We start from the raw sequence: 55,219 nt of genomic DNA on the forward strand, positions 1-55,219 counted from the left end.
TTGATAAAAAGAACTTCCCTCTATTTTTAAAAGAGTGTGAGTTTAGATTCAATTATGGCGCACCGTCTAATCAGCTTAAAACGTTGAGAAAATGGTGTGATATTTAATCCTTATCTACTACAGCCCCAAAATATTTCATTTGCTTGGCGTGCTGGTGATATAATCATTTGCGCATTAAATTTGCACATGATAGTGGTGCATTAAAACATACACTCAGTGTCATTATAAAATTTTAATTAAAACAGTTACTTAACACTCAACAAAAAAAGTTAGACGTTAGCGCTAGCATAAGGATTATTAGATGAATATGGCAACAAAGGAAGGCAAGCTTTGGATGAATGGCATGATGATTGAACAACCCGATGCCAAGGTTCATGTGCTTACGCACAGCATGCATTATGGTATCGCAGTCTTTGAAGGCGTCCGTGCCTATCAAACTGCTGATAACCGTACCGCGATTTTCCGCTTAAAAGAACATACTGAGCGTCTGCTAGGTTCGGCAAAGATTTTCCAAATGGATGTGCCTTTTGATGCAGCAACACTTGAGCAAGCACACAAAGATGTGGTCAAGCAGAACAATCTAGCAGAAGCTTATATCCGCCCACTAATTTGGTTCGGTGCCGAAAAACTGGGTCTATCATCACGTGATAATAGCGTCAATGCCATGGTAGCCGCTTGGCATTGGGGCGCGTACCTTGGTGAAGAAGGTATCAAAAACGGTATTCGTGTAAAAACGTCATCATATACCCATCATTTGCCAAACGTGACCATGTGTAAAGCAAAAGCTTCAAGCAACTATCCTGTATCTATCATGGCGAACCAAGAAGTGACCCGTAATGGCTATGACGAAGCCATCTTGATGGATCCACAAGGCTATGTCTGCCAAGGCGCTGGCGAGAACTTATTCTTAGTTAAAGATGGTGTGCTACATACTCCTGATTTAGCAGGCGGGGCACTTGACGGTATCACGCGTCGAACTATTGTCCAATTTGCTGAAGATTTGGGCATTAAAGTTGTTGAGCGTCGTATCACTCGTGATGAGTTCTACTTAGCGGATGAAATATTTATGACTGGTACCGCTGCTGAAGTAACGCCTATTCGTGAATACGATGATCGTACTATCGGTAATGGTGGTCGCGGTCCGTTGACTGAAAAGCTGCAAACCTTGTACTTTGATGTGGTACATGGTCGTAATGAGCAGTATATGGATTGGTTAAGCTTTATTGATTAATATATAGATATTAAAACGTATTTGAAAAAAAGCTAAAGCATTAAATGTTTTGGCTTTTTTTAAATAAATAGCATTAAGCGATATAGAGGCAAATACATATTAATTTGCACGTAGAAGGTTAGTATCGTATAGGTAATTCGGTTTATTCGATAGTGGCTGGTACATTACTTGCTAGCTGTTTAGGTGATTTTTGATAGATAAATGGAGAAGCTGTTGAGAGTTTTACATTTTGTCACAGGTGGTTTTTCAGGCGCAACCAAGGTCGCTATTGATTTGGTCGAGGCTCACAATCAAATTCAATCGACTGAAAACCTATTAGTACTGCGTCGAAAAAAAACGACCGTACCCGAAAAGCTCGCTGAACTTGAAGAAAAGAATGTTGATTATAGGGTTATTACTGGCGCTACCCATATTGCAACCGTACAAGAGCTAAAAAAATTATGTGAGAAATGGCAACCTGATATATTGGTTGCTCATGGCTTCCCCGAGCATTTATTAGGTCGAAGAGCAGGGCTGTTAGCTAAAGTACCTCACTTAGTACAAGTGGAACACAACTCTAAAGAGCGCTATACACCTTGGAAGCTATACCAAACGCGTAAACTAAGTAAATCAACTGCTAGAATTGTGGCTGTCTCTGAAGGTGTGGCGCAAGTTCTATCTCAGCAGGGGCTCAAAGCTCCCATTCAAGCCATCCCAAATGGTATTGATACTGCTCGATTTGGTGGTGCAGAGCTATTTCAGGTTACTGAAAGACCAAAAGACATTATTATGGTGGGAAGGTATGCTAAAAGTAAAGATCATGTTACCTTAATTAAAGCATTATATCAGTTAAAGAAAAGAGGCATAAATTCCACTCTTACCTTAGTTGGCAGTGGGGGCAAGCGTTACCAAAAAGAAATACATAATTTGGTTAAAGGTTATGATTTACAAAATCAAGTGACCTTTATCGAGTACAGTAATGAAGTTGAAAAGCTACTGCTGCAACATAAAATATTTGTTATGTCGAGCCGTTTTGAAGGGCTAAATCTAGCGGTGTTAGAAGCGATGGCAAGTGGATGTATCGTTGTGGGAAGTACTGCAATGGGAGTAAAGGAGTTGATTGATGACAAAAAAGATGGCTTCTTGTTCCCAGTCGGAGCAGCAGCAGAGCTGGCAGATATCATCGCGACTGTTCTATCTAACCCATCAAACTACCAAGCACTAGCAACGGCAGCTAGAGAGAAAGTTTTAGTTCATTATGATAAGAAACAGGTCACTCAAGCGTATTATCAATTATTTCAGGATCTGTTAACAAGCCATTAATTATTATAATGTTTCTAATGTGAGTGTTGTATGAATAAAGAAGATCTAACAATTGGTATTTTAATACCTGTTTATAATGTAGCGGATTATGTAGAAGAGTGTATAGAATCCTTACTCACTCAAATCGATACTAGAGCATCTATTTTAATAATGAACGATGCTTCGACAGACAAGAGTGCAGCTATTATCAAGCGTTTTGAAAACCATACTCAAGTGCAAATCTTCGATGCGCCTCATAATAGAGGTTTGTCAGCCACACGTAATGCGCTTTTTGATATGGCCCAAACAGAGTATATCTGGTTTATTGACTCTGATGATGTTATGTACGAAGGTGGTTATAAATCTGTCATGTCTCAAATAGAAAAATTGAACTCGGATGTGCTATGTGCTGATTATGTATCATTACGAGGGAAAAAAGAGGTAAAGAAAAAAGCTTTTATAGGCAAGGCTAATAAAAATTATATCAATAATAACAATAGCTTCTTAGATAATATTATTGAAAATAATAGTAATCATGTTTGGAATAAAGTTTTTAGAAGACAGGTAATACAAGACATAAGGTTTAAAGAAGGATTGAATTTTGAAGATATTTTGTATATGACTGATATCTCATTGAAAAGTTTCCAATATAGCTATTTAAAACAGCCTGTAATAAAGTATCGTGAGCGTGAAGGGTCTATTCTAAAAAATCTCGACAAAAAATACGTAGATGATTATTTGTATGCTTTCATTTATCGCGTTGAGAAATATCAGAGAATAGGGAAAAATGATGGTTATCATTATTTACTTTATAAGGTATATAAGCATTATATAGGGCTGTTAAATAAAATAGCTAAAAACCATCAGGAAGATTTGTTAAAAAACACTTATGATCAATACAACAAATACTTCTTAGAGCTCTATCTGGTTGCTAATAAAGAGCTGCCAATACATCAAAAAATAATCCTGAATATTAAACGTTCCAAATTAGACAAAATTTTGAAAGGTATATAGACTATGGAAGATATCTTTAACGTTATCAGTAATAAGCCTTTTAAAATATTTTACAATGGTCTTGTACCTAGAAGTATAAGGAAGCGCTGGAGTTATCAATATGATGATAAAATTAAGCAAGAAGAATTAGCCTCTTACTGGAGGATAGTTATTGATCAATACGCTGACAAAAAAATCCAAAAGTATGATATTCCACCAATCAAAAAAGAGCTAGTAGGCAAAAAAATTATTTGGCAATATTGGGGACAGGGATTAGAAAACTTACCGGAAATGGTGGAAATATGTTTTTCTTCAGTAGATAATCATGCCCATGATTATCAGGTTATCAGAATTACTGATGAAAACATAAATGAATATATAAAGCTTCCAGAGTTTGTTGATGACAAACGTAAAAATGGTATTTTTAGACCAGTATTCTTTTCTGATTTGCTTCGTGTTGCATTGTTATCAGTTTATGGGGGAGTTTGGCTAGATGCTTCAGTTTTACTAACAGATAGCATACTTAAGGAATATACTAAATATAATTTCTTTATGTACAGCCGTGATCCTAATTCTCCTAATAAAAGTTGGGGTGAAGATGATACGCATTTTTACTTTAATTGGCGTGATGAATTCAAAGTAAAGCATCTTAGTAGTATTATGTTTTCTAAGCCGAACTCATTGATTGCAAAAACCTTGACGGATTTACTGCTTTTTTATTGGGAAAATGAAAATAAAATCGAATATTACTTTTTCTTTCAGGTAATGATTAATGAGTTAAAGGAATCACAAACTATAGATTTCGACTTTCCTATTATTGATGATACTCATCCACATTTATTACAACTTAAGATGAAAAATTTTTTTAGTGAAGATGAATACAAAAGAATAATTTCACAAACTGGGATGCACAAACTGACTATTCATGAAGCCTTTCGCGAATATCGTTTTGCAAAGCAAACCTATTATGGTTATCTAAAGGATAAATACTTAAAAATATGAATTACACATGAAATTTTTGCATAGTTCCAAACCAGTTTTTCTTGCCGTTGTTATCTTTTCCAAGATAATTTAATTTAATCAAATCTGGTCTTAGGTAGTTACACATAAGATACACCCCCTGATCATCATCAACCATATTCTGTTGATATATTGCTCTTTGAGCATCTTTTACCACTGTCAAGAACTCATTCCATATTTGCTTATGGCCTACAATTACACCGCCAATAATAGTTGCTTTATTGTTTAAAATACAATTAATTATTTGGTGCTTTTTGTAAGGAAAATTTGGGTTATTAAAAACCGATAAAAGCTTAGATCTTTTCAAAGTAAATAGATGTATGTATTGGGCATCAAAATTATAATACCAATTATTTATATTGGCTAGAGTATCTGTATCTCTACAATAACCAAAATCTACCCATGCTACGAGATCATTTACAAGGTCAAATTCTTTTATAGCTGTATGGACGAAATAAGTTTTCAAATTATTGATGAGTACATATTTCTCAGACCAATATTCAGGGTTCTTTCGCTGAGCTTCCGGTATTTTTTCCATAAAATCTGCATTTTTCAACATATCCTTTATAGATGTCAATAAACCTTTAAATTTTGTATCCAAATCGACGATTACAACTTCTGTTTTCTTTCCTTTTCTTAGTTTTATGACGAAAGGAGCTATTTCCTCAGTTGTAAATACGACCATTTCATTATCAAGTTTAGCTAAGTTCTCAAAATATGATAGGTATGTTTGATTGTTTCTAAGCAAGTGAGAAGAGTGTCCTTTTTCAGTAGACCAATCGCCTCTGCCAATATCAAAAAAAGCAGTAACTATAGTGATTGAATTAACAGAATTATTAATACTCATACCCAATACTCCTTTAACCAAGGGCTCGGCTTCACATGACGATACCATTTACCGCCGCCGCCTCTAATGGCATCTGGTGGATTAATCTCGCCATGGAAAATAACAATTTTTGCGCCCTCAGGCAGTATTGGCGCACGTACCAAGTTAAATGGAATAGGGGCAATACACTGATACTTAAAACTGACACACCAGTCTTTATCCCAGTACTCTAAATGATGATGCTCACGTAAATAATTGGACAGATATGCTTGCTCATGACGAACTTGAGTGCGAATAGTTTCAAAATTACGTTCAAAATTTGCGAGCAAATCAGGATAAGTATCCATACCGATATTGAAGCGGTATACCGAGCTATTGCCAATCATACGCCACGGTTTTTTCCAGTCACGAATGATAACCACACTATCTTCATGCTCAGCTTCATAAGTGAAAAAGCCGTCGATATTATCAACGATAACGATATCGATATCTAAAAATAATGCAACGCCTTTTAAATCGTAAAGCTCGGGCTTAAAAGTCGTGAGCTTTTTCCAGCCACGCTCAGGTCCTGCAGGTAGATTGAGCTCAGGGATGGGGTGGCAGATAACAGCAGGATCGATACCAGTACTGTCATCGGTTAAGCAAACCATCTGAAAATCTAAAGTTAGGTTACGATGCACCATGTTATAAAGACGGTTAACATATTCAGCACCATATTTATCACCCCATTTCATACAAATGATATAACGCTGATCAGAGTTTTTACTGTCTGTTGGCGTTTGATTGGTTGGGAAATTTTGATTCATGTCAGTTGCCATAGTGCACTCATATTTATATAAATAAGGGGCTAACTTTTAAAGAATTGATAAAGATTAATAGAATTGAGAGTCTATCAGTAGCGTACGGATTTCACTGTATCGATTTTATTTATTATCTACACTAGGATGATGTGTGCGAATGAATGCTGCTAGATTGGCTTCATCAGTGTTATAAGGGTTGTCTATCATAGGGATATGCTTAAAGCGTCGATAACCCCACATATAATGACTGTAATTGTCTTCAATCATACGTTGCATTGCTAGATTGAGTGCATAAGCTGCCGTTTCAGTATTGCGATCATATAAGGCAGGGTCATCGAGTTTATAGCAATAAATATCAAAGCCATGCCCATCGTCGCGGCGAATACATGCCAATCCGACCAGTGCGCATTTGGTTTTACTAGCAAGTTTGGAGGCGAGGGTACTGGTCAACGTTTCAATGCCAAAAAAAGGCACGATGACACCGCCTGAGGGGTCAGGAACGTGGTCAGGTAAGACAATACTAAAACCACCTTGTTTGAGTGTTTTAAATACTGCTTTTACACCGCTACCATCCGTCGGTACTAATGTCGCATTGAGGCGGGCACGACCTTGCAATATAAAATTGTTGGTAACGTCACCTTTTACGGGCTTATACATGATGGTTGGCGAGCCAAATTGATTGAGCCAAGCATTCATCATCTCCCACGTACCCAAATGCGGTACGATCGCGAGCATGCCGTTAGGATTAGCAAGTCCATCAAGTAAAATGTCTTTATTATGAACGTCACGAATTTGAGCGATACTCCAATCAGGTGGCATCGCCCAGCTTTTGATTGACTCAATGCTGGTTAAACATTGATGGTAGATAATATCTTTGGTTAATGCTTGTTTTTGCAGGTGAGATAACGTAGGGGCAATCAGTGCCATATTGATTTTAACCGTGCGCATGATACTAGCGCTTGGCATCCTTAAGATTATCCACGCAACAAAACGTGCCAGCATCTGCAAGACAGACAGTGGCACGATTTTGAAAATATGATACGGATTCATGACCATTCACACAGTAATGAATCACGTAACAGGCACTGTAAAAAATAGCTTCGCATGATCAGATTATTTATTCAGCAGACTTACTGGTGTCAGCTTGTACTTTTTCACGGACACGGATACCAAGCTCACGTAGCTGCTTGGTATTTACCTCAGCCGGTGCTTGTGTCAATGGACATTCAGCAGTTTTGGTTTTTGGGAAGGCAATCACGTCACGGATAGAGCTTGCGCCTACCATAAGCATGATTAAGCGATCCAAACCAAATGCCAAGCCACCATGTGGCGGCGCACCAAATTTTAACGCATCAAGCAAGAAGCCAAATTTGTCTTCTGCTTCCTGATCATCAATACCCAATGCTTCAAATACGGCTGTTTGCATCTCAAGTGTATTGATACGTAAACTACCACCACCCACTTCAGTGCCGTTTAATACCATGTCATAAGCGATAGAAAGGGCAGATTCAGGATTGGTTTTTAATTCTTCAACCGAACCTTTTGGCTTAGTAAATGGATGATGCATTGAGGTCCAGCGACCATCTTCAGTTTCTTCAAACATCGGAAAGTCAGTTACCCAAAGTGGCGCCCACTCACAAGTGGTCATTTCTAAATCTAAACCAATCTTTTGACGTAGGGCGCCGATGGCATCATTGACTACACTGGCTTTATCCGCACCAAAGAAGATAATATCGTTGCTTTCTGCACCAGTACGCTCAATCAGGCTGACCAAAACATCATCAGTCATATTTTTAATGATAGGAGACTGTAGACCAGATTCTTTATCCACGCCGTTATTGATGTTGCTGGCATCGTTGACTTTAATGTAAGCCAAGCCACGTGCGCCATAGATACTAACGAATTTGGTATACGCATCGATTTGCTTACGGCTTAATGAAGCACCGCCTGGTATACGTAGGGCAGCAACACGACCTTTAGGATCGTTAGCAGGACCGGCAAACACTTTAAAATCAACGTCTCTCATTAAGTCTGCAACGTCAATCAATTTAAGTGGAATACGTAGGTCAGGCTTGTCTGAAGCATAATCACGCATGGCTTCAGCATAAGTCATACGTGGGAACTGTTCAAATTCAACGTCCATCATTGTCTTAAAGACATGCTTAATCAGACCTTCGTTAATATTCATGATTTCTTCTTCATTTAAGAAAGAAGTCTCAATATCGACTTGGGTAAATTCAGGCTGACGATCCGCACGTAAATCTTCATCACGGAAGCACTTAGCGATTTGATAATAGCGGTCAAAACCTGCGACCATCAATAACTGTTTAAACAGCTGTGGCGACTGCGGTAAGGCAAAGAAGTTACCCGGACGCGTACGTGAAGGCACAAGATAATCACGAGCACCTTCTGGCGTTGCACGAGTCAAGATAGGGGTTTCTACATCTAAAAAGCCATGGTCATCTAAATAACGACGAATCGCTGAGGTGGCTTTCGCACGGAATACCATACGATCTTGCATTTGTGGACGGCGCATATCAAGATAGCGATATTTGAGACGTAGATCTTCTGATACCGTACTTTTCTCATCATTCAATGGGAATGGCGGGGTTTCAGATTTTGCCAGCACTTCAATTTCTTTGGCCAACAGCTCGATATGACCACTGGTCATATTTGCGTTTTCAGTGCCCGCGTAGCGTTGACGGACACGACCTGTAATTTTTATTACATATTCAGGACGTACCGCATCAGCAATAGCGAACGCTTCTGGGGTATCAGGATCGACAACGACCTGCAAGATACCAGCGCGGTCACGCATGTCTAAGAAAATCACGCCACCGTGATCGCGACGACGATGTACCCAGCCTACGACACTAATGGTTTGCTCAATTAAGCTTTCGGTTACGGCTCCGCAATATTCGTCTCGGTATTCGCTATGCGTCATAATATAATTATCCAGTTGTCAGCCCAATTCGAAATACAATAATGCAGCCATCGTTACGCTTCTTTTAGATAATAACTAGTTTAGTTAAAAGAAGCGCAAACAACGCGATTAAGACAAATAGTCATCACGTTGGCTACAGAAAATTTGGTGTAAACGTATATTATGCCTAATCTGCCTTTGTTATACAACCGAATCAGCCCAATCAAAGCTCAGTAAAGATGGCTATAAGCCGTATTTGTGCCGTAACAATTGCATTAGGTTAAATATTGTTCCTCTGCTTGAAAAGATAAGCGCGCGTGCGCATATCAGCCTAACTTATAAAATTACACTAAGACCGTCTTAATCATTTAAGGAATCGTACTCATGCTTTTTAATCCCTCTAAAAACCCTGTTGAGCTAAGAGTTATCCATCTGAATAAAAACCAAGAGCAACGCCGTGAAGACCTGATGGAGGCGACTCAAGGTAAAGCTGCCCTCAAACAATTCAAAAAAACACTGGCTAAAAAAGCAAAACAAGCCCTAAAAACGAAAACCAAAAATAAGAAAAAAAATAGCGATAGTAAGCAACAAGTTTTTGTACTCGACTTTGATGGTGATATCAAAGCCACTGCTGTTAAACACCTGCGTGAAGAGATTAGCACGCTAATAAGCACGGCGAATAAAGGCGATGAAGTGGTGGTGCGTTTAGAGTCTGGTGGGGGCGTAGTACACGGTTATGGTTTAGCCGCCGCACAATTGGCTCGTCTAAAAGATGCTGGTTTGAAACTCACCGTCTGTGTTGATAAGGTTGCAGCTAGTGGTGGCTATATGATGGCCTGCGTAGCGGATAATATTGTGGCGGCACCATTTGCCATTATTGGCTCTATCGGTGTGGTATCACAACTGCCCAATTTCCATAAATGGCTCAAAAACCATGATGTCGATTATGAGATGTTTACGGCTGGTGATTACAAACGTACCGTGACTGTATTTGGTGAAAATGACGACGAAGATCGTGCCAAATATCAAGAAGAGCTAGAGCAAACCCATGAGTTGTTCAAGCACTTTGTCAATCGTTACCGCGGTATGCTTGATGTAGATAAAGTCGCAACAGGCGAACATTGGTATGGTGAAGATGCCCTGCATTTGAACTTGGTAGATAAATTACAGACATCAGACAGCTATCTGTTAGAGCGTATGGAAAACAACGAAGTGTACGCGCTGCATTCACGTCAAAAGCCAACGCTAGCAGAAAAATTAGGGCTATCACAAGCTGCAGAAGCGACCATCAGTATGGCGGTGGATAAGCTGCCAGATGCACTAGCACGATTTGACCTTAATAGTCGTCTAAATATCCTTAAATAAGATTCAGAGGTAAGTGCCAAATGCATGGCTAACCTGTAGAGTTCTAACCTAAATCCATATATTGTTTGTATTTTGTAAAAGGCGTGTCCTAACGGGTCGCGCCTTTTTGCTGTTTAAAAATAATCGCTGTGTTATAAATGGTAAATACGATACAGAGTTTACGTACGTACACTATGAAGTTTTTTACAAAAATGTGATTGAGATAATTAATAAGGATAGGGAAATCATTATGTCTAGCAATGCCTTGATGTTTACAGCAACCGAACATGGTCAAGCCATGCATGCCCAAGTACAAGCATTTATCGAAACCCATATTGAGCCCATTGAAGCGCAGTTTTGGGCAGATTGTCATCAGCAAAATCCTGATGGTAATTGGAAAAATTGGCAGTGGCCAGAAAAGTATGAGAGCTTACGTAAGCAAGCACGTGAAGCTGGCCTGTGGAATTTATTTTTGCCGGATGACATCCTAGGTGCTGGCCTTTCGGTTACCGATTATGCACCGATTGCCGAGCTAACAGGACGCAGTTTACTTGCACCTTATGTATTTAACTGTAATGCTCCTGATAGTGGCAATATGGAGCTGTTGTGGCGCTATGGCACACAAGAGCAGCAAGACAAATGGCTAACGCCAATCTTAGAAGGTAAAACCCGTTCGGTGTTTTGTATGACTGAGCCTGAGGTGGCTTCTAGTGATGCGACCAACATGCAGGCGACTGCGGTTGTCGATGGCGATGAGATTATTATCAATGGTAGTAAATGGTGGTCGTCCGGTCTTGGCGACCCAGCAGTTGATATTTTGATTGTGATGGCATACACCCCTGATGAAACTAAAGACCGTCATCATCAGCATTCGATGGTATTGGTTCCAGCAAAAACTGCAGGCGTTAATATCGAGCGCATGCTCAAAGTATTTGGCGATTATGATGCGCCGCACGGGCATGGTGAGGTCAGCTTTAATGATGTACGTGTACCCGTTAGCCACTTTATCGGTGGCCCAGGTATGGGCTTTGAGATTGCGCAAGGTCGCCTAGGGCCAGGTCGCATTCATCATTGCATGCGTTGTATTGGTGCCGCTGAAAAGTCGCTAGAACTGGCCGTAAAACGCGGTATGGAGCGTACGGCTTTTGGTAAGCCATTACTACAACTAGGTGGTAACTTTGAGCGTATTGCTGAAGCACGTATTAAGATTGATCAAGCCCGTTTGCTGACTCTATACGCAGCGCAGAAAATGGATGCGCAAGGCACCAAAGCAGCACTCACAGAAATCTCTGCCATTAAAGTCGTCGCACCGACAGTCTTGCAAGAAGTGGTTGATATGGCGATTCAAATCCATGGTGGTATGGGCGTTTGCCAAGATACGATGCTGCCGAGTTTCTTTGCTCAAGCACGAGCGCTGCGCTTAGCCGATGGTCCTGATGAAGTGCATAAAACCATGATTGCGAAACTTGAGCTAAAGCGTCAAGGTTTTAGCCGTCCGTCGAAGCCTGCTAAATCTTAAGGTAACTTAGATTTGTATCTATAACTAATACAAAACAAGCTCAATGGCGACCATAACTATAAATCCACTATCAATCATTTGATAGTGGATTCTTCACCCCTAAATAATCAATAAAAATAACTGACCACACGATAAGGACTGTCTTATGGCAACTGCTAATCAGAGCAATACTACGGATAAAGAAGTAGCTAATAAAATCTTAGATAAAGGTGGCGAGGTTCGTGAGGGCGAAGAGCTTGATGCTAAAGCGATCAGCTCATGGCTACGCGCCCAAGGAATCGATGTAGCAGGCGAGCCAACGGTTACCCAATTCTCAGGCGGAGCATCAAACTGGACTTATCGCCTACAATATGAAGGCGAAGGTAACGCTGAAAGTAAAAGCCAAGATTTAATCTTACGCCGTCCGCCAAAAGGCACTAAAGCCAGATCAGCACATGATATGGTGCGCGAATACACTGTCCAAAAATCCTTAAAGGATGCTTATCCTTATGTACCTAAAATGGTCGCGCTATGTACCGATGAGTCCGTCATCGGTGCCGATTTCTATGTCATGGAGCGTATGGAAGGTATCATTCCTCGTGCCAATTTGCCAAAAGGGATTGATTTAAACGGAGAGCAAACGCGTGCATTATGTACCAATGTTATCGATGCTTTAGTTGAGCTGCACCAAGTAGATTATAAAGCGCATCCTGATTTAGTAGATCTTGGGCGCGGTGAAGGTTATTGCGAGCGCCAAGTAACAGGTTGGGATAAGCGTTATGTCAAAGCTAAAACACCTAACGTCCCAAGTTTTGCCTTAGTACGTCAGTGGCTTGGTAAGCATACGCCTGCTGATAGTAAGACTTGCTTGATTCACAATGATTGGCGTTTTGACAACGTCATTTTAGATGCCGCAGATCCAACTAAGGTTATCGGCGTACTTGATTGGGAAATGGCGACCTTGGGTGATCCTTTGATGGATTTGGGTAGCGCCTTGGCTTATTGGATTGAAGAAGATGACAACATCATCATGCAGCAGTCACGCCGTCAGCCCACGCATTTAGAAGGCATGATGACCCGTGATGAAGTGGTGGATTACTATCTTAAACAATCAGGTTTAGAGATAGATAATTGGACTTTTTATGAAGTGTTTGGTTTATTCCGTCTAGCAGGTATTGTCCAGCAAATTTATTACCGCTACTATCATAAACAAACAACCAATCCGGCGTTTAAGAATTTTTGGCTTATCGTTCATGTATTGCATGCAAAATCTCTGAAGTTGATAGCACAGTATGAAGGTGAGGCGTTATTTAACACTCATGTGCAGCCGCATTTGCAAGATATGGGCGTCGATGCTGCCACTATTGAGCAATTACCAGCGCCTGTACAAAAAGTTATTAAAGGTATCTTACCAAAAGGCTATTTTGCTAAGTCGCCGTAATCAACAGTTGAGTAATTTTTTAGCAAGTAAAATTTTTGAAATCAGCATATTGAAACTATGATAAAAGGCAGTATTTTATGACAACCATTCTTCTGGCACGTCATGGCCAGGCATCCTTTGGACAAGAAAATTACGATCAGCTGTCAGAGCTAGGTGATATCCAAGCGCAAATGCTCGGCCAGCATTATGCAACGACCCAGCGCCGAATCGATGCTATTTTTACGGGGAGTTTGGTCAGGCAACAAGATTCTGCACATCATTTTTGGCAGCGTTATCAGTCATTTGCTGATACCGATAGCTCTAACAAGCCTGCAATCGATATGAGTGCGCCGGATAGCTATGTACTGCCACAATTTGATGAATTTAATCATAAAGATGTTTTTGTTAAATCAGATCCAGCATTCAGCACTCGAGCATCAATTGCAGCTGAGATTGCTAAAGCGGATGTACCGATGACACGTTTGGCTGAGTTATTCGATAACGCGATGCGGCGCTGGCATGGCGGTGATTATGATCAAGATTATATAGAAAGCTGGTCGCAGTTTAATGAGCGAGCTAAGCAAGCGCTTGAGCAAATACGTATACAGATGACAACGCTAAATTTAAATCGTGATAGTACGGTATTGGTATTTACTTCAGGCGGCATTATTGCGGCTATTACCGCGCAGTTATTACAACAAGGCAGTCAGACTGCGTATCAAATCAATAAAAGCTTGGTTAATACGGGCGTGACATCTATTACTTTAAAAGAGCAGAATTCACGTTTACTGTCATTAAATGAGTATAGTCATTTATTCGCTGATGGTAAGCGTTTTGTGACATGGCGATAATTCATGATTGGTTGCTAAAACCTTGTTATAGAAAGTTAGGAGTGGCAGGCTACTAGCGCAGATAACACCAAAGCCAGATAGACAGTTGGAAGGGTTTACGTTATCTTGAGGTTATCATTGATACATAAGAGAATGTCCATGCAAAATAAATTACTGAGCCTAGTGGCAAAAAAAGCCACCAAAAGTAAAAATCAATTATTTGGCGCGATCCAACCAGCACGTTATTTAAAAGGTTTAAATAAACAGCAGATTGGTCGTGGCAAAACGGTTTTAATCACGGGTGCCAGCTCAGGGTTGGGCGAGGGCATGGCGAGATTGTTTGCTAAGCTTGGATACAACCTTGCTATTTGTGCGCGTCGTACGGATCGTTTAGAGAGTCTACAAATAGAGCTGATGGCACAATATCCTGATATTCGTATCGAGTATCGAGTGCTAGACGTTAGTGATTATGATGCGATTTTTGAAGTGTTTGATGCCTTCACGGCTGACTTTGGTCATATTGATCGTGTCGTGGTCAATGCAGGTATTGGCGAGAGTCGCCGTATTGGTAAAGGACGCTTTGATACCAACCGCCGTACGGTTGAAGTTAACTTTATCTCAGCGCTCGCGCAGTGTGAAGCGGCGATGAGTATCTTTCGCGCACAAAATAGCGGCCATTTGGTCGTGATATCTAGTATGTCAGCGATGCGTGGATTACCTAAGCACTTGACTGCCTATGGTGCGAGTAAGGCAGGCTTGGCACATTTGGCAGAAGGTATCCGTGCTGATATGCTATTGACCAAACTGCCGATCAAAGTCTCTACTATTTATCCAGGCTATATCCGTACTGAAATCAATGAAAATGCCAAGCCATTACCGTTTGAAGTAGATGCAGATACGGGCACCAAATCCATCGTTGCAGCGATTGAAGCTGAGGTTGATGAAGCTTGTGTACCCAGTCTACCATGGTCTATCGTCGGTCAAGCAATGAAGCACTTGCCATTGCAGGTGGTCAATAAAGTCAGTTAGTACAAGCGACATTAATAATATCAAGACCAATAAAAGAATCCCTCTATATGCTGATATAGAGGGATTCTTTTATTGGTCTTAATGTGTACAAATTTTAGAAGTTATAACATTTGAGGGTTGTCTGCCATGTGTTTTTCACGCAGTTTTTGACGCAATATTTTACCCACATTACTCTTTGGCAACTCACTCACAAATTCGATATGACGCGGGCATTTGTAGCCAGTCAAATTGTCCAAGGCAAATTCTTTAATATCACTCTTGGTAACATTGTTATCAGCAGGAACGATATAAATTTTGACCGCTTCGCCTTGATGCTCATCAGAAATGCCAATCACTGCGCAATCAATAATACCTTTGCAATCTAGCATAACCGACTCAATCTCATTTGGAAAGACGTTAAATCCTGATACCAAAATCATGTCTTTTTTGCGATCAAGTAAAGTGATATAGCCTTTTTCGTCCATACTAATGATATCACCAGTACGGAAATAACCCTCTTTAGTAAAGTCATTGGTGTTGTCTTTATTAAAATAGCCTGAGGTGATATTTGGTCCCTTAATGCACATTTCACCAGACTGATTAAAACCTACGGTCTCGCCATTATCATCGACCACAATAACATCGACACTAGGTACAGGAATGCCAATAGTGCCATTGAACTTGCGATCAGTAATGACGTTAGCAGTACCTGCTGCAACCCCTTCAGTCATACCCCAACCCTCAACCATCGGGCAACCAGTGACTTCTAACCAGCGTGCTGCCGTTTGCTCAGTCGCTGCCATACCGCCTGCTTGTGAGATACGTAATGCGCTAAAATCTAGGTTCTTAAAGGTTGGTTGATCAAGTAGTCCTTTAAACAAAGTATTGACGGCAGGAAAAATATGGAAGGGCTGTTTTGATAAGGTTTTGACAAATCCAGGCATGTCTCGTGGATTAGGTATTAATATAAAAGTATAACCCGAACGCATACCTAGCAAGCTCAGCATAAAGGCAAATATATGATATAGCGGCAATGCCATGACCATATTGATGTACACCTCATTAATTTCAGAGGTAACGGGGCGATACCATGCTTCTGATTGCATGGCAGCAGCGACAACGTTACGCTGGGTTAAAATAGCACCCTTAGACAGCCCTGTTGTACCACCGGTATATTGTAAAATAGCTTTTTGTTGCAGTGAGGTTTTTGGTGTTTGAAAAGGCAGATTTTTGCCTTTTTTAAGCACATCAGGGAATTTGGTAACATTATACTTAGGGTCATTCAGGTTGTACTTAGGCACTAAGCGTTTGACCTGACGAATAACGGTATTGACCAAAATACCCTTTAGTCCCATCATGTCGCCCATTTTCGATAGGACAATACGTTTGATGTTCGTCTCTTCAATGACTTGCTCAAGTGCTTGAGCAAAGTTATCGACGACAAAAATAACCTGAGCGCCTGAATCATTGAGTTGATGACGTAGCTCACGACCAGTGTACAGTGGGTTGATAGGGGTGCAAACATAGCCGGCGCGCAATATACCAATCATGGTTGGCAAGTATTGCGGCACGTTTGGCATCATGACTGCCACTACGCTACCTTTGGGGATATCTTGTGCTTGCAACCAAGCAGCGACAGCAAGAGACGCTTTGTCCACGTCTCCATAGGTATGAGAGACGCCCATACAGATGGTCATAGGATGCATACGGAAGCGGTCAAAACACTCTTCATACAACTCGATGAGACTTTCATACTGATCAGGATTAATAGTCTTGGGTACGTTTGCTGGATATTGAGCAAGCCAAGGTTTATCTGTTGTCATACTAAGCGTCCTTAAATTTGCGATCAGTTAAGGCTCTATACAAAAGTAGTCACATCCATGTCAACAATACGAGTCATCGCCAGTTAGGCGGTGGATTGTCGAGTGCTATCCCATTTATTCACAAACTGCTAAAATACGGCGGCCTTTATACAAGGTGATTGAACTAAAAATTCATTTAACCGCACAGAAAACTCATCTGAATAGATTAAATGGCTGGTTTGTAATTATTTTTGAAAAATGTACTGCTGTTTAAGGTCAATTAATTGACCTCAGTTAAATATATTACTGACTCAATATTATAAACAATAGCGTAACATATTTTGGCAATACATTAACATAAGTGTAATTGAGTAAGTTATTGCTATAAAAGAACTTGAGAGTTTGTCGTTATACTTGATATATTGAAAAATATATGTTGCAACCAAGAATAGTGAAGCGATTGCAGAGACAAGATAGCATACTAAAAATGCTAATAAATTTTAAAATTGATCGATGATATGGTTAATAAAAAAGCGCCTTGCATCTAATGCAAGGCGCTCTTGACAATTAAAAGGCTGCTTTAATTATAGTTGAGGATTGTCTATCATATGCTTCTCGCGAAGTTTTTGACGTAATACTTTACCGACGTTACTTTTTGGTAGCTCAGTAACAAACTCGATATGACGTGGACATTTGTAACCAGTCATATTGTCTAAAGCAAACTCTTTAATAGAGTTTTTGGTGACATTATTATCAGCAGGGACAACATAGATTTTGACCGCTTCACCTTGATTCTCATCAGGGATACCGATGACAGCACAATCGATAATGCCGTCACAATCAAGCATGACCGACTCAATCTCATTTGGAAATACATTAAATCCTGACACCAAAATCATGTCTTTTTTACGGTCTAATAGTCTAAAGTAGCCTTTCTCGTCCATGCTGACGATATCACCAGTGCGGAAGTAGCCATCTTTGGTAAAGTCATCACTACTGTCTCTATTTAGATAACCTGAGGTAACGTTAGGTCCTTTGACACACATCTCGCCTGCTTGATTGGCACCGACAGGGTTGCCCTCGTCATCGATAATAATGACATCAACACTAGGGACAGGGACGCCAATCGTACCATTAAACTTGCGATCAGTGATGACGTTGGCAGTACCAACCGCAACCCCTTCCGTCATTCCCCAACCCTCAATCATAGCGCAGCCTGTCGTCTCAAGCCAGCGTCTTGCTGTTTGCTCAGTCGCTGCCATACCGCCTGCTTGTGAGATACGTAGTGAGCTAAAATCTAGGTTTTTAAAGTTCGGATTGTCGAGTAAGCCTTTAAACAAGGTATTGACCGCAGGGAAAATATGGAAGGGCTGTTTTGATAACGTCTTAACAAAGCCTGGTATATCACGCGGGTTAGGAACCAATATAAAGGTGTAACCTGCACGCATACCCAGTGAGCTCAGCATAAAGGCAAAAATATGATACAGCGGCAGTGCCATTACCATATTGATATATACCTCATTAATCTCTGAGGTAATAGGGCGAGTCCAAGCTTCTGACTGCATCGCGCCTGCGACAATATTACGCTGAGATAAAATAGCGCCTTTAGAAAGCCCTGTTGTACCACCTGTATATTGCAAAAAGGCAGTTTGACTCAAAGACAGTTTTGGCTTTTGGAACGGCAGGTTTTTGCCTTTCTTGAGCACATCAGGGAACTTAGTGACGTCGTATTTTGGGTCATTCAGATTATACTTGGGTACCAAGCGTTTGACCTGACGGATAATGGTGTTGACCAATATACCTTTTAGACCCATCATATCGCCCATTTTTGATAGGACAATGTGTTTGATATGGGTTTCTTCAATTACCTGCTCAAGTGCTTGAGCAAAGTTATCGACGACAAAAATAACCTGAGCGCCAGAGTCATTCAATTGATGGCGTAGCTCGCGACCAGTATACAGAGGATTTACGGGTGTACAGATATAACCGGCGCGCAAAATACCAATCATCGTTGGCAAGTATTGCGGCACGTTTGGCATCATAAGCGCGACTACGCTACCTTGAGGCAGACCTTTTGCCTGTAACCATGCAGCAACCGCGATAGAAGCTTTATCGACATCGTCGTAGGTATGAGTAACGCCCATACAGATGGTCATAGGATGCATGCGAAAGCGATCGAAGCACTCTTCATATAGCTCCATGATACTGCTATATTTGTCTGGATCAATCGTCTTTGGCACACCAATAGGGTAATTTGCAAGCCAAGGTTTATTTGGCGTCATAGTCAGCGTCCTTGAAATATGAGAGAGGTTAAATGTTGCTAGCTAAGCAGTCAGATCCTTGTCAATAAAAAAACAGCGCTGACATAAAAGCGATCGCTGAATTTGATAATATCCTTATCCATTGACAGACTGCTGGTGTTATTGGGTTATTTGGCATCAGTAAATGGTAAAAAATAAGTGTTTGATCAAAAAACTATTTGAGTAATCTTAAAAAATTAGCTGAATTAATTTTTTCTACCAACCATCTACCACAAAAAAATAATATATCAAATATATAATGATACATTTAAGCAATACGTTAGCATGAATCTAGGCTAAGGCACTATGATGATAAGAGTACTGCTCAGTACAGGAAATATCCTTATAAATGAATATATAGAAAGGTCTATACCCCGCTCAATGTAAAAATGATACAGCGAGACTGGAATGAATGTTTTGCAGTCCTTGTAGGCATAGCATGCTTCACAGGGGCTACGAAAAATCTATAGCAGTAGAGCTGTATCGGTTTTAAATCAAATCGATTCTATATATCATACAAAAAGAGAAGATGACTAATTATTGTCGTAGGAAAAACAGATTTTTCTAAAAAGACTTAAGAAGTTACTTATTATATTCTGAAATTGCTTGCTCAATAGCAACACGCAATTTTTTTGGCACACGAATAGGGCGCATTGGCGCGGTATTTGAGATGGTTTTATTTGACGCATCATTCTCTATAGCATCCGGTGTGATTTGATTTTGTACACAGGCAACAACGATTTTAGTGCTGCTTAGCAAAACCGCTTTTACATTGTCAGCAGTGTTCTCTTGAGAGGGCTGACGATAAATGCTTTGATAAAATACAATGCTGGCAGGTTTTATCTCAACGTTATCAATGCGTACATTAATGACCTCATCTAATAAAATTGCGCGCTTATATTGCAAGTCCGCTTGAGTGACGACGAAATGCTGAATCTGACCGTCATTGGTCTCCAAGAAATAACCATTTAATCCCAATTGAGTAAACCAATCGCGGCGGCAGTTTTCAAAGAACACTAAGTGATTGGCATGATAGACTATACCGCCAGCATCAGTATGATTGATGTAGACATTATAGTTGGTCGCAAATAACGGCGTAATTATGTGAGGTTTTGATACGGCAGTTGGGTTCTTATCAGTTGTTTTTGTCATAATAATGCTCAATAGATTTTTAATAATAGGGTGTTATAAGTTGTTTAAATGCCGCTGCTTGATAAGCATGAGTTAATAAAAAGTAGGAAAGTCAATAAGAATGGATTGATAGCATGTTTTGATAAAATGACACGGCAAACAGCCAAGTAATTAGACCAAACAAACACTCTAACTCAAGATATAAAAGGGTGCAACAGCTAGCGCTGTCTATGTCTGCTATCATAGCCGTATTTGTTTTATTTTAGATTTATTTATAAGTGCATTTTAAAACTGCATTTACTTATCAAAGCAGTTATTTATATAGGATAGGATAATTTATGACCCGTTTTGTTTGTTTTAATATCAATGGTATCCGAGCTCGTCAACATCAGCTGGAGGCGGTGCGAGATATTATCGATCCTGATGTCATGGGTCTGCAAGAAACCAAGGTGCATGATGAGCAGTTTCCCCTTGAAAATATAGAAGGCTTGGGCTATCACGTCGAGTATTTTGGACAGAAAGCGCATTACGGTGTGGCATTATTATCGAAAGTTGCGCCTATCTTTGTGCAAAAAGGCTTTCCTGATGAAGACGCTGAGGCACAAAAACGCTTTATTCACGCCCGTTATGAGTTTGATGGGCGTGAGATTGATGTGCTTAATGGCTATTTTCCACAAGGAGAGAGCCAAGATCATCCGACCAAATTCCCGATGAAACGTGCTTATTATGCTGATTTAATGGCATATATTGATACGCTAAAAGCAGAAGGGCGCTCGCTGGTGATTATGGGTGATATGAATATTGCCCCAGAAGATATCGATATTGGAATCGGTGAAGTAAATGCTAAGCGTTGGTTAAAAAATAGAAAAACATCCTTCCTGCCAGAGGAGCGTGAGTGGTATAGCAATCTTATGTCACGTGAGCTGACCGATACCTATCGCTTGCATTATCCAGAAAGTACAGAATTATACAGCTGGTTTGATTATCGTAGTCGTGGTTTTGACGATGATCCTAAGCGCGGATTGCGCATCGATCATATTTTATGTACGCATGATCTTGTTGAATGCTGTGTTGATGCTGGCATCAGTTACGAGCTGCGTGCTATGGAAAAACCTTCTGACCATGCGCCCATTTGGACAGCATTTGATTTAAATAAAGTATAATATTTTCAGCATTATGTGCAAAGCGGTATCACCAATAAAACATCCAAATATGAACAAATAAGGAATGAGCTATGGCGGTTGGTAATGTTGCAGTACCTGAGACGATTTATCCTATTGAAGGCATTAAATTAAGTGCCACCGCTGCAGGTGTCCGTTATAAAGATCGTGATGATCTTGTGGTCATCGAGATTGCGGCTGAGGCAGCCACTGCGGTTGTGACTACCAAAAACACATTTTGTGCCGCACCTGTACGCGTATTGCGTGAGCACCTTGCCACAGCTTCACCGCGTTACTTGGTGACCAATACTGGTAATGCTAATGCTGGAACCGGTGCTGATGGCAAACGCCGCGCCACAGATATCTGTGCGGCATTGGCTGCTAAAGCTGGCGTGGCCAGTGATGCAGTACTGCCATTTTCGACGGGTGTTATTGGTGAGCCATTAAATAGTGAGGCAATTATCGCTGGACTAGACAACGCATTAGCCAATCTAGCGCCTGATAATTGGCTTGCTGCTGCAAATGGTATCCGTACCACAGATACGATTCCAAAGCTTGCCAGCCAAAAAGTAGATATTGCCGACAGTAGCTATCATATTACTGGCATGTCAAAAGGCTCAGGCATGATACGCCCAAATATGGCGACCATGCTTGGCTATGTGGCAACCGACGCCAATATCGCTGCTGACTTATTACAAGAGATGTTAAGTGCTATCAATGAGCAATCTTTTAACCGTATTACGGTCGACGGTGATACCTCGACCAATGACTGCTGTGTATTGATAGCGACAGGCGCTGCGAGCTCAGATGTTATTGACAGCCCTGAACATCCTCACTATCAGCCGGTATTTGACGCCTTAGCTGAAGTCTTTATACGTTTGGCACAACTGATCGTACGTGATGGTGAAGGCGCCACCAAATTTATGACGGTAAAAGTCACAGGTGGCAAAACCACGCAAGAGTGTTGTGATGTGGCATATGCTGTTGCGCATTCACCCTTAGTCAAAACGGCATTTTTTGCCAGTGATGCCAATTGGGGGCGTATATTAGCAGCTGTCGGTTATGCTGGTATTGAAGACCTTGATACTGAGCAAGTCGATGTCTATTTAGACGAAGTGATGATTTGTCAAAATGGTGGTGTGGCATCAAGCTACACGGAAGAGGCTGGCAAGACAGTCATGAGCCGTCCTGAGATTACCATTCATATCGATCTTGCGCGCGGTGATGCCCATGACACCGTTTACACCTGCGATTTATCTTACGACTATGTCAAAATAAATGCGGACTATCGTAGCTAAACAATCTTAATACTTAATTATAAAAAACGCTCAGAATCATCATGATTCTGAGCGTTTTTTATTTACTGTTTTACACTGATATCACTGAAAGTAAGACGTATTTGTCGGTAATATCAAAAATATTTATTTACTGTTAATTAACAACCGTTGCAAAAGCTGACGTTAAGTTACAAAGCAGTTGTAGAGGCGCAGTTACTTTGCGCCCTATACTGGTCTAGTTAATAATAAATGATTAAGTGATATCGAAAAACTGTTTATTCTAAAATGAATAAATTGAGTCCAAACAAATAAAACTATGAATATATTGAGGATTTTATGATGAAAAAGTTAGCATTAGCAGCAGTGATGGCAACGTTTGTTTTATCAGGTTGTTCAACCATGGCAACTGACGATACGCGTACCATGGTCGTTGAAGGTGAAGCGGCAGTAGTTAAAGTCATTAACATTCCAAGTTTTAAAATAGAGATAGCCCCGCTAAAAGCAGTTTGTGAGCTACAAGCTTCTAATGGTGCCATGATTGAGTCAGAGTGCTTGCAGTATCGCCAAACGTATCAGAAAAACTACACCCCTTTAAATGGTAATATTCAAGGTTTTACGTATGAGCCAAATTATCGTTATGTTTTGGACGTTCGTCAAGAAGCTATGATGGATGAAGTAACGAATGCGGTTAAGCCAGTTTGGATACTGAACCAAGTAGTGTCAAAAAAAGCGGAATAATTGCTTATTAAGTAGCTTTTGGAATAAATAGCACTATTGTTAATTCAATAGCAGTTAGCTTGAAAAAAGACCTCTAATCATTAGAGGTCTTTTTTATAATAGGATTTATATGTTCTATTCAGCTATAAGCTGCCCAATCATTAGCATTGGCTGTATTTCACACTGACGCCATGCGTGGCAGTCGGTATACGATTGTCTGCATATACCGCCAATCCACCGCGAGAAGTTTCTTTGTATTTATCTAACATGTCAGCGCCAGTAACTTTCATAGTCTCAATGACTTTGTCTAAAGAGACAAAATGTTGACCATTACCACGACAGGCAAGTCGTGCAGCATTGACTGCTTTGACTGCGCCCATCGCATTGCGCTCGATGCAAGGTACTTGGACTAAGCCACCAACAGGATCACAGGTCAGACCTAAGTTATGCTCGATACCAATTTCAGCAGCATTGAGACATTTAGCAGGATCTCCGCCTAGGATTTCTGCCAATGCAGACGCCGCCATTGCGCAAGCTGAACCGACTTCGCCTTGACAGCCCACTTCGGCGCCTGATATTGAAGCATTCTGTTTGATTAAGCTGCCAATTGCTGTGGCATTTAACAAAAACTTGCGCGCGCCATCAAGGCTATAGTTTGATAAAAAATCGCGATAATAATGCATCACTGCAGGAATGATACCTGCGGCGCCGTTGGTAGGAGCAGTGACCACATTGCCGCCATTGGCGTTTTCTTCATTGACTGCCAATGCATATAAATCAATCCAATCCATCGCAACCAGTTTGTCATTTTGCGCAATCGGCTGGTCTTTTTCAGCACACAGTTGCACGTATAGTGCTTGAGCGCGGCGTCTTACATCTAGGCCACCCGGTAAAATACCGCTGTTTTGGCAGCCACGGGTCACACAATCTTGCATCGACTCCCAAATAGAATCTAAATACGCAAATACTTCTGCCTGCTCACGGTAATGGCATTCGTTTGCTAATACCAGCTCGCTCACGCTCAAGTGATGTTTACGGCATTGTTCTAATAGCTCTGCGGCGCTATCAAAAGGATAAGGAATAACATCGATAGTCGGCGTTGCATTATCTTCATCAGGATTGGTCGCATCTTCTTCATTGATAACAAATCCACCTCCTACGGAATAATAAGTCTGCTGGTAATGGCTGCCATTCGCCAAAGACACACGAATAGTCATAGCATTCGGATGATAAGGTAGAACCGTCTCATCATACCAGTGAATATCACGCTCTGTATCAAAAGCAATAACGTGCTCGCCTGCGATATTGAGTTGATTATCTGAAAAGATCGGTGCCAGATATTCACTGGTCAAACGCGTATCGATGGTGCTAGGTGCATGACCAAGTAAGCCCAGTAATATGGCAGTATCTGTAGCATGTCCTTTACCAGTTGCCGCAAGCGAGCCATATAACTCAATCTCTAAAGACTGGATGTCGCTCAGATTGGTTTGCTTTAGGAGTGACTGTACAAACAAGTTAGCCGCTATCATAGGACCAACTGTATGAGAGCTTGATGGGCCAACGCCGATTTTGAATAAATCAAAGACACTAATCATAATAAGTTACCAAAAAATAAAAGGGATTCAGAAAAACCGCATAGCAAAGACTACTGCGCCCATATAATATTATAATGGGCAACAATAGATAATAAGTATCGATCATCGATAAATTTAGTGCATTGTCTATGAAAATGTTTAAACGTGTTCGTTCGAGTGACGGGTGAATAATAGCTGTTGTTTATTATTAAATTCCGTTATGATGCTCGGCATCAACGCTTATGTAACATCCTGTAAGTTAGCTGTCGCTATAGAATACACGGTATGAGCAGCCAAAGCGTTGAATTTAGTAAAGCATATCTTAGTCAATACAGCTAGCAAAATGTGGTAATACTCTAAAATAATACCTATTATTATGATATTTCCAAACAGCTGATTGGAGATAGAAAAATAGTGTAGAAAAACATAGAAGTAAAAAGGATGTTCTTGCGATATATTAAGATTAAGCAAGAGAGACAGTGTGTTAAAAATATCAAAAATAGCTCTGTATCCATACAAGAATCCGTAGTTAGTAATAGCTAGATTTCATTATTTTTCCATTAACTTTTTATTGTATAGATAGCGATCTCATATAATAGCCACTATTTATAACAGCACTTATAGTAAATAGCGTTATTTGTTATCTCTTTATTTATTCGAGCTATTATTAGCCTGTATCGTTAGTTAGTTATTACCAGTCTGTTATTATTAGCTTAAGCCTATAGGACAATCGCGCATGATAACCCCTCCAGAAAACTCGTCTCAATCGACGCCGCATAGTCAGAAAGAACCATCAACGCCAAATGCACTAGAAGCAGCAGGTATTGATGTTGCAACTGGCTCGGCGACAATGAACTTACCGCACAACCCAGACTTTGATAATGGTCGCTGGTTTCCAACATGGCGTCCATATGGCGGTGATTTGGATCGGGATCCGGTTGGCATTAATGAGTATTTACCGCCCTCAAAAAGCATGCTGCTTGGTATACAGCATACCTTTGCGATGTTTGGGGCGACAGTGCTTGCGCCATTATTAATGGGCTTTGACCCTAACTTAGCTATTTTGATGTCTGGTATTTGTACGGTGATGTTTTTTGTGATTACCGGTGGACGTATGCCAAGTTATTTGGGGTCTAGTTTTGCTTTTATTGGTCCCGTGATTGCCGTGACGGCATATGCTGGCGTAGGGTTTAATTCCAATCTGAATGTTGCATTGGGCGGCATTATGGCCTGCGGTATTATTTATGCATTGATAGGTCTGCTGGTCATGAAGACGGGTACAGGCTGGATTGAGCGCTTAATGCCACCGATTGTTACCGGTGCGATTGTAATGATTATTGGTCTTAATTTAGCGCCCGTAACCATTCAAGGGGTGTCTGCCAACCAATTTGATGCATGGATGGCCACGTTAACGGTATTGCTTATCAGTGGGGTAGCGGTATTTACCCGCGGCATGCTACGTCGTTTGCTGTTATTAGTTGGCTTAATATTATCTTATATTGCTTATTTTGTGATGACCAATGTATTGGGCTATGGCGTGCCGATTGATTTTAGTAGTGTGTCGGCGGCTTCATGGTTTGGTCTGCCAAGTATTCATGCGCCGCGTTTTGAGATGAGCGCCATTATATTAATTGCCCCTGTCGCCTTTATTCTAGTTGCTGAAAATTTGGGACATTTTAAAGCGGTAGAAGGCATGACTAAAGCGCGAGTAACGCCTTATATGGGGCGCGCCTTCTTTGCTGATGGCTTAGCGACGACTTTTTCGGCAGGTTTTGGTGGTACAGGTGTGACGACTTATGCAGAAAATATCGGCGTGATGGCGGTCACCAAAGTATATAGTACGACTATTTTTGTCGTAGCAGGTGTGGTTGCTATCATGCTGGGCTTGTCACCGAAATTTGGTGCGATTATTCAAACCATTCCACCAGCATTATTGGGCGGTGCATCTATTGTAGTCTTTGGTTTGATTGCGATTGCTGGTGCGAAAATTTGGATAGACAACCATATCGACTTTAGTAAAAACAGCAATCTTATCATCGCAGCAGTCACTATTATCATGGGAACCGGTAACTTTAGCTTGCATCTAGGCGGCTTTGATTTGGGTGGCATCGGTACGGCTACCTTAACAGCAATTGTGCTTAACGCTCTATTTAATCGCCAAAAAGACTAACTTTTTTACTATCTTAAGCTTCAAATAACTCACTATATTGATAAGCAAAAGCCACAATAATCATTGTGGCTTTTATCTATTATGGCGCTTGTTTATAATCGTTACTGTTCTGTACGAGCTTTACTTATAATCACGCTTATAAAACCGTGCAAAAAACCGATAACGGCGTAGGGCGCGTGGTTTAAGCTTTAACGAACCCAAATAAATGGCAAACATCGTGAGTAACGCACCGCTCCATTGTAGGGTATTGATGGGCTTATCAAGCCAAGTATAATCAATTACCAATGCCGCAACCGGCTCGGTCAATAATAGCAATCCAGTTAATGCTAAAGACAGCTTGGGAATAGAGTAGGCAATAAGCCCCCATGCTAGGCACTGCATGACCGTACCATAAATCAATATCCAGCCAATATCAGACCAGCTATTAGGCAATATATTACCCATATCAAAGACAAACATTGGCACAATCATTGCCAGTCCGCCCCCAATACTAATCAGCTGCATAAGCATGAATATCGGCGTCGGCTCAGTATCATGGGTCTTACGTATAAAGGTCATTGATGCTGCGAGCATAGCCCCTGACACGATACCAGTAATAAATCCCCAAGTAGCAGCCTTATTCTGGGCAAATTCTGGGCTACCGATCATTGCCACACCCAACATTGCCAAGACCAAGCTGACAAGCTGTAATATAGATTGGCGCTCGTTAAAGTATAGAAAGCCAATGGCTGCCAAAAAGAAAATCTGTAAACTGTTTAGTAAGGTTGAAATGCCGGGACCCACCGCATAGATACTCTCGTGCCACAGTGCCAAATCCAAACCTAAAAATGCACCCGATAATAAGCCATAAAAAACAGCACGTTTTGAGCGCGGTAGCCGTTGCCCTGTCATTTTTGCTAATACCGCAAACACCACGCCTGAAATAGCCAAGCGCCAAAAAGCCATTGCCCAGCCACCGATGTCAACATGAGCGACGATTAAACTGCCCAAACCAAAGATCACACAGCCAATGAGCAAGCCAGTAGCAGCGGAGCGTGAAGAGGCAATAGCCATATATTATCCTTATATCATGACAACTTTTATTTCAATTATTGCGTATTAAAGACATCATCTTTACCACAAGCCGTATTGTCGATGTTTTGAGCTAAAATTGAAATGGTTTGATATTATTTATTTTTATTTTATAGTAGTATTTTATGACTTTAGAGAATATGAACTTTCTAAGGTTTCATCTAAAGTATAAAGACAACCTACTGCCAATTAATATACTTACAGGAATATCATTGGCGTTTTTACTGCGATTTGTTACCCTCATTTCTACTTTTATATTGTAATATCATCAGCTTAAAAAACTAATACCCTTAAAATATCTCATTTAAATTGCCTTAACCGCCATCATTACTTTAGCTTAGGTTTGCTTATGCTCCAACGTACCTTATCAAAACGATCACTGTTATTAACGACATCTGAAAATCAGTCATCCCTAATAAAGCGCTGTGCTCTGACAATTGGTATGTTAACAACCGCGTTATTTGTCATACCAAGCGCGCAAGCTGCCAGCTGTAAAATCCCTAAGAGTTATTATAAGAACGTCTCTTGTACGGCGAGTAGTGGTTATTTTTTAGCGGTGAAAGACTTTGGCGCACCGGTAGCCCTTATCGATAAGCAAGGTAAAAGCCTTGTTGATTTAACGCGCTATCAAAAAGTGGATGCAGATAAAATATCAGCAGGTCTATTGCCTGTCATGCGTAATAGTCATGTCGGTTATCTGAATATGCAAGGTCGTGAAGTAATTCCTGTGATGTACGATGTGCTAAATGACGGTCAAGGTTGGGCGCGTCCGGTATCTGAAGGGCGTATCGTGGTCAAGCAGGGCGGTCACTATGGCGTCATCGATACGGCAAATAGGACTATTGTTCCATTTTCAGCAGCGATTAGTGATATTGATGATTACCGAGGCGGTATGGCTCGTGTACGTAAAAACAAAGCGATAAGCTGGCTTGATAAAGAGGGCAATATTAAGAACGCCAATACTCAAAGTACTAATACTCAAAATGCTGGTGTCAAAAAAGATAATAGTAAAAGTAATGATGGTAAGAGTGCCAAAAACAGCCGTGTAAATGACCGAACCGCTGCCAGTAAATCAGAAGTTACACCTAGTGCTCGCGCAAATAGCACACAGAAAAATTCAGCTTCCATACCAATTAATCGCTTTACCACGCTGCAGCCGCGTCAACAAGACGGTAGATGGGGATTTGTTGATGATAATAATGTCACTATGATTACGTATTCTTTCGACGAAGTACGTCCATTCTCGGAAGGGCTAGCGGGCGTGCGCATTGATGCAGAGTGGGGCTTTATCAATCTTGGCGGCGAGCTTGTGATTCCTTTTAACTTTAAGGATTTTGACGGCTCTAATAACTTTAATGATTCCAATAATAAGAGCCTCAGTCTTGATAGCCGCTATAAGGACAAACCTTCTTTTGTGTTTGTAGCGGATAAGGCTTGGATTGGCAGGCTAGAGAACGGCACTAAGATGTGTATTGACAAAGAAGGCGAGGCTGTCGCCTGTGATTAAATCCTAACAGCATATTTTATTTTGACCAAAAAAAGAGCTTATAGCGATTCATGATTGCTATAAGCTCTTTTTTGTAGCCGGAAAATTTCACAAACTTGCGTATTAACGTTATTTCTCTAATAAGTGATTGCTAATTAAATCAACCATATACGGCTGATAGTACTCAGGAATATCGTGCGCCATGCCTTCAATCAAATGAAATTTGGCATTAGGGATGGTTTTGGCTACCACGCGACCTTGTGAGGCAGGAATTAAGCCATCAGCGCTGCCATGTAATACGATAGTAGGTGCTTTGACTTGTTTACTAAATCGACTGATAGAACCTGATGCCAAGATAGCATTGAGCTGCTGCACCGTACCGAGCGGATGAAAGTTACGCTGATACCGTATCTTGGCAATATCACGTACCATGCGCACATTTACATGCCCTGGCGTACCAACAGTCTTCATAAACCAAACGCTATGGCGCACGATATCACGCTCAGAGTGGCTCTCAGGGCGATTAATCAGCGTATATAGCTGTCTAGGCTTTGGTGGTTTTAAAAAGGCACGGTTGGTGGTGGTAAACATCAATGCCATCCGCTGTACTAGGCTTGGATAACGTGCCGCTACGATTTGGGCAATCATGCCACCCATAGAAGCACCCAGCAAATGTGTTTTGCCAAGCTGCAAAGCCTTGATTAAACGCGCCGTATCTTCTGCCATGTCGGTTAAATTGTAGGCAACCTGTGCACCTTTATTAGACAGTCCTGTTTGCAGGCGCATCATCATTTTAAGCTGACTAATACGCGGTAGACCATCGATTTGTACTTTAGAGGACAAACCGATATCACGATTGTCAAAACGAATCACAAAAAAACCGGCATCAATAAGGCGCTTAATAAAATGATTTGGCCAAAATATCATTTGCGAGCCAAGTCCCATAATCATAAGCAGTGGCGGATGATTAGGATTACCACCAGCTTCAACACACAGCTCAATACCGTCGCCGATATCTATCATGGCTTGATAAAGATGCTCACTGAGGTCTGATGCGCCCCACAAATGCTCACCAAATTTTTGCCATTCAGGCGTCGGGTAACTTGAGCTGCTATCCAATGAATCAGGCAATTTAGCAGCATTATCAATGTTGTTTTTTTCTGTCATGAACGGTCCTATCTAAAAGGTCATTGGCTTAAAGTTCTAGCATCTCAAAATCAAGCTTGCCAACGCCGCATTCTGGGCATGTCCAATCATCAGGGATATCATCCCATTTGGTGCCCGGTGCTATACCTTCTTCAGGGCAGCCCAGTGCTTCATCATATATCCAGCCGCAGACAATACATTCATAACGTTTCATAAAGAGTCCTATCGATTATTACCAGTGTTACTATACGTTTTTAAGGTGATATTGATGGCACATCAAGAATGATTACCGTCAATATTTAGACTGTAAAAACGCAGCTAGTTTAGCATATAACCGTTGTTTTCATAGTTAAGTTTACACTTGTATATTGAGATTAATAAACGTTTATCAAGTCACTATGCCTGATTTTATTGACTTAATAAGTGGTGTTTTCCCCATTGCCGCGCAATATTAAAGGCAATTATTCTATAATAACCGCCGTTAATTTTCCGATGCATAGATTATTTGCTATTGTTACATCATTATCTAAGTTATAGACGTTAAGGGTTATTATGAGCGCAAACACCGCTGTTACAGCAGTTGATACCGCAATCGAGTCATCGAATACGCTCAATACCGATCATCCATTTTGGAACATCATTCGCACAGTACCAGACTTCCCTAAAGTCGGCATTGATTTTTATGATATTACACCGTTACTACGCAGTCACATTAATGAAGTCATTGATGCACTGCTGTCTGTCCTACCTGAAGGCATAATGGATGAGGTGGATTGTTTGGGTGCTGTTGAAGCCCGTGGATTCGTGTTTGCAGGTTTGCTGGCAGGACGTCTGGGTAAAGGTATGATTTTGCTACGTAAACCCGGCAAGTTACCACCGCCTGTTGCCAATAAAGCCTACGCGTTAGAGTACGGTAAAGATACTCTTGAGATGCAAAACAATCTGCCACCAGAGCGCGTGCTATTGATTGATGATATCTTGGCAACGGGCGGCACATTGACCACCGCTTATGAGCTATGTCAATCAGCCGATCATACGGTCGTTGGTGCATTAGTCTTATTAGATTTGGTGGATTTACATGGCGATTTTCCAGTGCCTGTTTATACGGTATTGAAGGCGTAAATGACAGGCAGTTTTACTTATAGTCGGTAAAAATAAAAAGTAATATCGATACATTATGTGCTGCTGGTATTAATTTTTCTTGCTTACTGTGCCTACGCAGACAGAGGCTGCAAAAAATTTATACCAGCAGTACCGTAGTGTTTTTAGGGTACCTTAATTATAAGTAAAATGCGATAAAAGCCAGTTTTCTATGGCTTTGAGATGATATGACTAAAACAATCTAAAAAAGCGCGCTGAACCTATTCAGCGCGCTTTTTTAATCAGGGTTTTTTAGACTGCTTGTATGTTACGTGTGCTATTTGGCTTGCTCGTAATTTTTACAAGCTTGCTCGACTAGTATACGACTGACAGTTTTTGGGGCAGTAATTTTAAAATCTTTGGTAGTCAGGAGGGGTTTTTCTGATTGCCAAGACTTTATTACTTTGTCGTCAGCGGTATAATAAACGTATGCCCGTCTGTAATAGCTGGCGTCCTTACAAGAGATAAGCCATTGCTGGTCGCTATGATGAATACCGCTTTCTTTACTATCACTCGTTGTACTTTTTAATGCAGGGTAGGTTCTACGAATGGAGACGGTAACATTTTCGACCCGCTTTTCATCAAGGATATTGATGTCAGAGCGTTCGATAGAATCCAAATCTAAGCTAAAAATGGAACCGGTCTGACTTTCTGTTACTTTTGACCAGTTTACTGCATGAGCACCAATCGCAAGCGTACTGCTTGCTAATATCACTGCTAGCCGTTTCATAATTAAGCCTTGCTTGTAGTCATTTTAGGTCGCTCATAATAGCCAACTTACTATGAGCAGGCAAATTTCTTTTATTACCTGCTGCGTATACCTATGTAATATTTCCACTGTTTTATAGTGCTTTAGTAAGTAACTCTCAAGCCAGATAGGCTTGGTTATACGCCCATATTAATCATATATACAGCTTAGCTGCGCATACTCGCTAACATATGAGCAAGCTCATCACGCGCACCGATAAAGCCGTCAATGCCTTTTGGTAAAAGATCTTGAGTAATGGTATCTTGTTGATAGGCGCTACTGAATTCTTCAGCGCTTAAGCTCACTCGTGTCATATCTGTCATGTCCATTGACATACTTTCTGATAATTGACGTGTAACCTCGATATCCATTGCTGCTAGCTCATCAATGAGGTCAGGTGCAATGGTCAGTAAATCACAGCCTGCCAGCGCCAATATCTGCTCAGTTGAGCGGAAACTTGCGCCCATTACCTGCGTTTTATAGCCATGCTGCTTGTAGTATTGATAAATGAGCTTAACCGATTGTACGCCCATGTCATCAGAGACAGGTATGTTTTGACGGTTTTGCTGGCGTTTTTGCCAATCCAAAATACGTCCAACAAAAGGGGATATCAAGGTCACACCAGCATCTGCACAAGCGATAGCTTGATGTTGCCCAAAGAGCAAGGTGAGATTGCAGTGTATACCTTGAGTTTCAAGGTAGCGTGCCGCCTCAATACCTTGCCAAGTCGCTGCCATCTTAATCAACACACGCTCTGAGTCGATACCTGCTTTTTGATAGGCTTCCATGAATGCCAATGCCTTATCAATGGTCGCTTGTGTGTCATAGGACAAGCGAGCATCGACCTCAGTTGAGACACGTCTTTCAATTAAAGATAAAATATTACAGCCGATTTGAATGGTTAGCTCATCAATTACCGCATCGATATCATCTCGATGGCGGCTCATGGTTTCTGATAATACCGCTTCATTATCAGGATGGATCAGTGCTTTGGTAATTAGACTTGGATTGGTGGTCGCATCGATAGGTTTTAGACGCTCAATGGCGGCAAGATCGCCTGTATCAGCGACAATGGTGGTCATAGTGCGAAGCTGTTGTAATGCGCTCATCAGATATCCTTGGTATTATTCATTAATGGTGTTATTTTCTTATGGATGGTTGTGGTCTATTATGGATAAAATCCTGTGTCCGTTTAAACTGTAACATAGATTTAGGCACATGTTACCTGATAGTTTTAGCAGGCTAAGCCCATATATCGCTTAACTATGCTAAGATTTATAGCGATTTGCCACTTTACGTTCATTTACGAATGGGCACTGTCCGTAGTTTTTGTTATAGTAGAGCCGGTCAGTGGTTGAGCTTTACGAATACTACGAACTTTACTAAGAACATAGCGCTGCTTTAAAAAACCAATAATGATAAATTGGTGATATAAGAGCAAAAATATTTATGTTCTTTAAAAAGTCTTCATGTCTTTTAACGAAGTATTTATGGTCATCATTGACAAGTATTTATACCTAACAGTAATAAAATCTAAAAAGGATGGGCGGTAATGAGTGAGCAGTCACCAGAACAAAACAATGATAATCTAAACCAAACCACCGCAAGCATCAGTACTACCGCAACGGATAAAGAGTTTTTGAATACATTGCGCGGCAGTATCGATGCGGTAGACTGCGAAATTCAGACGCTGATTAACAATCGTGCCAAATTGGCTCAGCAAGTGGCGAGCGTCAAAAAGAACCACATTGCCAATGATTCTGCTGCTGAAAATGCCAACCCTATCTTTTATCGTCCAGAGCGTGAGGCGCAAGTGCTAAAAGCTGTCATGGAGCGTAATGAAGGACCTATTGCCGATGAAAAAATGGCACGCTTGTTTCGAGAGATTATGTCGGTATGCCTTGATTTAGAAGCGCCGCAGCGCATTGCGTTTTTGGGTCCACTGGGCACTTTTACTCATGCGGCTGCATTAAAGCACTTTGGTAAAGCGGCGGATACTGTACCGCTGAATACCATTACTGATGTGTTTCGTGAAGTTGAAGCGGGCACCGCAATGTATGGCGTCGTGCCCGTTGAAAACTCATCTGAAGGCGTAGTCAACCATACGCTAGATGGCTTTTTATCTTCTACATTAAAAATAATCGGTGAAGTCGAGCTGCCGATTCATCAAAACTTTTTGGTCGCTGAACATACCAAACTTGATGGGTTAAGCCGTATTTACTCGCACCAGCAATCATTGGCGCAGTGTCGTCATTGGCTTGATGTGAATTATCCCAATGTCGAGCGTGTTGCGGTATCGAGTAATGGTGAAGCGGCACGTCGCTTGAAGAACGAGTGGCACTCGGCAGCGATTGCGGGTGACGTGGCAGCAGCAGAATATGATTTGCATAAGCTTTATTCCAATATCGAAGACAATCCAAGCAATACGACCCGTTTCTTGATTATTGGTCATGAAGCAATTGCACCATCAGGTCAAGATAAAACCTCGATTATGGTATCAGCGCATGACAAAGCGGGCGCTCTGATCGAAATCCTAAAACCTTTGTCGTATCATGGCGTGTCTATGACCAGCATTGAAACGCGCCCTGAGCGTCCTAATAAATGGGCTTACGTCTTCTTTATTGATATGAATGGACACATTGAAGACCCAAATGTGAGCGCTGCTATCGCTGATATTCGTCCATTGGTCAAAGACTTACGTGTATTAGGCTCTTATCCCAAAGCAGTACTATAAATTTACTGGTTTCTATGAGTCATTGTTTTATTAGTATTAGCCGCAAGCGTTTATAAATTGCCTTGTCATAAATAGCGGTCACCAGTGACATTAATGGGCTTAGCCAATGATAGGTGCGTTATCACATCTAAGGATTAATCATGCAGTCTGCGCAATCGACAGAGTCAAATTTATTACCGCTCGTACCTGCTTACGAGAGTGTTTTGGCGTTGACACCGTATCAAACCGGCAAGCCTATTGAAGAGCTAACGCGAGAGTATGGTGTTTCAGATGTGGTAAAAATTGCCAGTAATGAGAATCCGATAGGCTGCTCACCGCACGTTACGCTAGCGATTACTGAACAGCTAGGTCAGCTGTCACGTTATCCTGATGGCAATGGTTATTATCTAAAGCAAGCATTGGCTGATTTTAATGATGTCAATGTTGATCAGATTACTTTGGGTAATGGCTCTGATGATTTGCTCGATATCTTGGCACGTAGTTTTGTAGGTGCAGATGATGCAATCGTTTATAGTCAGTATGCCTTTGTGGTCTATTCGATGCTCGCTAAAATGCAGGGTGCTATGGATGTTGAAGTGCCTGCTCAGCGCTTTGGTCATGACCTAAAAGCCATGAGCCAAGCGGTTCAGGATAACTCTAATACCAAAATCGTCTTTATCGCCAATCCGAACAATCCAACCGGTACACAGCTTGAACATGCTGAGCTGAGAGAGTTTGTCGCTAGTGTGCCAAGCTCAGTACTGGTAGTGTTAGATGAAGCTTATATTGAATATAGCCCTGAGAGCAATAATCGGGCGCTGTTAGATGAATTTGATAATGTGGTTATTGTTCGCACCTTTTCTAAAGCCTATGGGCTGGCAGGTCTGCGTGTTGGCTATGCATTAAGCTCGGTAGCTGTGGCAGATTTACTCAATCGCATTCGTCAGCCATTTAATGTGAGCCGCATTGGACTGGCGGCAGCGGCAGCGGCACTTGCGGATCAAGACTTTATTGAAAAAACTCGTCTAATGAATAACGAGCAGATGCGCTGGTTGGAAAAACAGTTTGATGCACTGGGACTGGGCTTTATAAAGTCACATGCCAACTTTATTATGGTCGAAATAGAAGTTGAGATGGAAGACACAAACGCTGCTTTTATTTATCAGGCATTGCTTGAGCAAGGCGTTATTGTGCGACAACTAGAGGTTTATGGTTTGCATAATTGGCTGCGTATTAGTGTAGGGGTCGCAGAAGATAATATGCGTCTGATTGATACTCTGCGCTCTATTTTGACCGATGATTAAATCAATAACTAATAAGTAATTTAATAAGCAACCTAATAATTAAAACAATATGCAAAAAATAAATCACGCCGTAAATATTCAAGCAGCAACTAAACTGACTCCATCCTCTACGCAGCCGCTATTCCAGCAAGTGTGTGTGATAGGTTTGGGTTTAATTGGTGCAAGTCTTGCGCAAGCGATTAAAGACAATGGTTTAGCTGAGCGTATCGTTGCAGTCGATAGACACGAGCCAAGTCTAGAGGAAGCTATTCAACATGGCTTACTAGACGCTGGTAGCTCAGTACTTAATGACGTGATATCTGATAGTGACTTGATAGTGATTGCGGTGCCAGTACAAGCGGTACAAGCGGTATTTATAGATATCAAAAATGCAATGGATAGTGGTCTACTTGCTATTGATTGTATTATTACCGATGTATGCAGTACCAAAGTTAATATTATTGATGCTGCCAAGACTGTGTTCGAGACATTGCCTGTTGGGCTTGTGCCTGCACATCCAATTGCTGGTGCCGAAAATTCAGGGTATCATGCTCGCCGCGCTACATTGTTTGTCAATCATAGCGTTATTGTCTGTGAGCTACCAACGACTAGCCATATAGCAATTGCCAAGCTAAGCCAGTTATGGGAAGCAGTGGGTGCAAGCGTCATGCCGATGGATGCCGCTCATCATGATTCTATATTGGCACATACCAGTCATTTACCGCATTTGCTCGCCTTTAATTTGGTCGAACAGCTGGCAAGCCATGATGATAATTTAGATATTTTCCGCTATGCCGCAGGTGGTTTTCGTGATTTTACCCGCATTGCTGCCAGCGACCCTAAAATGTGGCATGATATATTTTTTGCTAACCAAAACGCGATTGTAAGCGCCCTTGATGAGTACAGCGTTTATTTAAATGATATTCGTCAGCTTATCATTGATAAAGATTCAACCGCCCTGATGGGACTTTTGGGCCGCGCGCAAGCCGCACGGCGACATTTTGGCCATATGTTAGCCAGCACCCCTTATACGGATACTTCTGCCATGTCAGCTTCTTATAATATCACCCCAAGCAACACCGTCTCTGGCACTATTGCCATTCCTGGGGATAAGTCTATCTCTCACCGTAGTATTATGCTCGGTAGCCTTGCTACTGGCGTAACTAAAGTGACTGGATTTTTGGAAGGGGAAGATGCGCTTGCCACTTTGCAAGCGTTTCGCGATATGGGCGTGACCATTGAAGGTCCTGATAATGGAAATTTAACCATTCATGGCGTTGGTATGAATGGCTTAAAGCCAAGCAAAACACCTTTATATATGGGCAATTCTGGCACCAGTATGCGTCTGCTTTCAGGCATCTTAGCAGCGCAAGCATTTGATAGCGTATTGACGGGTGACACTAGCCTAAATAAGCGTCCAATGGAGCGTGTGGCAGCACCATTACGTGAGATGGGTGCAGTGATTCAAAGCACTGGTCAAAAAGGTACAGCGCCATTGAGTATTACTGGTCGAGATAGTGTTGGCAAACCTCTACAAGGGGCTGAATACGATATGCCAGTTGCTTCTGCACAGATTAAATCTTGCTTATTGCTGGCTGGACTTTGGGCAGAAGGCACCACGACCGTTACTCAACCTGAAGTTAGCCGCGATCATACCGAGCGTATGCTTTCAGCTTTTGGTTATCCAGTCACTGTCGATGGCAATCGTATCAGTGTTGAAGGCGGCGGCACGCTCACAGGCGGTAATATCGCAGTACCTGCTGATATCTCATCGGCCGCATTCTTTATGGTGGCTGCAGCTATTAGCCAAGGTAGCGAGTTGACTTTGAAGCAAGTCGGTATCAATCCTACGCGTACTGGCATTATTGATATTCTCAAGCTGATGCAAGCGGATATCAGCTTAAATAATGAGACTCATGTTGGCGGTGAGCCAGTAGCGGATATTACTATTCGAAGCTCAAACTTGGTCGGTATTGAAATACCAGAGTATCTAGTACCACTTGCCATTGACGAATTTCCTGTATTATTTATCGCAGCCAGCTGTGCCCAAGGTCGTACCTTTTTGACCGGTGCAAAAGAGCTGCGTGTCAAAGAATCAGATCGCATTGCAGTAATGGCAGAAGGCTTGCAGACATTAGGCGTTGACTGTACCGTTACTGAAGATGGTCTTATCATTGAAGGTAAAGGGGTGGTCGGTCAGAGTAATGATGTGAATAATAGCCAAGCGGTTTTTGGTGGTGGACATATTGTCTCGCATCATGACCACCGTATTGCTATGAGTTTTGCGGTTGCCAGCTTACGCGCCTTTAAGCAGATTACCATTGAAGGCGTTGAAACCGTTAATACCAGCTTCCCAGGATTTGCAGAACTTGCCAACCAAATTGGCATGTCTATTGACGTTGTGAGTGCTTAACGCAGTAACTTTAATTTGAGCCAATGATAATAGCTTAGCAATAAAATGAGCTATTAATTTTATTATTGATTTTATTATTTTAATTATGGTTTTCGGCAGCAATGAGTTGATACGTTTTCTAGTATCAACTCATTGCTTTTTACCTTTTATTCTATCTGTAGTGACCCTGTACTCTTAACACCAAATTACCATCAATGATAATAATTGGGTGAGGGTGCGCTTTGCTCTAAAAAGTTGTCCTATCTTATGACTACCCAAAATGTCATCAAAAAACCTGCTGCTCCCATTAAAACGACCAGACGTGGTATTGTCACCGCGCTGATAGCTTTTTCTATCTGGGGCGCTTTTCCTTTATACTTTAAGCAATTATCGGACTATAATGCCACTGAAATCATTGGTCACCGTATTGTTTGGACCTTTGCTTGTCTTTTAGTTGTGTTAGTAGTGACCAAGCGTTGGCAGTGGATTGACACGCTAAAGAAAAACCCGAGGTGGATAGCCTATACCTTTGTGTCAGGTATTATCATCGCGATCAACTGGCTCACTTATGTATGGGCGGTCAATAACAACCAGATTTTAGAGGCCAGTTTGGGGTACTTTATTGGACCACTGGTTGGCGTAGGGTTGTCGATGCTACTGTTCAAAGAGCGCCTGCGTACTTTGCAATGGGTGGCAATTGGTTTTGCGCTATTATCAGTCGTTATTCAAGTTGTCATGCTGGGTAGCCTGCCGTGGGTATCGTTAATATTGGCGTTTAGCTTTAGTACTTACGGCACCATTCAGCGCCAAACCCCTCTGACAGCAGTCGATGCAATGTTTGTCGAGACAGCAATGCTATTGCCTATTTTTATCGCATGGTTCTGGCAGTCTGATGTGGCGAGTAGTAATATCAGCTTTTGGTTTACGCCTTCTATTTGGCTGCTTATGTTGGCAGGACCTATTACTTTGATACCGCTATTGATGTTTAACAAATCCACCAAGCTCGTCGCTTATAGTATCCTCAGTTTTATGAATTATCTGACGCCGACCTTTATTTTCTTCTTGGCAGTATTCTATTACAATGAGCCTTTTGATTTACATCGTTTGGCAGTCTTTGGTTTAATTTGGCTGGGTCTGCTATTATTCAGTATCGATTTATGGCGTCATCGCCCAAGCAAGCAGCTAAAAGCAGCACGCCTACGTGAAGAAGCATTAACGCCTAAATAAATCATCAAACTAAAATTGATGGTAAAAATACTATTAACAAGGATTTGTATGTTTCACACCCAGTCTGATGTCGTATTTGTAAAAGGCTTAAAAGTAGAGGCAGTGATTGGCGTTTATGAATGGGAGCGCGCTATTACGCAGCCACTATTAATAGACATCGCAATGGAAACTGATATCAGCCGCGCTGCGGTGTCAGATGATGTAAACGATGCGCTAAATTACAAAGAAGTCTGTGATGATGTCAGTGCGTGGTGCCAAGCTATTAAAGCAAAGCTGCTTGAACATCTCGCTGGGCAAATCGCTGATAAATTGCTCGAAAAATATAGCTGCGATAAAATTACCTTAAGTATTGCTAAGCCTACCGCTATTCAACAAGCAGATGCAGTTGGTGTCCAAATCACCCGCTATGCCAAAGCCGCATCTAGCGTATCTACCAATCAAGCTAATACTAGCTTGTCTGATGATGCATAAAGCCTTGGCTGATTTATTTGAATCACTGATAAGCTGCGAGCCCGAAACGCTGCAAGCACAGCCTGTAAAGGCGGTGCTACTGGCCTTAGGTAGCAACCATGATCCGCAGATACACTTACCGCGTGTCCGAGAGCGATTGACAAGTATTGGTGCTATAACACTGTCAACAGCCTTTCAAAATCCTGACTTCACTGCCACTATAGAATTACCAAAACCTGATTATACCAATCAGTGTATTTATTTGTCTTTGGCAAAGCCTGTAACCTTGCAGCAGCTACAACAATCTTTTAAACAGTTTGAGTGCGATTGTCAAAGACAGCGTTTAAAAGAACCATCCACAAGTATAAAACAAGTCACGATGGATATTGATATATTGCTTGTTAAATTGGATAAAGATAATAGCCTAAGCAAAAATAATGATTCTGAATGGATAATAATGGCAAATCGCTATCCATTTAAAGCGCATGAGAGAGCAGGGATAAAAGAATTGGTAGCAGGGATAGATAGCTGACAGTTATAAAACGAAAAATCTAAGCTAAGCTTAATACTAAACTCAGCCCAAGAATAAAAAGTTATTGTGATTCAGCACCTATCTCATTCATGTTACTTTTGCCAATCACGTCCAGATCTTCTAAGCACAATTTGTCATATTCTTTTTTGCAAAAGTTAGGGTCGATTTTGCACATGGCAGTTTGTAGTTGATCTAAACGATTTTCTGATTGTTGAATATGTTCAAGCATTTTAGCAAAGGCTTCAGCAACAGGGTCTTGTGACATGGGATCAATGCCATAAGCTTGAAAAGTGGTTTCGCGCGCTGTGTGATTCGTTGGTTTTTTATCTGCGGGGTTTTCGGTAGAAGCAGCTTGAACCGCTTTTTCTTGTTGATTGGCATCATTGACTTTGGTCGTAATAGGGTTGCCTTTTTCGTCATGATGCTCTGATATCATACGCGCAGCATTACCGACCATGGTTGCGCCTGCTGGCACTGCTTTAACCACGACAGCATTTGAGCCAATTTTAGCGCCTTTACCAACAGTGAATGGTCCTAATACTTTAGCACCGGCACCGACGATGACGCCATCTTCCAAAGTAGGGTGGCGTTTGCCATTATTCCAAGAAACGCCGCCAAGCGTGACGCCATGATAAAGGGTCACATCATTACCAATCTCTGCTGTCTCGCCAATGACGATACCCATGCCATGGTCAATAAAAAACCGACGACCGATCTTAGCAGCAGGATGAATCTCGATACCAGTAATGATACGCGAGCCATAAGAAATCACTCGAGCAGCAAGCTTTTGCTCATTTTGCCAAAGACAATGCGCGCCGCGATGTAGAATAAGCGCGTGGATGCCAGGGTAAGTTAAGATTACCTCTAGACTATTACGCGCAGCAGGGTCGCGATTGAATACCGCATCGATATCTTCTTTTAGGTCTCTTTTGATGCGGACGAGCGATTTGAATAAAGCAGTTGGCAATGACATAAATCGTCCTATCGTATTTTTGGTTACAATCTCTTTAGTTATAGCAGTTTTATAGCACAAAATATAGCAATGTACTTTAAATAAAAAATCGTCTGTAGATAAAACGCCAATAATTAGCGCTTCATCTACAGACGATTACTACTATCCTTTAGCTATCACTGACAATATATTTGAGCAATTCAACAATCTGCTCAGGCGTTTGCGCCCATGCCATTGCCGCGGCATCCACTTCTTTTAGCGGATGAATAATATCCTCAGCATGCAATGTGATATACGGTTTGCCCAACGCGGCGCAATAACCGGCATCGAATGCGGCGTTCCACTGCTTATATTTATCACCGAAACGAATAATAGCAATGTCACACTTTTGGATCATATTTTTGGTGCGAATCGCATTAACTTTGGATGATTTATGGTCGCGCCAGAATCCATTGTCATCTTTACCGAGTACATCACCTGCCGCATCGCTGGCTTCATGCTCAGTGACTGCTGAGATAAAGGTAATGTCTAAACCCTGTTCTTTCGCGCCTTGCATAATTTTCTGTCGCCAGTCAGTGTGTATTTCTCCGGATAAGTAAACAGTCCAATTCATCGTAAATCCCTTTTTATTGTTAAATGATATGACTACCTGTACTACTAATAATGCCCATAGTGGCAAGAAAATTAACTTATTAAATGTTAGTTTTTTAAAAGTTTTGCTAGCAGAGCACTGAGTAACTGATACTCTTTTTGGTCGAGTTGAATACGGGAACCGAGTCTAGATAAGCGTGATGGCAGCGATTTTAAGTTTTCACTATCTGCCAGTTTGCGTTGAACCATTAATGCGGTGGTACGCTCAGTAAGCAGTTGCAATTGCTGTTGAGTAATCGCTGGCTCATCCCATTGCTGGCGCACATAGGTATTAAGCATCCCTTGTTCAAGCGTCTCTAGGTTGTCAGTTACCTGTGCTATATCATTAACTTCGCTGTCAGCTTGGATATGAGTTTGTGCATAAGCATAAATAAAGCTTGCGATCACTTGAACGGCTGAAGCGACATTGAGCACTGGATAAGCAGGATTGGCATCAATTTGAACATGATAGTCAGCATAAGCCAATTCTTCATTGGTCAAGCCGCGATCTTCACGCCCAAACAGGATGGCAATATTGGGCGCTGTATTACTGTCGTGCCCGTCAATCGTGCTTTGCTTATCAATAAAATCCAGCATGATTTTGGCAGCTTGTGTCGGCGTGACCACAGGACGCGGCAAATGACGGCTACGACTACTGGCCGCAAATACCAACTGGCAATCAGCGATAGCAGACTCAAGCGTTGGTGCGATGATTGCTGATGATAGCAAATCACTGCCACCAGCAGCATGAGAAACGCTAGTGTCATCAATCGGTAATTTTGGATCAACCACCGTCAATCTCGATAAACCCATGGTGTGCATGGCGCGTGCTGCTGAACCAATATTGGCAGGCAATGTCGTATTGACCATCACTACTTGAACACAAGACAAATAATTGCTGACGTTTGGTACTGCTGTTGCTAAAGATGAGGGTGCATTGTTACTCATTACTGTCCTAGTCGCTGGTTGATGTCTTGCTCAGCACGTTGCAATGCAATGGCGATGTCCTCGATAAGAGGGGCTTGTTCGCTGATAAGACGCTCACGGCAAAGCTCTTGCAATTGACTGCCAAGACGCGTCATTTGGGTTGCGCCCAAATTGACACTGGCTCCTTTTAGTGCATGAGCAAGCTCAAAGCCATTGGCATTATCTTCTTCTTGCTGAGCTTGTCTGAGTTTTGTGATACGGTGACGACAATCAGTAAGATAGACTTGTATCAAATCGACAAAGTCTTCTTCTAATAAGTCGCGCATATCTTCAAACTGCTCAGCATTGATAATCTCGTCATCAGTTATGGCGGTCATATCTTTGTTCGTAATAGTAGCCATAGTCATGTTCCAATAGGATTAAAGTTAGCGCAGAAAGAATTATTATAATAAATATTTTCCTACTAATGAATATGCTAACGATAATACATTCGTTAGCTGTAGTGAAAATGTAAGTTATCTTCGCTAATCATGCTTTTTAGCTGCTGTAAATTATCATCATTCGGATAAATGCGCCAATGCTCAGACAGTCCTACATTAGCAATGCCATATTCTTCATAAATACTGAGTCCAAGGGGTAGGCAATTATCTCTAATAGAGACGTCGGTATTGCTCAAAGCGTTGTTGGCGTAGCTTTTGTTACTTAGGCTTGGGTCAGTGTCGTTTGAATAAGCGTCTTGTGCCATATTATTCTCTAATGCCAATAAATCATTACCATTTTCATCATATAGACTGCCACCCATTGAGGCATTATAACCACCAAAACTATTGTTATTAGTATTGTCGCTTTGCTCTTCTTGCTCATCGTTATAAGATGTTTTTGGTGCTGGAATCATGCTGACTTGTGCCGATTTCAGTAAAGGCTGCATGCGTGTCAGCAGCTCGATATCACTACCATGAATTTTAATACTGATTTTTTTGAGCCATCTTAGGCGAGCATCGACCATACTCATGGCATTATCAAGACGAGCAAATAAACGCCCATCACGCTCACGGATGCTGCCTTTAATTATGACGACTTCATCTATTTTTAACTGTTCTTTGACACGGTTAAAGCGCTCAGCATAACAGCTGACCTCTAACCTTGATGTCCCATCGTCCAAGGTAATAACGTTACGAGTACCAAAGTTGGCGATATCAATGATAAGACCGGCAAAATAGCAGCAGCCGTTATAGCCCGTATCAGTCAATTTATCGAGACGAGCACCTGAGGTATAGCGTTTGAGCTCGTCTCGATATTCATCGATAGGATGTCCGGTCAAATAAAGCCCTAGAGTATTTTTCTCTGCTTTTAGGCGGTGTTTATCACCCCAAATTAGCTCTGGCGTCATAACGAGTGGCGGGGCAGCGACGACACCATCCATTTCACCAAACAAATCCATCATACCGATTTCACGATTTTGACGATCTTGCTCGGCGGCTTGCACGGCGCTTGGCAACTGACTCATTAACGCACCGCGAATCTCGTAGGCTTCATCGGCTGGCAAGTTTGGACGTAAAGTCGCCGCAAAGTCATCAAAACAGCCAGCACTGACCAAGGCTTCAAGCGTGCGTTTATTGACCTTTTTAATATCAACGCGACGGCAAAAATCATATAGATCTTTAAACGGACCTTCACGTCTTCGTGCATCGACAATAGACTCGACCGCGCCTTCACCGACCCCTTTAATCGCACCCAAGCCATAAACAATATTGGTTGGGGTATTAGCAACAAAATGCCACTCACTACGATTAACCGATGGGTTGACTACCGTTAAATCAAAGTTTTCACGGCAATCATTGATAAAGAACACCACGTTATCCGTGTTGTTCATATCTGACGTCAGTACGGCTGCCATAAACTCAGCAGGGTAGTATTGTTTGAGATAAGCGGTTTGATAAGCAAGCACGCCATAAGCGGCAGAATGCGAACGGTTAAAACCGTAACCAGCGAACTTTTCCATCAAGTCAAATACGCCACCTGATGTCGCTTCGTCGATACCTTGTGAGGTTGCGCCAGTGACAAAAATATCGCGCTGTTTTGCCATCTCTTCAGGTTTCTTTTTACCCATGGCGCGGCGGAGCATATCAGCACCACCTAAACTATAGCCGGCCATGACTTGCGAGATTTGCATGACCTGTTCTTGATAAACGATAACGCCGTTGGTGTTTTCTAAAATCGGCTCAAGATTGGGATGGTCATAAATGACTTCTTCGCGACCATGCTTACGGTCGATATACATCTCTACCATGCCTGCATCGAGTGGACCTGGGCGATAAAGCGCACACATGGCGATCACATCTTCGATGTTGGTCGGTTGTAATTTCGCCAGATACTTTTTCATACCCATACTTTCTAACTGAAAGACGGCAGTGGTCTTGGCATCTTGCAAGAGCTTATAGGCTTTAGCATCATCTAATGGTAGGTCTTCTAATACCAACGCATCTTTGCCTTCTTTTGCACGACGCAGATTGATATTTCTGACCGCCGCATCAATCACCGTCAAGTTACGTAGACCCAAAAAGTCAAACTTTACCAGCCCAACGGCTTCAACGTCATCTTTATCAAATTGGCTGACGCGGTGACCTTCATCATCACAATAAATGGCGCTAAAATCAGTGATTCTGTGCGGTGCAATCAATACGCCGCCGGCATGTTTACCCACGTTCCGGCAAATACCTTCAAGCTTGATAGCCATCTCCCATACTTCGATGGCATCTTCATAATCCATATTGTCAGGGTTGGAGATTAAGTCTTTCAGCTGCGGCTCTTGCTCAAGCGCTTGACTGAGTGTGATCCCCGGTGTCTTGGGAATAAGTTTAGACATTTTACTGGCAAGAAAATAGGATTTACTTTGCGCGCGCGCCACATCTCGTACCACTGCTTTTGCCGCCATGGTACCAAAAGTGATAATCTGCGAAACCGCTTCACGACCATAGGTTTGCGCCACATAATCAATAACGCGGTCGCGACCTTCGATACAAAAGTCAATATCGAAATCGGGCATGGACACACGCTCAGGGTTTAAAAAGCGCTCAAATAATAAGTCGTAATGAATAGGGTCAAGGTCGGTAATATTGAGCGCATAAGCCACGAGCGAGCCTGCACCAGAACCACGACCAGGACCGACTGGTACGCCATTGGCTTTTGCCCAACGGATAAAGTCCATCACGATCAGGAAGTAACCGGGGAATCCCATTGATAAGATAACCTTGAGCTCATACTCTAAGCGGTCATCGTATCTTTGGCGTATATCACTCCAATTATCACTGCGCGCGTCAACTGGAAAGAGCTTGTCTAAACGATTGTCAAGCCCACGCTGCGATTCTAAGCGAAAGAAAGATTCAGTGGTCTCGCCCTCAGGTACTGGAAACTCTGGTAGTACGTTAATACCTAGCGTTAAGCTCACATTACAGCGCGTTGCTAAGCGCAAGGTATTGTCAATTACCTGCGGAATATCAGCAAATAGCTGCTGCATCTGCGTTTGGGTTTTCAGATACTGCGCATCAGAATAAGTTTGCGGACGATTTTGGTCGGCAAGGACATAAGAGCCAGCAATACAAACCCGCGCTTCATGAGCATCGAAATCATCTTGTTCTAAAAACCGCACGTCATTATGGGCAATAATAGGAATGCTATGTTTGGCACCCGAGTGAATCGCTGCTTTAATAAAGGCATCTTCGCCAGTACGATTGGTGCGTTTAATCGCAAAATATAAGCGATCAGCAAACTGCGCTTGCCATTCTGTCAGTAGATCATCGGCTTTTTCTGGCATTGAGCCAATCAATGCTTGCCCAACGTCTGACTTTTCAGTGAATAAGACAATGACACCTGCCGCATGCGCTAAAATATGGCTGCGTTTAATAACAGCAGTACCGTGATTAATAGGATCAGCACGTCCTTCGGTAAAGCCAAGCGATACGATACGAGTGATGTTTTGATAGCCTTCGTTGTTCATCGCCAATAAAGTTAAGCGCGAGTCTTCATTCTCCATGATGACTTCGCTGCCGATAATTGGCTTGATACCTGCACCTAAGCAGGCACGATAGAATTTCACCGTTGCATACAGGTTGGATAGATCCGTCAAGGCAAGGGCGCTTTGATTGTCTGCCGCCGCTGCTTTAACCAACGGCTTAATACGCACGATAGAATCGGTAATAGAATATTCGCTGTGGATGCCAAGGTGTACAAATGCCATAGAAGACTCTTACGGATGCAAACAAAAGGAAATGGTACGAGTTAGTGTCAGAGATAAAGCAAGTGAAAACAGGTGGTAATTTATTTAAAAAATATATTATATCAATGGTTTGACTGATATTTTCAATAAACTATCATGTTAATAGCCACACTTTATACGCTGTATCTCAGCCGCTAATCATAGCATTATTTGCTCATAACAGCCACTCGACGTCGCGCAAAAATATAGATAACTATCCACAATATAGTAATTGTATGGTTGACAGCTGACTGTGTTAGAGAAGACCAATAGTTATCAATTTCCTATATTGATTATATGGTATTCACTTGTAATAGCATTAAAAATGCCCTTTACCTTATATATGGTAGAGGGCAAGAAGGTATGAAGAGTAAGTGCTACTTGGTGCTTTTATTGAAATATTGAAATAGTGTTATTTTAGTATCCAACCACCGCAGCATCGACAATACGTGGATCCGAAGAGCCGTATACGCCATTTGGAGTAACCATAATAGACTGTGTTGATCCCATAGCTGACTGCTGACTGACCTTATGTCCCATGGACTCCAGTTTCTTAATAGTATCGATATTTAGTGCTTTTTCGATACGAATCTCATCCGGTAGCCATTGGTCATGAATACGTGGCGCATGCGTCGCTTCAGCGATATTCATATCATGGTCAATGACATTTGAGATCACCTGCGTGACGGTAGTAATAATGCGGCTACCACCCGGACTGCCTGTGACGATATAAGGTTTGCTGTCTTTAAATACGATTGTTGGACTCATAGAAGATAACGGGCGTTTATTGGCTTCAACCGCATTGGCGTCGCCGCCGATTAAGCCGTAACCATTTGGCACACCGGGCTTAGCAGAAAAATCATCCATCTCGTTATTGAGCAGTATCCCCGTACCTTCAGCAACAAGCCCCGTCCCATAAGAAAAGTTCAGCGTATACGTATTGGCTACCGCATTGCCATCTTTATCGACAATAGAAAAATGCGTGGTTTGATCACTCTCATAAGGTAGAGGGTTATTTGCCTTAATGGTTGCTGCTGGCGTGGCTTTATTTGGGTTGATTAAAGCGCGCAGCTTATCAGCATAAGGCTGGGCAGTTAAACCGCTAGCGGGTACGTCAATAAAATCAGAATCCCCCAAATATTCAGAACGATCTGCATAAGCCAACTGCATAGCTTCAGCCATTAAATGAATGGTTTGGGCGCTGTTTTGACCATAGTCTTTTAGCGGATAGCCTTCCAAGATATTTAAAATCTGTACAATATGAATACCGCCAGAAGACGGTGGTGGCATTGAGACAATCTCATAACCACGATAATCGCCTTTAACAGGCGTACGGGCAATAGCTTGATAATTTGCCAAGTCCTGTAAGCTCATTTTACCGCCTGCTTCATTGACCGCTTTAACCAATTTACGGGCGGTTTCTCCTTTATAAAAACCATCACTACCTTTTGCCGCAATCAGTTTAAGGGACTTTGCCAGCTCCGGCTGTTTTAAACGCTCACCCGGTTGATAAGTGCTACCATCGGCTTTAAAGAATATCTTTTTGGTACTTGGCCATTTTTGTAGGCGATCACTTAACGCTTCTAGGGACTCTGATAATCCAGCAGTGACTTCGATACCGTTTTCAGCCAGCGCAATCGCTGGTGCCAGCACTTGCCCGCGGCTCATGGTGCCATGATCCTCTAACGCTTTGAGTAAGCCTGCGACCGTACCCGGCACACCAACTGCTAAGCCATGATAACGAGATAAATCACTGACAGCATTGCCCTCCTTATCAAGATACATATCACGCGAAGCGCTACTAGGGGCTTTTTCACGATAATCGAGTGCGACTGTTTTACCTTGTTTGGCGTCATATACCATCATAAATCCGCCACCGCCAATATTACCGGCTCGCGGTAATGTCACAGCTAACGCAAAGCCAACAGCTACAGCAGCATCAACGGCATTGCCACCATCTTTTAAAATCTTTAAGCCGATATCAGAAGCCAGTGCTTCTTGGGTAGCAACCATGCCGTTTTTTGCCCAAACAGGATGGTGGATAGCGTCCACAGAATAGATGGCTTGATCGGTTTTGGCTTGCGTGGTCTTAGGCGTGAGCGTGTTGCTTTTCGCTCGTGTCACGCGCTGCGTCTCAGACAATACCGTGGGATTTTCTTTCATAACCGTTAGATTAATCGCACTGGTATTAATCGAGGTTGGATTGATGGTTTTTGAGGCGACAGCAGTATTTGTGTCTACCGCATGGGCAGATACAGAGAGTAATAGCGTGCTGCCAATAATTAACGCTGCAGATTTTAAAGTCTTATAAGTGGGCGCTTGTGTCTGATGAGAATGAGAATATAGAGCTGACATCGCAAAGTCCTTTTTACGAGGATGAAAGAAATTGGGCTAAAAATACAGGATTAATCAATAAGATTAACTGATAAGGTTAAATAGTAACGAATATTGCTAGTAGTAGAAAGGACTTTGACATCTTTCGTTTTCAGATAAGAAAACGGTTATGAGGTAATTGAATTTAGGAAATGTAAAATACAGAGGAAAAGAAGCGCATCGGTAAGCCAATACGCTTCTTTAAATGTTCTTACTTTATCTAACTAATGCTTTTTAATTCCATGGCTTATATCTTACTGCGCTTGGTTATGCATCTTACGCTGTTTTGAACCATGATAACCTTTTGCCTTTCTTTCTGATTTTAACTGTGCCATTTTTGCACGCTGCTCAACAGTAAGTACTTGCGAGATTGCATGTTGGGTTTGAACGCGTTCAATAAAGCGCTGCTTGGTTTTAGCTGCTTGCTGATCGGCAAGACGATTGATGGCAGCGTTATCCAAGGTGTTAGCATTGGTCAATGCTTGCATCTGCTGCTGCATTTGCATACGTTCTGCTTGATATTTTGCCCGGTCATTTTTGCGATCGCCGCTCTTTTCTTGCATGATGGCTTTGATTTGTGCCTTTTGTGTCGCTGTTAGATCTAGCTCCGCCATTGGATTTTTCATACCATCTTTATACATGCTTTTATGCTGCATTTTGGTTGCTGTTGGTGCAGCCTCAGTAGAGGCATTGACACTGCTGCAGGCAGTCACGGTCAATACGCTAGACATCGCTAATACTGAACCCATCAATAATTTTTTCATTTGCGTCATTTGCATAAGAGTTACCTTAATTTCTGTAAAAGTGAGGGTATATCTGATAATTCTAGTCTTGATCGAGCGTCCCGGATAGTCACTATTAATCACTACTATGATTCATTACTTGGCATTGTAAATTAACATCAACTTGTTTTTGATAACCGCTATCATACGACAGCCAGAGGTTACGAACATTTATGAAACATTAAGAAAGGTAACGTTTATGGCGCATAGGTGAGGCTTGCCTGATAATATGAGCAATAACATGATTGAGAGGCGTGAGAATAAGGTGATAACGATGTCAAATATTTTATTGGGTGACGATGACGAAGAGTTGACTCAATTACTGCAAGAATATCTAAATAACCATGGTATTCGTTGTGACTGCGTGCATGATGGCGAGGCGGTTATAGAGCGTTTAAAAACGACGATGCAGGATAATTCACCTTATGATTTGTTGGTGCTCGATATCATGATGCCCAAACTAGACGGGCTCAGTGTATTACGTCAGCTGCCAGCTATTAGTGATATCCCTGTTATTATGCTTACGGCAAAGGGGGAAGAGATAGATCGTATCATAGGGCTTGAACTTGGCGCTGATGACTACATTACCAAGCCTTGTAATCCACGTGAGCTGTTGGCACGTATTAATGCAGTGATTAAGCGCACCAGTATTGTGGCAAATCTTGTAGAGCAATTGCCATTACCTAGCAGTCGTTTACATCTTGACCAACAACAAAGGCTTTGTCAAATAGATGGCGTCGAGCTGCAATTGACAGGTACAGAGTTTGATTTATTGCTGGCTTTACTACGACAAAAAGGCGAGGTAGTCAGTAAATCGTGGCTATCACAGCATGTCTTACAGCGAGAATTACAGCCCTTTGATCGCAGTCTCGATGTCCATGTCTCGCGCCTGCGTAAAAAACTTCAACCTTTCCATGATGAGCCAATCAAGGCGATTCGTGGTAAAGGCTATCAGTTGGTAATCTAATGACAGAAATAGCTAGAAATACTACAGCGACAAAAAAATCAAGGCTGAGTATACCTGTGCCGCTATTTTGGCGACTATTTTTAAGTTTGCTGTCGATGATTCTGATCACCTCTGTCTTATCTATTGCGGTCGAGCGCTGGCTGAATGAGCGCGAGCTTGCTACTCGTATGGATTCTCAAATTGATAAGCTGCTTGTTCAGCGTGAGCGGCTGGTCATATCCTTGAAGGCGGGTGACTTATCTGCTGTAAAGCAGATTTATAATGAAGATCGAAGACTCATGAGCCAAATCAGGATATACGATGAGCAGGGCGCTATTATATTTCCAAGATATCGGTTTCGAGAAAATCAAGTCAAGCGGCGTCAAGCACGTGACGTGGCAAGTATAAAGGCAATAGACTTGCAGATAGAAGGTGAGCAATCATCTGTGTGGTCTAATCCTCAAAATTCTGTGAGTATCAGTACTGACAATAAAACATCTGATTATCATGAAATTAGTGATAAAGAGCGTGTCGATAAGAACCCTTATAGGGCGTATTCCTTTGATAAGGATGGCGTCAAAAGCGAGCGCTCAAATGATAAACCTTTTAGCCTTGATGATATTTTAAAACCAATACCGTCTCATAAAGCCATTGCTGACATTGATAGCCGACCTGAGTTAGCTGAGGTTACAGTGGTTATGCCAAATAATGACAGCGTTATCATACAGCTGCGTCCGCACCTATTATTTAAAGATGTGTTAGAGCTACAGCGGGGCAATTTTATGCTGCGGCTCTTGCTGATCATACTCTTTAGCGTGTTGGTGTGCTTTTGGCTCAGTCGTACGTTGACTCGGCGTATTGGGCGTGTGCAGGATACCGTACACCGGATGATAGATGGCAACTATGAAGTCAATCCGCAGTTATCAAGTCTGGGTTCTGACGAATTAGGGTTATTAGCAAAAGATGTCGCTTTACTATCAACGCGGCTCGCTGACAGTGAGCTGGCACGTAAGCAGATGTTAAGTGATATCTCGCATGAGCTACGTTCTCCGCTCGCTCGTCTTGATGTAGCTACTGAGCTGACCCGTGATTTTGCGCCCAATGCCAGTCGTTATCTCGACCGTATCGATAAAGAGTCTACACGCATGAATGAGCTGATTGAGCAAATTATCCGTATTCAATCGCTTCAAATGCAGCAATATACCATCAATACTCTAGAAAATGAGGCAGTAGACATCTGTGAAATTATCAATGAGATCGGTCAAGATGTCTGTTTTGAGTTTCAGCATAAGAATATATATTGGCAATGGCATGCGAATCCGTCTTTATTGCTAGGTTCTTGTACAGTAATGGGCAATCAAGAACAGCTGCATAGTGCCCTTGAAAACATCATTCGTAATGCATTTATGCATACTGCTTTTGATTCGGCAGTGATGGCTGAGATACAAGCAGTGAAGATGACTAATAAAACAGCAGCTATTGAAATAAATATCACTGACGAGGGCGGCGGTGTTGCAGAAAAGGATCTGAAGCGTATTTTTCAGCCTTTCGTTAGGCTTGATACGGCGCGCCATCGCGAAACGGGCGGTTATGGACTGGGGTTGGCAATCGTCCATGCTGTAGTGATGGCACATAGAGGTCAGATCACTGTCCATAATCGCCAAGATGGCATATTGGGTCTTGTGATAAAAATAATATTACCTATCAAATAGGAATAACCTCAAATGAGAACGTATTTCATCAACATATATTCACTAATAAGAATATAACTGATGAACGGTAGCAAATTACCGATGGGTGGTATTGAGACTCTCTGTATATTCGTTAATAATAATATACAGAGAGTTATAATGATTTTACAAAATAAGACGCTTTATGTCTCAAATAATCATCTAAGTAATTTTTTAACCCTAACTTCTAATCCTATTGCCTCATAACTGTTTTCTTTTGTTACATCAACTCTCTACAAAATGGATTTTAACTTCGATTTTTTAAATCAGACAAATCTATAAGGGAGTACACATTATGAACCGCATCTATAAGGTAATATGGAATGAAGCCTTAAACTGTTTCACTGCAGTTGGTGAATACGCAAAGGCACGTGGCAAATCTTCCAAATCTAGCGTGAGTGCAAACGCTACCATCAATACAACTGCTAGTTTATCTACTGTTAACACGCTACGATTGAGCACACTCATAATAGGGATGTTAGCTGCTGGTTTCAGTATGCAAGCAAGTGCTACAACTGATAATTCAACTAGTGGCACCTCGAATCACCATGAGGGAACTTATAGTCACAGCCATGGCAGTCATGGTACTCATACTCATGTAGATGGTAACAATAGTCATAAAAATAGTTCTAGCCCTAGTAACCCACTAGATCCAATAGTTCTAAAATTTGAAGGTGATATTGGTGGTCCTATTGCACTCACACAAGGTGAAACACTTCATATTTTAGGTGGTGAGACTGATGCAAACAATTTATCCAATAATGATAATATCGGTGTTGTCGCAGATGGCGATACCTTAACAATCAAGCTTGCTAAAGATATTAACCTTGGCGATGAGGGTAGTGTCACGACAGGTAAGACTCTGATTGATAACTCGGGTATCACGATCACTAATAGTATTGCAGCTAAAACTGTCAATTTAACGAGCACTGGTCTTAACAACGGTGGCAATCAAATCACTAACGTGGCAAGTGGCGGTACGAACACAACCAACGCGGCAAACATTGGTGACGTTCAAACCATTGCTGGTGGCCTCAAGACCGTAGTTGCTGCAGGTACTAATGTTGCTAGTGTGACTAAAACTACAGTTAATGGCAAAGATACTTATACCGTCAATGCAGATGGCACGAC

Annotated in this window: 44 protein-coding genes and 1 pseudogene; 25 read left to right on the plus strand and 20 right to left on the minus strand. The window is 41.7% G+C overall.

Features of this window, described 5'->3' with window-relative positions; all coding sequences use genetic code 11:
• The 5 genes and pseudogenes from FQ082_RS12170 to FQ082_RS12190 all read left to right on the plus strand — a co-directional run.
• Positions 1 to 107 (plus strand): annotated as a pseudogene (locus FQ082_RS12170) (IS1595 family transposase); the annotation flags it as partial.
• Between the two features lie 194 nt (positions 108 to 301).
• Positions 302 to 1,231 (plus strand): branched-chain amino acid transaminase, encoded by a 930-nt coding sequence (locus FQ082_RS12175; RefSeq protein ID WP_149493291.1) that lies wholly within the window; start codon positions 302 to 304, stop codon positions 1,229 to 1,231.
• A gap of 213 nt (positions 1,232 to 1,444) precedes the next feature.
• Entirely contained in the window at positions 1,445 to 2,533 is a 1,089-nt protein-coding gene (locus FQ082_RS12180) for a glycosyltransferase family 4 protein (protein ID WP_188018956.1), read from the plus strand.
• 30 nt (positions 2,534 to 2,563) lie between these two features.
• Entirely contained in the window at positions 2,564 to 3,526 is a 963-nt protein-coding gene (locus FQ082_RS12185; protein WP_149493295.1) for a glycosyltransferase family 2 protein, read from the plus strand.
• A gap of 3 nt (positions 3,527 to 3,529) precedes the next feature.
• Complete coding sequence (locus FQ082_RS12190; protein WP_149493296.1) at positions 3,530 to 4,507, plus strand: capsular polysaccharide synthesis protein; 978 nt, start codon at positions 3,530 to 3,532, stop codon at positions 4,505 to 4,507.
• A gap of 1 nt (position 4,508) precedes the next feature.
• On the opposite strand, the gene FQ082_RS12195 is transcribed toward FQ082_RS12190, so the two are convergent.
• The 4 genes from FQ082_RS12195 to aspS all read right to left on the minus strand — a co-directional run bounded on the left by FQ082_RS12195 (position 4,509) and on the right by aspS (position 9,095).
• Positions 4,509 to 5,372, minus strand: coding sequence for a WlaTC/HtrL family glycosyltransferase (locus FQ082_RS12195; RefSeq protein ID WP_188018957.1), 864 nt, complete (start codon positions 5,370 to 5,372; stop codon positions 4,509 to 4,511).
• Positions 5,369 to 6,169, minus strand: a complete 801-nt coding sequence (locus FQ082_RS12200) for a glycosyltransferase (protein WP_149493300.1) — start codon at positions 6,167 to 6,169, stop codon at positions 5,369 to 5,371. Before FQ082_RS12200 ends, FQ082_RS12195 begins: the two co-directional genes overlap by 4 nt.
• Before the next feature lie 105 nt (positions 6,170 to 6,274).
• Positions 6,275 to 7,201, minus strand: a complete 927-nt coding sequence (locus FQ082_RS12205) for a lysophospholipid acyltransferase family protein (protein WP_149493301.1) — start codon at positions 7,199 to 7,201, stop codon at positions 6,275 to 6,277.
• Between the two features lie 67 nt (positions 7,202 to 7,268).
• A complete protein-coding gene (aspS, locus tag FQ082_RS12210; protein WP_149493303.1) occupies positions 7,269 to 9,095 on the minus strand; it encodes an aspartate--tRNA ligase in 1,827 nt (608 codons plus the stop codon).
• Positions 9,096 to 9,458: 363 nt separating this feature from the next.
• Between aspS and sohB the strand changes: the two genes are divergently transcribed.
• The 5 genes from sohB to FQ082_RS12235 all read left to right on the plus strand — a co-directional run bounded on the left by sohB (position 9,459) and on the right by FQ082_RS12235 (position 15,195).
• Entirely contained in the window at positions 9,459 to 10,439 is a 981-nt protein-coding gene (gene sohB / locus FQ082_RS12215; protein ID WP_149493305.1) for a protease SohB, read from the plus strand.
• A gap of 247 nt (positions 10,440 to 10,686) precedes the next feature.
• Entirely contained in the window at positions 10,687 to 11,937 is a 1,251-nt protein-coding gene (locus FQ082_RS12220) for an acyl-CoA dehydrogenase family protein (protein WP_262498224.1), read from the plus strand.
• Positions 11,938 to 12,082: 145 nt separating this feature from the next.
• Positions 12,083 to 13,357 (plus strand): phosphotransferase family protein, encoded by a 1,275-nt coding sequence (locus FQ082_RS12225; RefSeq protein ID WP_149493309.1) that lies wholly within the window; start codon positions 12,083 to 12,085, stop codon positions 13,355 to 13,357.
• 77 nt (positions 13,358 to 13,434) lie between these two features.
• Positions 13,435 to 14,187, plus strand: a complete 753-nt coding sequence (locus tag FQ082_RS12230) for a histidine phosphatase family protein (protein WP_149493311.1) — start codon at positions 13,435 to 13,437, stop codon at positions 14,185 to 14,187.
• Positions 14,188 to 14,325: 138 nt separating this feature from the next.
• Positions 14,326 to 15,195, plus strand: coding sequence for an SDR family oxidoreductase (locus tag FQ082_RS12235; RefSeq protein ID WP_149493313.1), 870 nt, complete (start codon positions 14,326 to 14,328; stop codon positions 15,193 to 15,195).
• A gap of 101 nt (positions 15,196 to 15,296) precedes the next feature.
• Here FQ082_RS12235 and FQ082_RS12240 read toward each other — a convergent pair whose 3' ends face one another.
• The 3 genes from FQ082_RS12240 to FQ082_RS12250 all read right to left on the minus strand — a co-directional run bounded on the left by FQ082_RS12240 (position 15,297) and on the right by FQ082_RS12250 (position 20,428).
• On the minus strand, positions 15,297 to 16,997 hold the full coding sequence (locus FQ082_RS12240; protein ID WP_020443391.1) for a long-chain-fatty-acid--CoA ligase: 1,701 nt from the start codon (positions 16,995 to 16,997) through the stop codon (positions 15,297 to 15,299).
• Positions 16,998 to 17,560: 563 nt separating this feature from the next.
• Positions 17,561 to 19,258 carry an AMP-binding protein gene (locus FQ082_RS12245; RefSeq protein WP_149493315.1) on the minus strand — a complete coding sequence of 566 codons (1,698 nt, stop codon included), beginning with the start codon at positions 19,256 to 19,258 and terminating at the stop codon, positions 17,561 to 17,563.
• A 600-nt stretch (positions 19,259 to 19,858) separates the two neighbouring features.
• Positions 19,859 to 20,428, minus strand: a complete 570-nt coding sequence (locus FQ082_RS12250; protein ID WP_020443393.1) for a thioesterase family protein — start codon at positions 20,426 to 20,428, stop codon at positions 19,859 to 19,861.
• Positions 20,429 to 20,745: 317 nt separating this feature from the next.
• Here FQ082_RS12250 and xthA point away from each other — a divergent pair, with 317 nt between their 5' ends.
• The 3 genes from xthA (at position 20,746) to FQ082_RS12265 (ending at position 23,582) form a co-directional block, all read left to right on the plus strand.
• On the plus strand, positions 20,746 to 21,570 hold the full coding sequence (gene xthA / locus FQ082_RS12255; protein WP_149493317.1) for an exodeoxyribonuclease III: 825 nt from the start codon (positions 20,746 to 20,748) through the stop codon (positions 21,568 to 21,570).
• Between the two features lie 71 nt (positions 21,571 to 21,641).
• On the plus strand, positions 21,642 to 22,865 hold the full coding sequence (gene argJ / locus FQ082_RS12260; protein WP_149493319.1) for a bifunctional glutamate N-acetyltransferase/amino-acid acetyltransferase ArgJ: 1,224 nt from the start codon (positions 21,642 to 21,644) through the stop codon (positions 22,863 to 22,865).
• A gap of 315 nt (positions 22,866 to 23,180) precedes the next feature.
• Positions 23,181 to 23,582, plus strand: coding sequence for a DUF4377 domain-containing protein (locus FQ082_RS12265; RefSeq protein WP_262498221.1), 402 nt, complete (start codon positions 23,181 to 23,183; stop codon positions 23,580 to 23,582).
• A 140-nt stretch (positions 23,583 to 23,722) separates the two neighbouring features.
• Here FQ082_RS12265 and FQ082_RS12270 read toward each other — a convergent pair whose 3' ends face one another.
• Positions 23,723 to 25,156 carry an L-serine ammonia-lyase gene (locus FQ082_RS12270; RefSeq protein WP_149493323.1) on the minus strand — a complete coding sequence of 478 codons (1,434 nt, stop codon included), beginning with the start codon at positions 25,154 to 25,156 and terminating at the stop codon, positions 23,723 to 23,725.
• Positions 25,157 to 25,871: 715 nt separating this feature from the next.
• Here FQ082_RS12270 and FQ082_RS12275 point away from each other — a divergent pair.
• The gene (locus FQ082_RS12275) at positions 25,872 to 27,305 is read left to right on the plus strand and encodes a solute carrier family 23 protein (protein ID WP_149493325.1); all 1,434 of its coding nucleotides are present in this window, start codon (positions 25,872 to 25,874) and stop codon (positions 27,303 to 27,305) included.
• A 120-nt stretch (positions 27,306 to 27,425) separates the two neighbouring features.
• On the opposite strand, the gene FQ082_RS12280 is transcribed toward FQ082_RS12275, so the two are convergent.
• On the minus strand, positions 27,426 to 28,358 hold the full coding sequence (locus tag FQ082_RS12280) for a DMT family transporter (RefSeq protein WP_149493327.1): 933 nt from the start codon (positions 28,356 to 28,358) through the stop codon (positions 27,426 to 27,428).
• Between the two features lie 367 nt (positions 28,359 to 28,725).
• Here FQ082_RS12280 and FQ082_RS12285 point away from each other — a divergent pair, with 367 nt between their 5' ends.
• Positions 28,726 to 29,883 carry a WG repeat-containing protein gene (locus FQ082_RS12285; protein ID WP_149493329.1) on the plus strand — a complete coding sequence of 386 codons (1,158 nt, stop codon included), beginning with the start codon at positions 28,726 to 28,728 and terminating at the stop codon, positions 29,881 to 29,883.
• Between the two features lie 108 nt (positions 29,884 to 29,991).
• On the opposite strand, the gene FQ082_RS12290 is transcribed toward FQ082_RS12285, so the two are convergent.
• On the minus strand, positions 29,992 to 31,029 hold the full coding sequence (locus FQ082_RS12290; RefSeq protein WP_020443400.1) for an alpha/beta fold hydrolase: 1,038 nt from the start codon (positions 31,027 to 31,029) through the stop codon (positions 29,992 to 29,994).
• A 28-nt stretch (positions 31,030 to 31,057) separates the two neighbouring features.
• Positions 31,058 to 31,222 (minus strand): rubredoxin, encoded by a 165-nt coding sequence (locus FQ082_RS12295; protein ID WP_011280463.1) that lies wholly within the window; start codon positions 31,220 to 31,222, stop codon positions 31,058 to 31,060.
• A 338-nt stretch (positions 31,223 to 31,560) separates the two neighbouring features.
• Here FQ082_RS12295 and FQ082_RS12300 point away from each other — a divergent pair, with 338 nt between their 5' ends.
• Positions 31,561 to 32,130 carry an adenine phosphoribosyltransferase gene (locus FQ082_RS12300; RefSeq protein WP_149493331.1) on the plus strand — a complete coding sequence of 190 codons (570 nt, stop codon included), beginning with the start codon at positions 31,561 to 31,563 and terminating at the stop codon, positions 32,128 to 32,130.
• 295 nt (positions 32,131 to 32,425) lie between these two features.
• On the opposite strand, the gene FQ082_RS12305 is transcribed toward FQ082_RS12300, so the two are convergent.
• A complete protein-coding gene (locus tag FQ082_RS12305; protein WP_149493333.1) occupies positions 32,426 to 32,878 on the minus strand; it encodes a hypothetical protein in 453 nt (150 codons plus the stop codon).
• 185 nt (positions 32,879 to 33,063) lie between these two features.
• A complete protein-coding gene (locus FQ082_RS12310; protein WP_149493335.1) occupies positions 33,064 to 34,005 on the minus strand; it encodes a transaldolase in 942 nt (313 codons plus the stop codon).
• Positions 34,006 to 34,448: 443 nt separating this feature from the next.
• On the opposite strand from FQ082_RS12310, the gene pheA reads away from it, so the two are divergent.
• The 6 genes from pheA to FQ082_RS12340 all read left to right on the plus strand — a co-directional run bounded on the left by pheA (position 34,449) and on the right by FQ082_RS12340 (position 41,493).
• Positions 34,449 to 35,630, plus strand: coding sequence for a prephenate dehydratase (gene pheA / locus FQ082_RS12315; RefSeq protein ID WP_011513537.1), 1,182 nt, complete (start codon positions 34,449 to 34,451; stop codon positions 35,628 to 35,630).
• Between the two features lie 140 nt (positions 35,631 to 35,770).
• Positions 35,771 to 36,913, plus strand: a complete 1,143-nt coding sequence (gene hisC, locus FQ082_RS12320; RefSeq protein WP_149493337.1) for a histidinol-phosphate transaminase — start codon at positions 35,771 to 35,773, stop codon at positions 36,911 to 36,913.
• A gap of 49 nt (positions 36,914 to 36,962) precedes the next feature.
• Positions 36,963 to 39,305 carry a bifunctional prephenate dehydrogenase/3-phosphoshikimate 1-carboxyvinyltransferase gene (locus FQ082_RS12325; protein ID WP_149493339.1) on the plus strand — a complete coding sequence of 781 codons (2,343 nt, stop codon included), beginning with the start codon at positions 36,963 to 36,965 and terminating at the stop codon, positions 39,303 to 39,305.
• Positions 39,306 to 39,551: 246 nt separating this feature from the next.
• Positions 39,552 to 40,511, plus strand: a complete 960-nt coding sequence (rarD, locus tag FQ082_RS12330) for an EamA family transporter RarD (protein WP_149493341.1) — start codon at positions 39,552 to 39,554, stop codon at positions 40,509 to 40,511.
• A 48-nt stretch (positions 40,512 to 40,559) separates the two neighbouring features.
• Positions 40,560 to 40,982 (plus strand): dihydroneopterin aldolase, encoded by a 423-nt coding sequence (gene folB, locus FQ082_RS12335; RefSeq protein WP_149493343.1) that lies wholly within the window; start codon positions 40,560 to 40,562, stop codon positions 40,980 to 40,982.
• A complete protein-coding gene (locus tag FQ082_RS12340) occupies positions 40,972 to 41,493 on the plus strand; it encodes a 2-amino-4-hydroxy-6-hydroxymethyldihydropteridine diphosphokinase (protein ID WP_149493345.1) in 522 nt (173 codons plus the stop codon). The genes folB and FQ082_RS12340 overlap by 11 nt, the downstream gene beginning before the upstream one ends.
• A 61-nt stretch (positions 41,494 to 41,554) precedes the next feature.
• Here the strand turns inward: FQ082_RS12340 and cysE are convergent, their stop codons facing one another.
• From cysE to FQ082_RS12375, 7 genes are all read right to left on the minus strand, one after another.
• Positions 41,555 to 42,427, minus strand: a complete 873-nt coding sequence (gene cysE, locus FQ082_RS12345) for a serine O-acetyltransferase (protein ID WP_267284373.1) — start codon at positions 42,425 to 42,427, stop codon at positions 41,555 to 41,557.
• Between the two features lie 187 nt (positions 42,428 to 42,614).
• Positions 42,615 to 43,058 carry a YtoQ family protein gene (locus FQ082_RS12350; protein WP_149493347.1) on the minus strand — a complete coding sequence of 148 codons (444 nt, stop codon included), beginning with the start codon at positions 43,056 to 43,058 and terminating at the stop codon, positions 42,615 to 42,617.
• Positions 43,059 to 43,144: 86 nt separating this feature from the next.
• A complete protein-coding gene (locus FQ082_RS12355) occupies positions 43,145 to 44,023 on the minus strand; it encodes an RNA methyltransferase (RefSeq protein WP_149493349.1) in 879 nt (292 codons plus the stop codon).
• On the minus strand, positions 44,023 to 44,403 hold the full coding sequence (locus FQ082_RS12360) for an Hpt domain-containing protein (protein ID WP_149493351.1): 381 nt from the start codon (positions 44,401 to 44,403) through the stop codon (positions 44,023 to 44,025). The genes FQ082_RS12355 and FQ082_RS12360 overlap by 1 nt, the downstream gene beginning before the upstream one ends.
• 92 nt (positions 44,404 to 44,495) lie before the next feature.
• Positions 44,496 to 48,239 carry a DNA polymerase III subunit alpha gene (gene dnaE / locus FQ082_RS12365; protein ID WP_149493353.1) on the minus strand — a complete coding sequence of 1,248 codons (3,744 nt, stop codon included), beginning with the start codon at positions 48,237 to 48,239 and terminating at the stop codon, positions 44,496 to 44,498.
• 435 nt (positions 48,240 to 48,674) lie between these two features.
• Complete coding sequence (gene ggt / locus FQ082_RS12370; protein ID WP_149493355.1) at positions 48,675 to 50,612, minus strand: gamma-glutamyltransferase; 1,938 nt, start codon at positions 50,610 to 50,612, stop codon at positions 48,675 to 48,677.
• 272 nt (positions 50,613 to 50,884) lie between these two features.
• Entirely contained in the window at positions 50,885 to 51,409 is a 525-nt protein-coding gene (locus FQ082_RS12375) for a Spy/CpxP family protein refolding chaperone (RefSeq protein ID WP_149493357.1), read from the minus strand.
• Positions 51,410 to 51,686: 277 nt separating this feature from the next.
• On the opposite strand from FQ082_RS12375, the gene FQ082_RS12380 reads away from it, so the two are divergent.
• From FQ082_RS12380 to FQ082_RS12390, 3 genes are all read left to right on the plus strand, one after another.
• Positions 51,687 to 52,379, plus strand: coding sequence for a response regulator transcription factor (locus FQ082_RS12380; protein ID WP_149493359.1), 693 nt, complete (start codon positions 51,687 to 51,689; stop codon positions 52,377 to 52,379).
• Positions 52,379 to 54,070, plus strand: coding sequence for a sensor histidine kinase (locus tag FQ082_RS12385; RefSeq protein WP_149493361.1), 1,692 nt, complete (start codon positions 52,379 to 52,381; stop codon positions 54,068 to 54,070). Before FQ082_RS12380 ends, FQ082_RS12385 begins: the two co-directional genes overlap by 1 nt.
• Before the next feature lie 313 nt (positions 54,071 to 54,383).
• Positions 54,384 to 55,219, plus strand: an 836-nt coding sequence (locus FQ082_RS12390; RefSeq protein ID WP_262498223.1) for an ESPR domain-containing protein, incomplete at its 3' end; no start/stop codon positions are given.

The sequence above is a fragment of the Psychrobacter sp. ANT_H56B genome (assembly GCF_008369245.1).
Lineage (GTDB): Bacteria > Pseudomonadota > Gammaproteobacteria > Pseudomonadales > Moraxellaceae > Psychrobacter > Psychrobacter cryohalolentis.

Excerpts from the sequence above, each read along its gene's own strand:
- FQ082_RS12175 (WP_149493291.1), top strand. The coding sequence starts at position 302 with ATGAATATGGCAACAAAGGAAGGCAAGCTTTGGATGAATGGCATGATG.
- FQ082_RS12185 (WP_149493295.1), top strand. The coding sequence starts at position 2,564 with ATGAATAAAGAAGATCTAACAATTGGTATTTTAATACCTGTTTATAAT.
- FQ082_RS12190 (WP_149493296.1), top strand. The coding sequence starts at position 3,530 with ATGGAAGATATCTTTAACGTTATCAGTAATAAGCCTTTTAAAATATTT.
- FQ082_RS12195 (WP_188018957.1), bottom strand. The coding sequence starts at position 5,372 with ATGAGTATTAATAATTCTGTTAATTCAATCACTATAGTTACTGCTTTT.
- FQ082_RS12200 (WP_149493300.1), bottom strand. The coding sequence starts at position 6,169 with ATGGCAACTGACATGAATCAAAATTTCCCAACCAATCAAACGCCAACA.
- FQ082_RS12205 (WP_149493301.1), bottom strand. The coding sequence starts at position 7,201 with ATGAATCCGTATCATATTTTCAAAATCGTGCCACTGTCTGTCTTGCAG.
- aspS (WP_149493303.1), bottom strand. The coding sequence starts at position 9,095 with ATGACGCATAGCGAATACCGAGACGAATATTGCGGAGCCGTAACCGAA.
- sohB (WP_149493305.1), top strand. The coding sequence starts at position 9,459 with ATGCTTTTTAATCCCTCTAAAAACCCTGTTGAGCTAAGAGTTATCCAT.
- FQ082_RS12220 (WP_262498224.1), top strand. The coding sequence starts at position 10,687 with ATGTTTACAGCAACCGAACATGGTCAAGCCATGCATGCCCAAGTACAA.
- FQ082_RS12225 (WP_149493309.1), top strand. The coding sequence starts at position 12,083 with ATGGCAACTGCTAATCAGAGCAATACTACGGATAAAGAAGTAGCTAAT.
- FQ082_RS12230 (WP_149493311.1), top strand. The coding sequence starts at position 13,435 with ATGACAACCATTCTTCTGGCACGTCATGGCCAGGCATCCTTTGGACAA.
- FQ082_RS12235 (WP_149493313.1), top strand. The coding sequence starts at position 14,326 with ATGCAAAATAAATTACTGAGCCTAGTGGCAAAAAAAGCCACCAAAAGT.
- FQ082_RS12240 (WP_020443391.1), bottom strand. The coding sequence starts at position 16,997 with ATGACAACAGATAAACCTTGGCTTGCTCAATATCCAGCAAACGTACCC.
- FQ082_RS12245 (WP_149493315.1), bottom strand. The coding sequence starts at position 19,258 with ATGACGCCAAATAAACCTTGGCTTGCAAATTACCCTATTGGTGTGCCA.
- FQ082_RS12250 (WP_020443393.1), bottom strand. The coding sequence starts at position 20,428 with ATGACAAAAACAACTGATAAGAACCCAACTGCCGTATCAAAACCTCAC.
- xthA (WP_149493317.1), top strand. The coding sequence starts at position 20,746 with ATGACCCGTTTTGTTTGTTTTAATATCAATGGTATCCGAGCTCGTCAA.
- argJ (WP_149493319.1), top strand. The coding sequence starts at position 21,642 with ATGGCGGTTGGTAATGTTGCAGTACCTGAGACGATTTATCCTATTGAA.
- FQ082_RS12265 (WP_262498221.1), top strand. The coding sequence starts at position 23,181 with ATGATGAAAAAGTTAGCATTAGCAGCAGTGATGGCAACGTTTGTTTTA.
- FQ082_RS12270 (WP_149493323.1), bottom strand. The coding sequence starts at position 25,156 with ATGATTAGTGTCTTTGATTTATTCAAAATCGGCGTTGGCCCATCAAGC.
- FQ082_RS12275 (WP_149493325.1), top strand. The coding sequence starts at position 25,872 with ATGATAACCCCTCCAGAAAACTCGTCTCAATCGACGCCGCATAGTCAG.
- FQ082_RS12280 (WP_149493327.1), bottom strand. The coding sequence starts at position 28,358 with ATGGCTATTGCCTCTTCACGCTCCGCTGCTACTGGCTTGCTCATTGGC.
- FQ082_RS12285 (WP_149493329.1), top strand. The coding sequence starts at position 28,726 with ATGCTCCAACGTACCTTATCAAAACGATCACTGTTATTAACGACATCT.
- FQ082_RS12290 (WP_020443400.1), bottom strand. The coding sequence starts at position 31,029 with ATGACAGAAAAAAACAACATTGATAATGCTGCTAAATTGCCTGATTCA.
- FQ082_RS12295 (WP_011280463.1), bottom strand. The coding sequence starts at position 31,222 with ATGAAACGTTATGAATGTATTGTCTGCGGCTGGATATATGATGAAGCA.
- FQ082_RS12300 (WP_149493331.1), top strand. The coding sequence starts at position 31,561 with ATGAGCGCAAACACCGCTGTTACAGCAGTTGATACCGCAATCGAGTCA.
- FQ082_RS12305 (WP_149493333.1), bottom strand. The coding sequence starts at position 32,878 with ATGAAACGGCTAGCAGTGATATTAGCAAGCAGTACGCTTGCGATTGGT.
- FQ082_RS12310 (WP_149493335.1), bottom strand. The coding sequence starts at position 34,005 with ATGAGCGCATTACAACAGCTTCGCACTATGACCACCATTGTCGCTGAT.
- pheA (WP_011513537.1), top strand. The coding sequence starts at position 34,449 with ATGAGTGAGCAGTCACCAGAACAAAACAATGATAATCTAAACCAAACC.
- hisC (WP_149493337.1), top strand. The coding sequence starts at position 35,771 with ATGCAGTCTGCGCAATCGACAGAGTCAAATTTATTACCGCTCGTACCT.
- FQ082_RS12325 (WP_149493339.1), top strand. The coding sequence starts at position 36,963 with ATGCAAAAAATAAATCACGCCGTAAATATTCAAGCAGCAACTAAACTG.
- rarD (WP_149493341.1), top strand. The coding sequence starts at position 39,552 with ATGACTACCCAAAATGTCATCAAAAAACCTGCTGCTCCCATTAAAACG.
- folB (WP_149493343.1), top strand. The coding sequence starts at position 40,560 with ATGTTTCACACCCAGTCTGATGTCGTATTTGTAAAAGGCTTAAAAGTA.
- FQ082_RS12340 (WP_149493345.1), top strand. The coding sequence starts at position 40,972 with ATGATGCATAAAGCCTTGGCTGATTTATTTGAATCACTGATAAGCTGC.
- FQ082_RS12350 (WP_149493347.1), bottom strand. The coding sequence starts at position 43,058 with ATGAATTGGACTGTTTACTTATCCGGAGAAATACACACTGACTGGCGA.
- FQ082_RS12355 (WP_149493349.1), bottom strand. The coding sequence starts at position 44,023 with ATGAGTAACAATGCACCCTCATCTTTAGCAACAGCAGTACCAAACGTC.
- FQ082_RS12360 (WP_149493351.1), bottom strand. The coding sequence starts at position 44,403 with ATGGCTACTATTACGAACAAAGATATGACCGCCATAACTGATGACGAG.
- dnaE (WP_149493353.1), bottom strand. The coding sequence starts at position 48,239 with ATGGCATTTGTACACCTTGGCATCCACAGCGAATATTCTATTACCGAT.
- ggt (WP_149493355.1), bottom strand. The coding sequence starts at position 50,612 with ATGTCAGCTCTATATTCTCATTCTCATCAGACACAAGCGCCCACTTAT.
- FQ082_RS12375 (WP_149493357.1), bottom strand. The coding sequence starts at position 51,409 with ATGCAAATGACGCAAATGAAAAAATTATTGATGGGTTCAGTATTAGCG.
- FQ082_RS12380 (WP_149493359.1), top strand. The coding sequence starts at position 51,687 with ATGTCAAATATTTTATTGGGTGACGATGACGAAGAGTTGACTCAATTA.
- FQ082_RS12385 (WP_149493361.1), top strand. The coding sequence starts at position 52,379 with ATGACAGAAATAGCTAGAAATACTACAGCGACAAAAAAATCAAGGCTG.